The sequence below is a fragment of the Erwinia oleae genome (assembly GCF_000770305.1).
In the GTDB taxonomy this organism is placed as follows: Bacteria; Pseudomonadota; Gammaproteobacteria; order Enterobacterales; family Enterobacteriaceae; genus Erwinia; species Erwinia oleae.
This window is the reverse complement of the sequence record NZ_JNVB01000022.1, coordinates 1-50,759: the sequence shown is the minus strand read 5'-3', so window position 1 is coordinate 50,759 and position 50,759 is coordinate 1. Positions and strand designations below refer to the sequence as shown.

The 50,759-nt window shown below is 48.7% G+C and carries 49 protein-coding genes and 4 pseudogenes; 17 read left to right on the top strand and 36 right to left on the bottom strand.

Annotation, left to right across the window (positions count from 1 at the left end; genetic code table 11):
* A partial coding sequence (locus tag GS12_RS09285; RefSeq protein ID WP_034946194.1) for an aldo/keto reductase family oxidoreductase occupies positions 1–837 on the bottom strand: 837 nt, incomplete at its 3' end.
* Between the two features lie 96 nt (positions 838–933).
* On the opposite strand from GS12_RS09285, the gene GS12_RS09280 reads away from it, so the two are divergent.
* A complete protein-coding gene (locus GS12_RS09280; protein WP_052118410.1) occupies positions 934–1,875 on the top strand; it encodes a LysR family transcriptional regulator in 942 nt (313 codons plus the stop codon).
* On the opposite strand, the gene GS12_RS09275 is transcribed toward GS12_RS09280, so the two are convergent.
* The 3 genes from GS12_RS09275 to GS12_RS09265 all read right to left on the bottom strand — a co-directional run bounded on the left by GS12_RS09275 (position 1,849) and on the right by GS12_RS09265 (position 8,619).
* Positions 1,849–2,265, bottom strand: coding sequence for an RcnB family protein (locus GS12_RS09275; RefSeq protein ID WP_034946222.1), 417 nt, complete (start codon positions 2,263–2,265; stop codon positions 1,849–1,851). The genes GS12_RS09280 and GS12_RS09275 overlap by 27 nt on opposite strands.
* A 166-nt stretch (positions 2,266–2,431) precedes the next feature.
* The gene (locus GS12_RS09270; RefSeq protein ID WP_034913195.1) at positions 2,432–2,842 is read right to left on the bottom strand and encodes a type III secretion system chaperone; all 411 of its coding nucleotides are present in this window, start codon (positions 2,840–2,842) and stop codon (positions 2,432–2,434) included.
* A 17-nt stretch (positions 2,843–2,859) separates the two neighbouring features.
* Positions 2,860–8,619: an AvrE-family type 3 secretion system effector gene (locus tag GS12_RS09265; protein WP_034946191.1), complete on the bottom strand. Its 5,760-nt coding sequence runs from the start codon at positions 8,617–8,619 to the stop codon at positions 2,860–2,862.
* Positions 8,620–8,899: 280 nt separating this feature from the next.
* Here GS12_RS09265 and GS12_RS09260 point away from each other — a divergent pair, with 280 nt between their 5' ends.
* From GS12_RS09260 to GS12_RS09245, 4 genes are read left to right on the top strand one after another with little or no spacing between them, the layout of a single operon-like run.
* The gene (locus GS12_RS09260; protein ID WP_034946188.1) at positions 8,900–10,393 is read left to right on the top strand and encodes a sodium:solute symporter family protein; all 1,494 of its coding nucleotides are present in this window, start codon (positions 8,900–8,902) and stop codon (positions 10,391–10,393) included.
* 12 nt (positions 10,394–10,405) lie between these two features.
* Positions 10,406–11,182 (top strand): 6-phosphogluconolactonase, encoded by a 777-nt coding sequence (locus tag GS12_RS09255; RefSeq protein WP_034946185.1) that lies wholly within the window; start codon positions 10,406–10,408, stop codon positions 11,180–11,182.
* A complete protein-coding gene (locus GS12_RS09250) occupies positions 11,175–12,320 on the top strand; it encodes an N-acetylglucosamine-6-phosphate deacetylase (protein ID WP_034946182.1) in 1,146 nt (381 codons plus the stop codon). The genes GS12_RS09255 and GS12_RS09250 overlap by 8 nt, the downstream gene beginning before the upstream one ends.
* A 54-nt stretch (positions 12,321–12,374) precedes the next feature.
* On the top strand, positions 12,375–13,502 hold the full coding sequence (locus tag GS12_RS09245; RefSeq protein ID WP_034946180.1) for an ROK family protein: 1,128 nt from the start codon (positions 12,375–12,377) through the stop codon (positions 13,500–13,502).
* A gap of 16 nt (positions 13,503–13,518) precedes the next feature.
* On the opposite strand, the gene GS12_RS09240 is transcribed toward GS12_RS09245, so the two are convergent.
* Both GS12_RS09240 and GS12_RS09235 read right to left on the bottom strand, forming a co-directional pair.
* Complete coding sequence (locus GS12_RS09240) at positions 13,519–13,725, bottom strand: DUF2767 family protein (RefSeq protein WP_034946177.1); 207 nt, start codon at positions 13,723–13,725, stop codon at positions 13,519–13,521.
* An 82-nt stretch (positions 13,726–13,807) separates the two neighbouring features.
* A complete protein-coding gene (locus tag GS12_RS09235) occupies positions 13,808–14,290 on the bottom strand; it encodes a DUF1198 family protein (protein WP_034946174.1) in 483 nt (160 codons plus the stop codon).
* A gap of 174 nt (positions 14,291–14,464) precedes the next feature.
* Here GS12_RS09235 and GS12_RS09230 point away from each other — a divergent pair, with 174 nt between their 5' ends.
* Entirely contained in the window at positions 14,465–14,848 is a 384-nt protein-coding gene (locus tag GS12_RS09230) for a DUF1090 domain-containing protein (RefSeq protein ID WP_034913180.1), read from the top strand.
* Positions 14,849–14,877: 29 nt separating this feature from the next.
* Here GS12_RS09230 and GS12_RS09225 read toward each other — a convergent pair whose 3' ends face one another.
* The 3 genes from GS12_RS09225 to iraP are packed head-to-tail and all read right to left on the bottom strand — an operon-like array spanning position 14,878 to position 16,002.
* Positions 14,878–15,174 (bottom strand): hypothetical protein, encoded by a 297-nt coding sequence (locus GS12_RS09225; protein WP_034913177.1) that lies wholly within the window; start codon positions 15,172–15,174, stop codon positions 14,878–14,880.
* Between the two features lie 54 nt (positions 15,175–15,228).
* Positions 15,229–15,651 (bottom strand): DUF4186 domain-containing protein, encoded by a 423-nt coding sequence (locus tag GS12_RS09220; protein WP_034946171.1) that lies wholly within the window; start codon positions 15,649–15,651, stop codon positions 15,229–15,231.
* A 15-nt stretch (positions 15,652–15,666) separates the two neighbouring features.
* Positions 15,667–16,002, bottom strand: a complete 336-nt coding sequence (iraP, locus tag GS12_RS09215; RefSeq protein ID WP_034946168.1) for an anti-adapter protein IraP — start codon at positions 16,000–16,002, stop codon at positions 15,667–15,669.
* A gap of 240 nt (positions 16,003–16,242) precedes the next feature.
* Here iraP and GS12_RS09210 point away from each other — a divergent pair, with 240 nt between their 5' ends.
* Entirely contained in the window at positions 16,243–17,454 is a 1,212-nt protein-coding gene (locus GS12_RS09210; RefSeq protein ID WP_034946165.1) for a diguanylate phosphodiesterase, read from the top strand.
* Between the two features lie 524 nt (positions 17,455–17,978).
* Here GS12_RS09210 and GS12_RS09205 read toward each other — a convergent pair.
* Positions 17,979–18,215, bottom strand: a complete 237-nt coding sequence (locus tag GS12_RS09205) for a hypothetical protein (protein ID WP_034913168.1) — start codon at positions 18,213–18,215, stop codon at positions 17,979–17,981.
* 154 nt (positions 18,216–18,369) lie between these two features.
* Here GS12_RS09205 and GS12_RS09200 point away from each other — a divergent pair, with 154 nt between their 5' ends.
* Complete coding sequence (locus GS12_RS09200; protein ID WP_034913165.1) at positions 18,370–18,597, top strand: YgdI/YgdR family lipoprotein; 228 nt, start codon at positions 18,370–18,372, stop codon at positions 18,595–18,597.
* Positions 18,598–18,934: 337 nt separating this feature from the next.
* Here GS12_RS09200 and gndA read toward each other — a convergent pair whose 3' ends face one another.
* The 11 genes from gndA to GS12_RS09140 all read right to left on the bottom strand — a co-directional run bounded on the left by gndA (position 18,935) and on the right by GS12_RS09140 (position 33,784).
* Positions 18,935–20,344 carry an NADP-dependent phosphogluconate dehydrogenase gene (gndA, locus tag GS12_RS09190; RefSeq protein ID WP_034913162.1) on the bottom strand — a complete coding sequence of 470 codons (1,410 nt, stop codon included), beginning with the start codon at positions 20,342–20,344 and terminating at the stop codon, positions 18,935–18,937.
* Positions 20,345–20,475: 131 nt separating this feature from the next.
* Positions 20,476–21,591, bottom strand: a complete 1,116-nt coding sequence (locus tag GS12_RS09185) for a glycosyltransferase family 4 protein (protein ID WP_034946160.1) — start codon at positions 21,589–21,591, stop codon at positions 20,476–20,478.
* Positions 21,588–22,751 carry a glycosyltransferase family 4 protein gene (locus GS12_RS09180; protein WP_200884510.1) on the bottom strand — a complete coding sequence of 388 codons (1,164 nt, stop codon included), beginning with the start codon at positions 22,749–22,751 and terminating at the stop codon, positions 21,588–21,590. The genes GS12_RS09185 and GS12_RS09180 overlap by 4 nt, the downstream gene beginning before the upstream one ends.
* On the bottom strand, positions 22,727–23,629 hold the full coding sequence (locus GS12_RS09175) for a GDP-mannose 4,6-dehydratase (protein WP_034946157.1): 903 nt from the start codon (positions 23,627–23,629) through the stop codon (positions 22,727–22,729). Before GS12_RS09175 ends, GS12_RS09180 begins: the two co-directional genes overlap by 25 nt.
* 1 nt (position 23,630) lies before the next feature.
* Complete coding sequence (gmd, locus tag GS12_RS09170; protein WP_034946155.1) at positions 23,631–24,671, bottom strand: GDP-mannose 4,6-dehydratase; 1,041 nt, start codon at positions 24,669–24,671, stop codon at positions 23,631–23,633.
* Between the two features lie 38 nt (positions 24,672–24,709).
* Entirely contained in the window at positions 24,710–27,802 is a 3,093-nt protein-coding gene (locus tag GS12_RS09165) for a glycosyltransferase (protein WP_052118409.1), read from the bottom strand.
* Positions 27,803–27,804: 2 nt separating this feature from the next.
* Positions 27,805–28,956: an FkbM family methyltransferase gene (locus tag GS12_RS22985; RefSeq protein ID WP_052118408.1), complete on the bottom strand. Its 1,152-nt coding sequence runs from the start codon at positions 28,954–28,956 to the stop codon at positions 27,805–27,807.
* Positions 28,953–30,176 carry an ABC transporter ATP-binding protein gene (locus GS12_RS09155; protein WP_034946152.1) on the bottom strand — a complete coding sequence of 408 codons (1,224 nt, stop codon included), beginning with the start codon at positions 30,174–30,176 and terminating at the stop codon, positions 28,953–28,955. Before GS12_RS09155 ends, GS12_RS22985 begins: the two co-directional genes overlap by 4 nt.
* The gene (locus GS12_RS09150; protein ID WP_034918973.1) at positions 30,176–30,970 is read right to left on the bottom strand and encodes an ABC transporter permease; all 795 of its coding nucleotides are present in this window, start codon (positions 30,968–30,970) and stop codon (positions 30,176–30,178) included. Before GS12_RS09150 ends, GS12_RS09155 begins: the two co-directional genes overlap by 1 nt.
* A 10-nt stretch (positions 30,971–30,980) precedes the next feature.
* Positions 30,981–32,354, bottom strand: coding sequence for a phosphomannomutase CpsG (cpsG, locus tag GS12_RS09145; RefSeq protein ID WP_034913149.1), 1,374 nt, complete (start codon positions 32,352–32,354; stop codon positions 30,981–30,983).
* Between the two features lie 14 nt (positions 32,355–32,368).
* Positions 32,369–33,784, bottom strand: a complete 1,416-nt coding sequence (locus tag GS12_RS09140; protein WP_034913147.1) for a mannose-1-phosphate guanylyltransferase/mannose-6-phosphate isomerase — start codon at positions 33,782–33,784, stop codon at positions 32,369–32,371.
* Positions 33,785–34,695: 911 nt separating this feature from the next.
* Between GS12_RS09140 and GS12_RS09135 the strand changes: the two genes are divergently transcribed.
* The 5 genes from GS12_RS09135 to GS12_RS25120 all read left to right on the top strand — a co-directional run bounded on the left by GS12_RS09135 (position 34,696) and on the right by GS12_RS25120 (position 37,899).
* Positions 34,696–35,055, top strand: a complete 360-nt coding sequence (locus tag GS12_RS09135) for a GtrA family protein (RefSeq protein ID WP_034918970.1) — start codon at positions 34,696–34,698, stop codon at positions 35,053–35,055.
* Positions 35,052–35,969 carry a glycosyltransferase family 2 protein gene (locus GS12_RS09130; protein WP_034913146.1) on the top strand — a complete coding sequence of 306 codons (918 nt, stop codon included), beginning with the start codon at positions 35,052–35,054 and terminating at the stop codon, positions 35,967–35,969. The genes GS12_RS09135 and GS12_RS09130 overlap by 4 nt, the downstream gene beginning before the upstream one ends.
* Complete coding sequence (locus GS12_RS09125) at positions 35,962–36,405, top strand: hypothetical protein (protein WP_034913142.1); 444 nt, start codon at positions 35,962–35,964, stop codon at positions 36,403–36,405. Before GS12_RS09130 ends, GS12_RS09125 begins: the two co-directional genes overlap by 8 nt.
* Positions 36,368–37,600 (top strand): DUF6056 family protein, encoded by a 1,233-nt coding sequence (locus tag GS12_RS09120; RefSeq protein ID WP_326929877.1) that lies wholly within the window; start codon positions 36,368–36,370, stop codon positions 37,598–37,600. The genes GS12_RS09125 and GS12_RS09120 overlap by 38 nt, the downstream gene beginning before the upstream one ends.
* Positions 37,601–37,662: 62 nt before the next feature.
* On the top strand, positions 37,663–37,899 hold the full coding sequence (locus GS12_RS25120) for a DUF6173 family protein (protein WP_255350087.1): 237 nt from the start codon (positions 37,663–37,665) through the stop codon (positions 37,897–37,899).
* A 3-nt stretch (positions 37,900–37,902) separates the two neighbouring features.
* On the opposite strand, the gene GS12_RS09110 is transcribed toward GS12_RS25120, so the two are convergent.
* Positions 37,903–38,778 carry a hypothetical protein gene (locus tag GS12_RS09110; protein ID WP_034946146.1) on the bottom strand — a complete coding sequence of 292 codons (876 nt, stop codon included), beginning with the start codon at positions 38,776–38,778 and terminating at the stop codon, positions 37,903–37,905.
* A gap of 684 nt (positions 38,779–39,462) precedes the next feature.
* Here GS12_RS09110 and GS12_RS23290 point away from each other — a divergent pair.
* Positions 39,463–40,458 (top strand): bifunctional helix-turn-helix transcriptional regulator/GNAT family N-acetyltransferase, encoded by a 996-nt coding sequence (locus tag GS12_RS23290; protein WP_034946143.1) that lies wholly within the window; start codon positions 39,463–39,465, stop codon positions 40,456–40,458.
* A 62-nt stretch (positions 40,459–40,520) separates the two neighbouring features.
* On the opposite strand, the gene GS12_RS09100 is transcribed toward GS12_RS23290, so the two are convergent.
* Both GS12_RS09100 and GS12_RS09095 read right to left on the bottom strand, forming a co-directional pair.
* Positions 40,521–40,733, bottom strand: coding sequence for a nitroreductase family protein (locus GS12_RS09100; protein WP_052118407.1), 213 nt, complete (start codon positions 40,731–40,733; stop codon positions 40,521–40,523).
* A 302-nt stretch (positions 40,734–41,035) separates the two neighbouring features.
* A complete protein-coding gene (locus tag GS12_RS09095; protein WP_152601390.1) occupies positions 41,036–42,079 on the bottom strand; it encodes a papain-like cysteine protease family protein in 1,044 nt (347 codons plus the stop codon).
* Positions 42,080–42,502: 423 nt separating this feature from the next.
* On the opposite strand from GS12_RS09095, the pseudogene GS12_RS24935 reads away from it, so the two are divergent.
* Positions 42,503–42,818 (top strand): annotated as a pseudogene (locus GS12_RS24935) (transposase); the annotation flags it as partial.
* Between the two features lie 552 nt (positions 42,819–43,370).
* On the opposite strand, the gene GS12_RS25295 reads toward GS12_RS24935, so the two are convergent.
* From GS12_RS25295 to GS12_RS09055, 9 genes and pseudogenes are all read right to left on the bottom strand, one after another.
* On the bottom strand, positions 43,371–43,610 hold the full coding sequence (locus GS12_RS25295; RefSeq protein ID WP_052118406.1) for a pyridoxine 5'-phosphate oxidase C-terminal domain-containing protein: 240 nt from the start codon (positions 43,608–43,610) through the stop codon (positions 43,371–43,373).
* A gap of 47 nt (positions 43,611–43,657) precedes the next feature.
* A pseudogene (locus GS12_RS24930) lies at positions 43,658–43,768 on the bottom strand (DUF2612 domain-containing protein); the annotation flags it as partial.
* Positions 43,765–44,964, bottom strand: a complete 1,200-nt coding sequence (locus GS12_RS09085) for a baseplate J/gp47 family protein (RefSeq protein WP_034946137.1) — start codon at positions 44,962–44,964, stop codon at positions 43,765–43,767. The gene GS12_RS09085 and the pseudogene GS12_RS24930, both read right to left, overlap by 4 nt.
* Entirely contained in the window at positions 44,965–45,318 is a 354-nt protein-coding gene (locus tag GS12_RS09080) for a thioredoxin domain-containing protein (RefSeq protein ID WP_034946134.1), read from the bottom strand. It lies immediately after the preceding gene.
* Positions 45,318–46,070: a Gp138 family membrane-puncturing spike protein gene (locus GS12_RS09075; protein ID WP_034946131.1), complete on the bottom strand. Its 753-nt coding sequence runs from the start codon at positions 46,068–46,070 to the stop codon at positions 45,318–45,320. Before GS12_RS09075 ends, GS12_RS09080 begins: the two co-directional genes overlap by 1 nt.
* Before the next feature lie 53 nt (positions 46,071–46,123).
* Positions 46,124–47,353, bottom strand: a complete 1,230-nt coding sequence (locus GS12_RS09070; protein ID WP_034946128.1) for a GIY-YIG nuclease family protein — start codon at positions 47,351–47,353, stop codon at positions 46,124–46,126.
* Between the two features lie 121 nt (positions 47,354–47,474).
* Positions 47,475–47,777 (bottom strand): hypothetical protein, encoded by a 303-nt coding sequence (locus GS12_RS09065; protein WP_052118411.1) that lies wholly within the window; start codon positions 47,775–47,777, stop codon positions 47,475–47,477.
* Positions 47,778–47,832: 55 nt separating this feature from the next.
* Positions 47,833–48,552: pseudogene (locus GS12_RS09060) on the bottom strand (hypothetical protein); the annotation flags it as partial.
* Positions 48,542–49,084: pseudogene (locus GS12_RS09055) on the bottom strand (TerL protein); the annotation flags it as partial. The pseudogenes GS12_RS09060 and GS12_RS09055, both read right to left, overlap by 11 nt.
* An 87-nt stretch (positions 49,085–49,171) precedes the next feature.
* Between GS12_RS09055 and GS12_RS09050 the strand changes: the two are divergent.
* Complete coding sequence (locus GS12_RS09050) at positions 49,172–49,357, top strand: YegP family protein (RefSeq protein WP_034946125.1); 186 nt, start codon at positions 49,172–49,174, stop codon at positions 49,355–49,357.
* Positions 49,358–49,401: 44 nt separating this feature from the next.
* On the opposite strand, the gene GS12_RS09045 is transcribed toward GS12_RS09050, so the two are convergent.
* Positions 49,402–49,899, bottom strand: a complete 498-nt coding sequence (locus GS12_RS09045) for a terminase small subunit (protein WP_034946122.1) — start codon at positions 49,897–49,899, stop codon at positions 49,402–49,404.
* A gap of 42 nt (positions 49,900–49,941) precedes the next feature.
* Between GS12_RS09045 and GS12_RS09040 the strand changes: the two genes are divergently transcribed.
* On the top strand, positions 49,942–50,202 hold the full coding sequence (locus GS12_RS09040) for a hypothetical protein (RefSeq protein ID WP_034946119.1): 261 nt from the start codon (positions 49,942–49,944) through the stop codon (positions 50,200–50,202).
* A gap of 64 nt (positions 50,203–50,266) precedes the next feature.
* Here the strand turns inward: GS12_RS09040 and lysC are convergent, their stop codons facing one another.
* Together lysC and GS12_RS24275 are read right to left on the bottom strand one after the other, a co-directional pair.
* Positions 50,267–50,512 (bottom strand): Rz1-like lysis system protein LysC, encoded by a 246-nt coding sequence (lysC, locus tag GS12_RS25375; protein WP_152601389.1) that lies wholly within the window; start codon positions 50,510–50,512, stop codon positions 50,267–50,269.
* A partial coding sequence (locus GS12_RS24275) for a DUF2570 domain-containing protein (protein WP_052118405.1) occupies positions 50,400–50,759 on the bottom strand: 360 nt, incomplete at its 5' end. The genes GS12_RS24275 and lysC, both read right to left, overlap by 113 nt.

Genomic DNA, 50,759 nt, shown 5'->3' with positions numbered 1-50,759 from the left:
TTTCACTGCCGCTTCCGGCAGAACCAGATCCGCCGCCGCCAGGTTTTCACGCAGGTGGGTGGTTGATGAGGTGCCAGGGATCAGCAGAATGTTGGGCGAGCGTTGGAGAAGCCACGCCAGCGCGACCTGCATCGGCGTGGCGTTCAGCGAGTGCGCGACCTCATTCAGCGCCGCCGACTGAAGCGGCGAAAAACCGCCGAGCGGGAAAAACGGCACGTAAGCAATCCCCCGGGCGGCCAGGCTGTCAACCAGCGCGTCGTCCTGCCGGTTCGCCAGATTGTAGAGGTTTTGTACGCAGACAATCGGCGCGATCGCCTGCGCATCCGCCACCTGCTTCGCGGTGACGTTGCTCAGGCCGATGTGGCGGATCAGCCCCTGCTCCTGTAACGCCAGCAGCGCGCGCAGTGGCGCGTCGAGCGACCCTTCAACCGGCTTCGCCATATCCAGCATGCTGCGCAGGTTAACCACCTCCAGCGTCTCCAGCCCCAGATTTTCCAGATTCTCCTCCACCGCGCGGGTCAGCTCACTGGCGGAAAATGCGGGCAGCCAGTTGCCCTGCTCGTCACGCTTCGCGCCCACCTTGGTGACGATGCACAGCGTATCGGCATAGGGATGCAGCGCCTTTTTGATCAGGCGGTTGGTCACGTGCGGGCCGTAGAAATCGGACGTATCGATCATTGTCACGCCAGCCGCGACGGCATCGCGCAGCACCTGCACCGCCGCCTGTTCATCTTTTGGCGGGCCAAAAACGCCGGGACCGGCCAACTGCATGGCGCCGTAGCCCATCCGGCTGATTGTACGATCGCCCAACGTCCAGGAAAGTGTATGTTCCGACATCGCAGACCTCCTCAGTGAGTGTTCAATGATTGTACAGGGCGTCAGGCTGTGTCACTATCCGGCAAAATCATGACACGCTGTACGAGGAGACGCACAATGAAGCTGGATATGGCCCTGTTGCATGCGGTGGTGGCGGTAGCAAAGGCAGGCGGTTTTCGCGAAGCGGCGCGCGTTACCGGCAGCAACCCTTCTCGCCTCAGCGACGCGGTACGCCGCGCGGAGCAGCAGCTGGGCGTGCGGCTGTTCAACCGCACCACGCGCACGGTGGCGCTCACCGAGGTGGGCAGAATGCTGATGGAGCGACTGCTTCCTGCCATGAATGAAATGGAATCTGCGCTGGATGATATTAACCGCTACCGCGATACGCCTGCCGGAACGCTGCGGCTGAACGTGCCAATCAGCGCGGCGCGGCTGGTATTACCGGCGCTGGTGCCTGGTTTCCTCGCCCGCTATCCGGATATCCGGCTCGATGTGGTGGCGGAGAGCAACGTGCAGGATGTGTTCCGCGACGGCTGCGACGCGGGCATTCGCTACGAGGAACGGCTGGAGCAGGACGTCATCGCCATTCCCATCGGCCCGCGTGAACAACGCTTTGCCCTCGCCGCCTCGCCTGATTACCTTGCGCGACACGGCAGCCCTGAACATCCCAAAGATTTGATACACCATCGCTGTATTCAGGGGCGCTTCGCCAGCGGCATTGTGCCGGAGTGGGAGTTTGAGAAAGCGGGCGAAAGCGTCAACGTGCAGCCGGGCGGACAGCTGCTGGTCAGCATTGGCGGCGCGGTAGATTTGGGGGTGGAAACGGCGATAGCGGGCGGCGGGATTATCTATCTGTTTGAGCAGTGGCTGCAACCGACGTTCGACAGCGGCAGGCTGGTGCCGGTGTTGCCGGAGTGGTGGCTTACTTTCTCCGGCCCGTGGCTCTATTACCCGGATCGCCGCCTGATCCCCGCGCCGCTTCAGGCATTTATCGATTTTGTGCGCGAGAAACAGGCGGCCGTTTCACCTGTATTACAGGGCGTTATGCAACAGGATTGAGGTGATTACACCGGTCGCGGCAGCGATCAGCACGTAATTCCCGTCGATATACGCCCAGTGCTGACCACGCGGTGGTTCGCCCAGGCCACGGTCGCGCCAGTCATTAACGCGGTAAGGCGCGCTGTCGAAATGCGCAGGCAAACGATGGCCGCGACGGAAATCCTGCCCCTGCCACGCAAAACTGTCGCGTGACGCATAATGGCGGTCGTCATGACGGCGCTCGTCGTGACGACTGTCGCCGCGCGGGCCACCACGATCCGAACTGGCGTCGTGGCCACCCTGCGCCTGATGCCTGAACTGCGGCTGGCCCGGAGGCCCTTCAGCCTGCGTTACGCCGGAAAAACCTGCGGTAACAGCCGCAATCAGAAATGCCACAGTGGTCTTTTTCATGGTGATATCCTCAATTTTCACGCGGCTTCAGGTACGCCGCTGAGGCTCACTATCGTTCACTCCTTACTGAAAAAATACCACTCCTTGTCCTAAAACCCTTTATTTTACGGTACTTTATCATTCCTTAGCGCTTTCATTACATTATGAATGGATTGTGATGCGTGCGTCAGGCTGCCTCGCGGATCTCATTGAGGAATTCGCTTACCTCCTGCGCCTGAGTGATAAACCCCTCCAGCATCTGGCTGAAGGTGCGCGCGTCCAGCCCGCTGACGGAGAGCTGGCTGCACAGCCGCAGGCAGTCGTCTCCGTCCAGTGCCAGCCAGCAACCGCGCATGGCGTTCATCTCAAAATTCAGCGCCAGCAGCATACGCAGACGATTTTCTGACGCGGTAGCCTGCATATTCTCTAACTGACAGTGAAAAAGCACACAGTCGCTGTCGGCAGGCAGTTCAACCACCGCCACCTCCTGCCTGTCGCCGTTGACCAGCGCGCAAACGCCGTCGTTGAGGCTGAGCGTCGTATTGTGGCGACGTCCCCAGGCGGCAAGGTACTGATTAACGCTATCGGTGATGGACATTTTTTCTCCTTGAGGGATTACCTGAGCACGAAGTCAGCCTGCTGTGCCTGACGCAGCGTGTCGGCAAGACGGTCGTTGATTTTGGCGATGCGGCCATCCAGCGTGTAGCCGGTCGGGAGATCCTGATCCTTGCCGTAGCTGAAACTGATTTTCCCCAGGCTGCGTTTCATCGCCACCGAAGCGCTGTTTGAGCCGCCCAGCAGGAAAGCAGGCGTGGCAAAACCATCGCTTTTGGTCTGGGTTTTAGTGAAATCGATCGATTTGACGCGCATTTTTGAATAATCGACCAGCTCCTGGCTCAAATCATCCGGCACCTTACCGCCGTTCAACAGCCGATCTTCAAGATCGTCGCGCGCGTCATCTTTCATCTCAAGCGTCACTACCGCCGTGGCGCTGGTATTGTCTTTCAGCGAGGACAGCGTTTCCTTTAGCCGCTCGTCGTTTTCCGCCAGTTGAATCACCTTTTCTACCGCTTCAGAGGCCAGCAGGCCGCCAAGCAGCTTCGCCAGGTTGTCTTTCAGGCTGTCGCCGGTCACTTTGTTCATGTTGGAGAAGGTGACTTTGTGCTCACCGCTGTCCAGCAGGAGGTTGCCCTCCTCCCATGCTTTCTGCTGGCGAATATGCTTATCAAGATCGCGAAGCGCGCCCCGCTGCGCATTGTTACGGCTGTCATAATTGCGCGGGGTAAAGTGCGCGTCGAGCCTGTCCAGCTTCTGCTTTGGCGTCATCGCCGTTTTGTCTTCGTCTTTCTTCGGATCTTTTAAATCTTCCATCAGCTTTGCCGTTTTGGGATCGGTGAAGCTTTTACCCATCGACTCGGTCAGCTTATCCATATCTGTCCCTGCCAGCGGTCGGGGAACTTTGGTCCCCATAGAAAGATTGTGCCTGGTGGTACTGTCCACGCTGCGCTGGATACTGGCCGCCGGCCCGGAGAAAACGGGCATGCGGCCTTTATCGTTTTGGATAATCACGCCGGTCGGCAAAGCAAAGTTACCGCCGATTGCCCCTCTGTTGAAGGCCTGAAGGTGATTATTGCTGCGGCCTTTCGCATTACCGTCTTCTTTACGGCTGCTTTCGCGTTCGCGTGATGCGTAGGCCAGGTTTGCCGACATATAACCTCCCAGGCCGGCGCGAAAGCTTGCGGGCGTCTCTTTTTCAGCCTTAGAGGTGAACGGTAGACCCACTGAGGCCATACCGGCCAGGTTGGCGTCCAGGCTCACGCTCATCACGTTACCATGCCTGACGCTATGGTTGATGCCGCGGTCAAGCAGCGAAAGCGGATCGAGTTTTCCTTCGGCCAGACCTTGAATAAATGCCGGAAACTCTGCTTCGGTAATTTCAAAACTGACGCCGTTTTGTTTTTTCAGATCCAGCGGGGTGACGGAGATACCACCGCCGAAGCGTACCCCCGGTGAGAGCTCGCGTTTGCTGTCGATGTGTACCGGATGGCTTTTCATATGATCGGTGAGAATGTTGTAACCCGCGCCGCCAATCACCGTCACGCTGCCGCCGCCGTCGCGGCCAAAGCTGACGTTGATGCCGCCTTCGCTACGCGTCAGGCTGAGGTTATAACCTCTGTCCAGGCTCCCGCGTCCGCCAACGCCGACAAAGACTTCGTTGCCGGGAATGCTGGGCACGCCGGTCACGGTGCTGGTCACGCCGTAGGCGCGGCTGAACGAGATGCTTTCATCCTTCTCCATCGACAGAATGGTTTTTCGCAGGTTTTCTGCCAGCTCCGTATTATTCGCGGAGCGCGTGACGGTACGCGCGGTGACGCTGACGGCGTGGTTCTCCTCGCTGAATGCCCTCATCATGGTTTTCATGGCGTCGTAGTTGGCCTCCAGCCGGTCATTGTCGCCAAAGCCCTGCCGCGTGATGCGGGTGATCGGGTTATCCATCCAGCCGTTATCCCGCAGCGCGGTAAACTCTTTCTCCAGCGACGCCAGCTCTTTCGTCTTCGCCTCGCCCTGCTTTTTCATTGCCTCGCCCACCCGAAAGGTTAAGTCGTGCAGCTTTGCAGAGGTCACGCCGTCGAGGATCAGACGCGATTTGATCAGTCCCGTTTCATCGTATTTATCGCGATGCAGCCCCAGCGGCACGTTCCCCGCTTTCTGATGGGAGAGTTTGACGTTTTTGGTGTGCAAGGTATTCAGGGCCGCATGGGCGTGTTTTTTATTGCTGGCCGGATACTCTCCAAAAAGCCGGGTGAGTTTATCGGTTAACTCGCCGTTGCGGGTGCTGGCCGGGTTCAGGTGATTGGTCATCGCAGTGAACCCTTTACTGACCTCATTTTTATCCTGCCCGTAGTGATCTTTCAACTGCGTTGCATGACGCGCCGCACTCTCCGCCAGCACGGTGCTAAAGCTTTGCACCTCGGCCAGCCATGCCGGTGCGCCTGCAATCGACAGGGCGGAAATCTGCTCATCCAGCGGCTGGTCGTCGATGCGTCGCGGAGGATGGGCGAGGTGATGTTCAAGCGCGTTAAGCTGTTTACCCTGCTCCTGATAGATAGCGTTCAATCCCTGGCGTCCGCCGTAGCTGTGCTGCATCAGATCCACCATATTCTTTACCGGACGGCCGTGAACCACCGGGCGAAATACAAAGGTGTTAAGGCGGGTACGGAACGGCGTGTGCACTTTATAGCCATCGTGGCCGGTCTGACCGAAAGTATTAACTTCCTGTTTGTAAGTCAGGCCGGATGTCCCCACCCGCCCCTCGGGCGTGGCAGAACTGATACGATCGTAATATTTTCTTGCGTAATTTTTGCCATCCCCGGCAGGAAAAATGTCTTTCTCATTAATCTCTTTCCATTTGGTGGTTTTTTTATCGTTATCTCTCTCACAGGCGATAAGCTTACCGTCAGTGGTTTTAGCCAGTAAGCGGTTGCGCTGATTGACAATAAATTTGTCGGCGATCGTATCTTCGAGGTTGGCGTTATTGCCGATTTTTGCAGGAAGCGCCTCCATCTTCATTTTGCTGAGGTCGCCTTTCAGCCAGTCCGCCTGCGCAACGCTGAATATTTTGCCTTTATCACTGAGCAAAAAGAGGCTGTTGTCCGTGCCAATCGCCATATCTTTGGCTTTATGCGCCTCGACCGGCCCCTGTTTTTTACTGCCTCGCGTTTCTGCGCCGATCATCGCCTGTTGCAGGCTTTGATGGTTGATATCAACAGGCGCCTGGCGATCGCGACGGTTGTCGGCATTAACGTGGCGGATATGCAGGTTGCCGTTCTCTTCCAGCGCCGCAAAGCGGCCGTTATCGAGCGCGCCGATCGCCACCAGTTCCAGGTTTTTATCCAGTCCGGCCATGGCAAGATCTTCACTGAAGCTTTTTTTCACCTGGCTCAGGGCAAACGCGTTCTGTTCAGCATTGATTTTGTTGCTGGTGAAGTTCATCTTCAGCCGTTTCAATTCGTTACTTTCGGTACGTATCCAGGCCTGACCATCCTGCCCGCAGCGTACCGCTTTCGCTTTAACCTCTGTCGCCTCCCAGTTTTGGGTGGTGTCGTTGAAAAAGTGTATTTTATCGTCATGTAGCGTCACCAGGCCGCCCTGCCCCACGCTTACCGTATCCTGTGGTTCAGGTTTTAACTGCGGCAGCCCTTTCTGAAAATCCATGACCATGCTGTCGCTCAGATTCCATGTCGAAGGCACGTGCCGTATATCGTGCGGATGATTTAAGGCAATCGCATGTTTGCGATCCTGGCGATCCTTAACGATAACGTGAAGCTGGCGATCGTCGCCATGCACCACGTCCTCCACGTGAAACGTGTCGCCAACCACGTTTTTTATCTGATTGTTGAGGCGATTCTGTAAGGTTAGCGCTTCACCCTCACTGAATTTCAGCTCGCCGCTCTCATCGGCATGGCTGGCCACCCGCAGTTTACCCTGATAATCGGCGGCAAAAACGTGGCTTTGATCCTGGACGATGGCGGCCAGTTCGATATCTGCTGGTTTGACGGTCAGCGTCTGATGCATGTTCGCCGGTGCATCAAGCCGGGGAAGCAGTGTGAGGCTCTGCTTATGCGTGGTTTCGTTCTTAAGCAGCAGCAGCGCCTTACCGTCAGGCGCGACGGCAGCCTTGCCGATCTTGTCGTCCATTTTTTCACTGTGGATGTGCGTCTCAAGGTTGCAAAGCCGGGTGCTGTCGTGGACGCAATAGAGCTGGTTGTCGCCCTGTCGGCTCAGCTGGGCGATATCTTTATCCGCTTCCAGGCCGGGCGGCGTGGCAACTTTCCATGCTTCCCCGCCCGGCGCCATCTGATAGGCCTTTTTGTCATGAATACGCCACGACTGTTTCCCGTCCTGTTGAGCATACACGCCGGTGAGCTGGCTCAAAATGGCAGCGTCAGGCAGTTTCATTTTGGCAGGAACGCGTGTATGCACGCCCTTTTGACTGACCTCGACCTGGTTGTTGTCATTGCTGAGCTTCAGCGTGTGATCGGTTGCTCCTCTTTGAGTGGAACGCGAGGACGCCAATCCGGGCGTCGGGGTGCGCTGCCATTTTCCCTCTATTTTACTGGAGGCAACGCCCGTCAACGCATCAGTGGAAGAGTGAACGGCGAGCAGCCTGCCGCTGTCCTCCAGCAGAATATGCTGCTGGTTATCGCTGCTTGACGCGATGTCCTGGTAGTGCTGCTTATCACGTCCGATCGTTTGCTTCAGCAGCTCAACCCGTATGGCAGGCCCACGGAGCAGGGTTGCTTTACCCTCGTCCAGGCGTAGTTTAACCGCCGCCTCGTTGCGCGGCATGGCAGCCTGGGTGACGGGCGGGCGCGGAGAACCAAAGCGACGCAGTTCTATCCCGTCTTCGCTGTTGGGCGCGGCGGTAGATACTTCGCTGGAGGCGCGCTGGCTGGACGCGACTGAGCGCGAGCCGTTCCGTTCAGAATTGACCGGGCTGGCCTCCCGCTGCGACGATGCGAAACGACGCAGCGAGGCGCCGTCTTCGCTGCGAAGGGACGCTGTGGACGTTTCGCCCGATGCGCGCGACCCGTCGCGGGCGCTACTCCGCGCCGAACCGGGCGGGCTGTGTTCACGGCGCGATGAATCAAAGCGACGCAGCGAGGCGCCGTCTTCGCTGCGAAGGGACGCGGTGGACGTTTCGCCCGATGCGCGCGATCCGTCGCGGGCGCTGCTCCGCGCCGAACCGGGCGGGCTGTGTTCACGGCGCGATGAATCAAAGCGACGCAGCGAGCCGCCGTCTTCGCTGCGAAGGGACGCGCTGGACGTTTCGCCCGATGCGCGCGATCCGTCGCGGGTGCTGCTCCGCGCCGAATCGGGCGGGCTGTCTTCACGGCGCGATGAATCAAAGCGACGCAGCGAGGCACCGTCTTCGCTGTTGGGTGACGCGGTGGAAGCCTCACTCCATACCCGGTCGAGCGCCTGGCCTAATCCTTCCGTGTCACGATCGGGCAGATTAAGCTGAAGCTGTGGCGCGGGCGTGCTAAGCGTGCGCATGGCAATGTTGTGTGTTTCATCCGCGGGCGCGGATGGACGTGAAGAGGCATTTTTATTACGAAAAAGCGGCTTGTGGATAAAGGCGCGAAAGCGATCGCCGGCGGTGGCCCGCGTCCCGCGATCCTGGTGCAATCCCTCGCCTGGCGCGAAGGTGTGTTCGCCGGCCGTGGCGATCGGCGTTCCCCCGCCCGATTGTCGTGGTGCTGCGGGCTGCTGGGCAAGAACGCCCTGTCCCCGCTGCGTTGAAGATGCACTGCTGGCGCGTTGAGTATTGTGCAGGCCAAATGCGGAAATAAAATTCCTGGTCACAAACGACACAATGTTCTCTCCTGAATGATTTTACACTCCGTGCGTGTTTATGTGTGGTGAGGCGCCACCGACGGTTCCCGGCTTCGTTTCCTTTTTTGGGAAAAAAAGGAAATTAAAAAAAGAAAACAGTGATGCTGCACACATTTCGAACAATAAGAGAATGCTATTTTTAATTTGTCCTAATTTAGGATTAATTAAAAAGTAATCAACTGAGTTGTGAGAGCACGTGACACTGTCCGTCGGTGAGCGGTAAGACCGGCAATCTGATTTGACCACTGTGGGGTTTGCTATGAACGCGCTTGATTACGGGGTAATGGCTCTCTATGCCATCATGATTGTCTGCATTACGTTTTGGGCGATGCGGCGTATCGGCAGCACAAAAGATTTTTTTGCCGCAGGTGGAAAAATGCCCTGGTGGCTCTCCGGCGTCTCTCACCATATGTCCGGCTACAGCGCGGCGGTGTTTGTGGCCTACGCCGCCGTCGCCTATAAATCGGGGATCACCATCTACTTCTGGTGGGCGTTTCCCATCTCCATCGCCGTGCTGCTTGGCGCGTGGATCTTTGCGCCACGCTGGGCGCGCCTGCGTATTCATATGAATATTGAATCACCGATGGAATACCTCGCCACCCGCTATAACGTGTCGACGCAGCAGGTGCTGGCCTGGAGCGGCGTACTGCTGAAGGTGTTTGACGTCGGCGCAAAGTGGGCAGCCATCGCGGTGATCATCAACGTCTTTACCGGCTTTTCACCGCTGATGGGCATCCTGATTTCCGGCACGCTGAGCCTGTTCTATTCGGTAATGGGCGGTCTGTGGGCCGATGCCTGTAACGACTTCGGCCAGTTTATTGTGCAGTTTGTCGCCGCCATCGTGATGGTGATTGCGGTCGCCATCCACCTCGGCGGCTTCAGCGAACTGCTGACCATCTGGGATCGCCTGCCGCCGCAGCACACCACTATTGTGCAGGAACCCTACACGACAGGCTTTATTCTTGCCTGTTTCATTATTTACACGCTGAGCTACAACGGCGGCACCTGGAATCTGGCGCAGCGTTTTATCGCCTCGCCCGGCGGTCAGTCGGCGCGCAAGGCAGCCCTGCTCTCCGCTGCGCTCTATTTGCTCTGGCCGCTGGTGCTGTTCTATCCGATGTGGGCCGCGCCGTTGCTCTATCCCGATCTGGCCGATCCGTCACGGTCATATTCGGTGATGGCAATGGATCTGCTGCCTGAAGGGCTGACTGGCCTGGTGCTGGTCGCCATGTTCACTCATACGCTGTCGATGACGTCGTCGGACGCCAACGCCATCACCGCCGTGGTCACACGCGATATTTTACCGGTGGTGCTGCCGCGCTATTTCTCGCAGCGCACGCCTTCGCTGCTGGCGGCACGTATCACCACCACGCTGTTTATCCTGCTGACGCTGGTTATTGCGCTGAATGCCGGGCGCTTCGGCGGCGTTCTGTCGCTACTGATTATCTGGTTTGGCGGCCTGGTCGGCCCCATTTCGATTCCGATGCTGCTCGGGCTGCTGCCGTGGTTTCGCCGATGCGGCAGCACCGCCGCCATCGCATCGTGGGCCTGCGGCGTCTCGGTCTTTTTCACGGTGAAATTTTTACTGGCCGACGTCACCACCGCCACCGTCGTCGCCTCGCCGGTGCTTACCTCGCTCGCGGTTTACATGCTGTGCGGCGTGCTGCGCCGCAGTCCGGTGTCGCCGGAGGTGGATACGCTGCTGAACGCGCTGAATCAGGACGCGCCCGCCACGCCGCGCGAGACAAACTGAAAGGAGAGACTGATGAATACGCCACATCCTGTCCGCCATTACGACCGTCTGAAGGTGGCGGTGTATGCCGATCGCCACACGCTCGGCCACGAGGCCGGCAAAGCTGCCGCCGCACATCTGCGGCATCTGCTGAATAACCAGCCACGCGTGCGAATGATTTTTGCCGCCGCGCCGTCACAAACTGAGTTCCTGGCCACGCTTGCCGGCGAACCCGGCATCGACTGGTCGCGCGTAACCGCCTTTCATATGGATGAGTACCTGGGTGCCGCCTGCCCGCCTGCGCAGCGGTTCAGCACCTGGCTGGCGCAGCATCTGTTTGCCGTCGTGCGGCCCGGCGACGTGTGGCCGATCCCCGCCGAGGGTGATGCTAAGACGATATGCTGTGACTATGCGGCGAAAATCGCTGAAGCGCCCGTCGACATCGTTTGCCTGGGCATAGGCGAAAACGGCCATCTGGCATTTAACGATCCGCCGGTGGCCGACTTCAACGACCCGCAGTTGATGAAGGTGGTGGAGCTTGACGCGCTCTGCCGCCAGCAGCAGGTTAACGACGGCTGTTTCGCCACCCTGGACGCGGTGCCGCGCCATGCGCTGACGCTGACCATTCCGGCACTGATGGCCGCTCGCCGACTGTTTTGTATGGTGCCGGGCCGCAGCAAGCGCCAGGCGGTCAGCGACGCGCTGCATCAGCCCGTCAGCACCGCCTGCCCGGCAACGATTCTGCGCCGCCATCCCGACTGTACGCTTTATACCGATAACGATGCGTTTGAGGAACCGCCCCATGGCTGACTGCGTGATTGACGCACGGCACGCTGATTCGCTTCAGGCTATCAGGCTGACCGCCGCCAACGGGGTGATTGAGAAGATTGTGCCGCTCGATACGACGGAACCTTTACCGCTCATTGCTCCGGGGCTGGTTGATCTTCAGGTAAACGGCTACGCGGGTATCGACTTCAACCATTATCCTTTCAGCCCGAAAGCGGTGGCGGCCGTGGTCGAAAAGCTCTGGCAGCAGGGCGTGACCACCTTTTTGCCCACGGTGATCACCGCCAGCGACAGGTCGATTGAGCAGGCGCTGTCCACCCTGGCTGCCGCACGCGAGCAACCCGTGGTGGCGGCCGCCGTACCGGGTTTTCATCTGGAAGGGCCGTTTCTCTCGCCGGAAGATGGCCCGCGCGGCGCGCATCCGCTTGCGCATATCGGCGCGCCCGATGACGCGCGCTTCAGACGCTGGCAGCAGGCGGCGCGCGGCGGCATTCGGCTACTGACGCTTTCACCAGAGTGGGCGAACAGCACGGCGTTTATTCAACGCTGCGTTGGCGAAGGCGTGATGATATCCATCGGACATACCAGCGCCAGCGCGGCGCAAATTGCAGATGCCGTTGCGGCAGGCGCGTCGCTTTCCACCCATCTGGGCAACGGTGCGCATCTGCATCTGCCGCGTCATCCCAACTACATCTGGCAACAGCTTGCGCAGGATGAGCTGGCCTGCGCGATGATCGCCGATGGCGATCATTTGCCGCTGGCGGTGCTGAAAGTATTCATGCGGGCCAAAGGAGAACGGGCATTCCTGGTCAGCGACGTGACCTGCTTTGCCGGAATGCCGCCCGGCGAATACCAGACGCCGATCGGCGGCCGGGTGACGCTCAGTGAATCCGGGCGGCTGGCGGTGACGGAAACGCCTGCCCTGCTCGCCGGTTCAGCGCGTGGGCTGCTGCACGGCGTCAACCACCTGTTACAGAACGATCTGGCCTCTGTCGGCGAGGCGCTGGCGATGGCCTCGCTGCGGCCGGCAAAACAGCTCAATCTTCCGCAGCAGCAGGGATTGCGTGCCGGTGCGCCTGCTGATTTCCTGCTGCTCTCGCCGCAGGCGCATGGCGTCTCGCTGCGCGCGACCTACAAAGCGGGACGCAAGGTTGTGGGATGACAACCCGCGTCAGGCCTGCCAGACTAGCCCGGAGGCAATTCGGGTGGATAAGAGATGAAAGAATCTGGCAAAGGCCCCGCGCTGCTCCGCGTGCACAACGTCAAGCGGGCACTGGGTTTTCTGCGGCAGCAGCGCATTACAACGCGGCAGGATATGTCACAGGCGCTGTCGCTCAGTAAAAATACCGTTTCGTTGATCGTTGAGGAGCTGATCGCTGCCGACCTTGTGCAGGAGCGCGGTTTACAGCAGGTGGCCGGTGCCGGGCGGCCAAAGATCCAGATCGCTCTGCGTCCGGAGAAGATGAAGGCCGCAGGCATTTTGATTGAGCGCGAGCGCGCGCAGCTCACGGTATGCGACTACTTCTCTGAGGTGATTGATACGCAGACGTGGCCGATGGATACGCAGGATCCGCAACGCGTGCTGCGCGAAATCAACGCCCTCTGTCGCCAGCGGGTTGCACAGCATCCTGAACTGTTAGGCATCGGCGTCGGGCTGCCGGGTATTATCGATCCCGAACGTGGCTATCTTCACCTCTCCTCTCACCTTAACTGGCACAGCGTTGACGTTCAGTCGGCGCTGCGCGACGTTGGCGCACCGGTCAGGGTGATGAACCCGGTCAGGGCCGCCGCGCTGCTGTCACTGCCCCGACACAATGAGGGCGCAGCGCGCAGCTGTTTTTATTTACGCGTCGGCGAAGGCACCGGCGGCGCGCTGTTAAACGGCAATGAGATCTTTACCGGCAGTAGCTGGACGGCGGGCGAAGCCGGACATCTTACCGTGGCCGACGGACCGCAGTGTCGCTGCGGCCAGCAGGGTTGTCTGGAGGCCATCATCAGTATTCCGGCCATCCGTCAGCGCTTTGCCCGCGCGCGGGCCGGTTTGAGTTGGGAAAAACGCGACGAAGCACCCGACGTTACCCACGCCATTATGCGCGAGGCCGGCGAGGCGCTGGGCAAAGCGCTGAGCCAGATCATGCTGTTGCTCAATCCGGCAACGCTGGTGATTGACTGCCCGTGGAATATCAGCCCGACATTTTGCGAATACGCGCGGGAAACGGCCAGGGCGAGAACGCTGGCCTTTACGTTTAAGCACACGTCGATTAACTTTCTGACGGATAATTACTCGCCGACGCGCGGCCTGGCGCTGGCGATCATCACCCGCAACGAGGCCACAACGATCTGACGCCGTCGTTAAGCGCTTACGGCTTCACCAGGCGGATAGCGTGTTCGAGGATCTTTTGCTCATCACGCTCGCTGTCGGCGCGCTGCTGACGCGTTTTTTTCAGCAGTTCGGCGATCACGCCGCGCGGCGTCTCATAGCCGCTCTCGGCCAGTACGATCACCGCATCGCCCACCACGTGGCAAACTTCGTCGTAATCGTCTTCGCTTAAAATATCTCTTTTCATTTCATCTCCTCCGCTAAATAACCTGGCACAGCGGCGAGGAAATGCCAGAAACCGCGCTGTTTTAAACCGGCGGCCCGCCCGGTTAATGCAGGCGGGAATGGATTGAAAACACGTTGCCGTTGGCGGGTATCTCCTCTTCCGGCGCAAAGCGGGCATTGTAGCGCTGGCGGAAAGCGTGCATCTCCTCTGCATCGGGCTCGATTTCTCGCAGAAAACTCAGCGCCAGCCGCACGTGACCGATGCTCAATGCCGCCGGCAAATGTGCCTTGCGCATCACCGCCTGCCAGGCGATGAGATTTTCTTCCGATTCATCAACGATAAAGGTCTGATAAATCAGCAATACGCTGGCGGCATTTGCCAGGTGCGCGTCGTTATCGTCGGTAAGATAATCCACAAACTCTTCGCCCGCGTTTTTGCCCATCATGGCGATCAGCGATTCAACCCAAACCACGTCAATATTCAGCTTACGCGTTAAGGCTTTCACCGCGCGCCGCGTGCGCGAGTGCAGCACGCGAAAACCGATAAAAAATACAATGGCGAGAGTTAACAGCATCAGCCAGATCATGCATTGTCCTTCCTGAGTGGTGCGAAAAAGCGCGGCGACAGAGTAGCAGCAGGCTGTAAAACCAGCAACCGAACCACTTTACATCCGGTTAAAACACCTTGTTTTGTCCTGTGTTAAGAAACTCTTAAGATACTTCACTATAATCGCCACCACGTCCCCAATGGAGCTGAGAACATGAAAACCAACGCTTTTTATACCGCGGGCCTGCTGGCTTTCACCTTTATTGCGCTGCCCGCCAGCGCCGCACCCACCGGCTGCGCCGCGAAAAAACAGGATATCGAACAGCAGATTGATTACGCAAAGCAGCATGGCAACACGCAGCGTCTCGCCGGATTGCAAAAGGCGCTGGCGGAAGTGAACGACCATTGCACCGACAGCGGCCTGCTGACGCAGCGCCAGGCGCGTGTCGCAGAGAAGCAGAGCAAAGTGGCGGAGCGCGAACGCGAACTGATGGCAGCGCAAAACAGCGGCAGCCAGAAGAAAATCGCCAAAAAGCAGGAGAAGCTGGATGAAGCGCGCGATGAACTGAAAGAGGCGCAGGACGCACTGAACAAGTAACAGTGAGGCAGGCGGCAACCCGCCTGCCATCAGGATTTACTCACCGTATAGCTTTTTACCCTGCCTTTATCCAGTTCAACCGTCAGCGTTTTTCCTTCCGTGGTGTCGAGCGTTCTCGCCTGCGCCCAGGTCCAGAGCAGGATCAGGCGATCTTCCGGGTATGGCGTCTCAGAGGTGGGGTGGCCGAACAACGCGACCAAATCGCGTTTGGTCGAGGCGCCTTTATGGATTTTTTCCAGCTGCGCTTCATCAAAATTTTTCCCGACGGAAGAGGTGCAGCCTGTGATTAACAGCAGCAGCGACAAAACGGGCACAATGGTTCTCATAGCAATGACCTCAGCATTTTGTTGCTATCGTAGCATGCGCCGTAAATGGCGCATTCAAAAAAGGTCAGGCTGCGGATTATCAGGGTTGGCGCGCGACCGGGGCGCTTTTGCTTTCGGCGCAGGTCGCTGCATCTCCTGGCGCAGCCAGCGGATTATCACCGCCACCACCCACGCCTGCTGCTCGTGGGTCAGCGGTTGATGCTGCGGGATGCCGTGCCATTTGCTCAGACAGCGACGACAGCAGGTTGCGGTGGCATGCTGGGCGATGAATACCGGATGCCCACGCATCGGCGTTTGTTTGCCGTCGTTAGCGGGTTCGCCGGGTGCCAGACGCTGCCGGATAAACGCTGCGGCATGTTCGCCTGTCAGCGCCTCGCCCTTTTCCAGACAATAATCGTACTCCGCCCGGCCAAGATGGAAGCGTTGCCGAAAGGAGGACTGCGACAGCCGGTGAAAGAGATCGTCAGACGCGCGCATCAGCAATGGCCGGAATTACGCGTCGGGCGCGTTTTTCGCCAGATCGTTTAATGCTGCATTATCCACTTCTGAATCCGCTTTTCCGATGAGCTGCGTCATCGAGAGCAGTTGATGAAATTCGGCTAACAGCAACTGCGCGTCGCTTTTCATCATTTCGTCAGAAGAGTCCAGGACTGAGTTGATGGCTTTGTTAACTGATTCGACCATTTCAGTTACGCCGCCGTTTTTTCCTACGGTCAATACCAATGCACTTAACAACAGAGACTGCGCCTCAACCTGCGCAGAAAGTTTTTTATTTTCGGCATCAATTTTGGAAATTTTTGCCAGCATACTAAGGATAACGTTCTTCATGTGCTTTAACCCTGGTAGGTGTAAGGGGCAATTTTACGCGTAGTATAAAATCTGGCAACCGCAAATTTTCTCAATGCTTTTCTGTTTATTATTCATTTGAACATTAATTTCTCTGATTTTACGCGCACTTTTCCTATTATTATCAACGTGCTTTGTATTATTTACTGATATTGATCTGGACAACCCTAGCAGCACTTCTGGTAATGTATGTGACATAAAGGTAATCATTTGGAATGCTGCATGTTGTCAACAATCGTCTATCGCAGTCATCTCTGCGATGAGGTTCCGGTTAAAAAACTGGAAGAAATGGTAGTTATTGCCAATAAAGTCAATGAATTATATGACATCACCGGTATTCTACTTTTTAACGGCACCCATTTTTTTCAGGTGCTTGAAGGGCCGGAAGAAGCCGTTCGCACCATATATGGCCGCATTTGTGAAGACAAACGGCATCACAACGTCGTTGAATTAATGCGCGATTATGCGCCTTCACGTCGCTTTGGCAATGTCGGCATGGAGCTCTTCGATCTCAGAGATTTTGATAAGGATTCGGTGCTTCAATCAGTGCTGGATAAAGGAACATCGAAATTTCAGCTCACCTATGATGATCGCGCTCTTCAGTTTCTCCGCACCTTTGTTGAGGCCAGGGAGAAGGAAAACTATTACGAAGTGCCGCCGGCCGATTCATGGGCGTTTATAGCGGATGACAATCAGATGCGCGAAGGCGATTCAACGTTGTCTGCTTCTGAGGACTTTTGCTTTACTTTTCAGCCCATCATCGATCCCTTTTCTCAACAGATTGTCTCTTTCGAAGCGCTCATGCAAGGCCAGGACGGGCGTTCAGCCGAAGACTATCTTTCAAACCTGCCGCGCGAAAACGTCTACGAGACGGATTTGAAATCCAAAAAGCTGGCCTTTGCACAGGCCCGAAAACTGGATATTCAGCATCTGACCTTATCGATTAATTTGCTGCCGATGTCGCTGGTGATGGTGCCAGACGCCGTTGAGTTTCTGCTGACGGAGATCGACGCACAGGGCTTCGTGCCCGAGCAGATTGTGGTCGAATTTACCGAAAGCGATACCATTTCACGCGTTGATGCATTCGAAACGGCAATTAAAAAGCTTAAAGCCGCCGGTATCAGCCTTTCAATTGATGGTTTTGGTGCCGGTTCGGCTGGCCTGTTACTGCTTACCCGTTTCCAGCCTGAAAAAATAAAGATCGATCGTCACATTATTAATGACGTACATAAAAGCGGCCCTAAACAGGCAATTATTCTGGCGATTATTAAGTGCTGCTCTTCGCTGGAGATTTCCGTTATCGCCGAAGGCGTGGAGAAACCCGAAGAGTGGATGTGGCTGGAAGCGGCAGGTATTTATAATTTTCAGGGCGCATTATTCGCCAGCCCTAAACTGAATGGCCTTCCCGCCGTGGCCTGGCCGGAAAAAAATTGATTTATGCGTAATGGGCCACACACTGTTGTGGCCCACTCTCTTTTATTCGCCTGCACATTTCCGTTGCATCTATCGACTACGCGCCCTGCTATCAGGCAAAAAAAACCGGCAAAACGCCGGTCAATGATAACGGCGGGTTCAGTCGTGCTGCTATCAGTTAAATGCATAAGGATTATCTGTCAGTGGCAGGCGCGCTAAGCCCTGGTCGGTTTGGCGCAATTTCTACGTGCCATGCTCGGGTACACTGACGCTTTCCAGACAATAGTTTTAATAAAAAAACTTAACAAACAGTTATAACCGATCGATTGCACTGAATTGATCGTTTAAAACGATCGATTTACATAACCTGTTGATTAACAATGAAATAAAATTAGTTAACTCTGTAATCTGAATCAGTCAATAGTGAGGTGATTTAATAGTGATTCGTTCGTGTTTAAGCCGGATTTATCGCTTTCATGCATCATCGGCGCACCTGAAAATGCGCCTCGTGATAACAGACAGGTGATATTACCGATTAGCTGATTTTATTCCCGATCGGGCTCGCGAAATAGCGCAGGGTCTACGTCGACACGGTCGCCTATCGACCACCCTTTTTTGCCCAATATGCGCTGAGGCGTGGTTTCCGGTACGGTGAAATAGTATGAGTACGATGTCTCACCTGATTTATCTGCATCCTCCTGTAAGTCCGTGGATTGCAGCCCCAGCACTTCAATTTCTTCCTCAGTCAGGCCCAACGTTTCTGCAAGTTTAGCTCGGTTCATAACTCGTCTCCCCGGTAGATGAATAATAAGTTAAGCACCGTTTCCGCAGAACTGCCGTCCTTATTCTTCACAGTCTTATCGGGGGTAAAAATCATGTTCAACCATCTTCTGCTATACTTAACTCGTTCTTAAACAAGTAATCACGAGGGTATCTATGAAAAAGACGTTAAGCATGTCCGTTGCTGCATTACTTGCCGTGGCTGCGCTGGCCGGTTGCTCACACAGCAATTACGCTATCCACACAAAAGATGGGCGCACGATTATTAGCGATGGTAAACCACAAGGAACTGAAGCCGGTTTACTGGGTTACATTGATGCCAATGGCACCAAACAGCAGATAAATCAGAATGAAGTCGAAAAAGTCTCTGAAGTTCCGCGCTGAATAAACTTGCCCCTGCAAAGGGGCATTTTCCCTGTGAACGTTGGCGTATTGTCTTCAATAACGCCCCCGCCCAAAATGGCTTATATGATATTTCCAACTTTAATAATGAATATGTATTTATGAGTATGGGTGACTATACGAATTTCGTTGAAGCGGCCGGAGTGCTCGCTAATAATGATGTTGTGAAGATTACGCCCTAATTGACAGAGCAAGACGGATATTCTGTATACGACATTCAGAGAGAAGTTTGCGATGGCGGACATAATGGCGGGGCGGAATTTGAGCGTGGATTTCTGATGTGAAAAAAAATGCTTCCCTTGGGAAGCATTTTTAGTGGTTAGTCGAGCCATTCCGTATGGAACACACCTTCTTTATCAATACGCTTGTAGGTGTGAGCACCGAAGTAGTCACGTTGCGCCTGAATCAGGTTTGCTGGCAGCACATCTGAACGGTAACTGTCGTAGTAAGCGATCGCCGCCGAGAATGTTGGCGTTGGGATGCCGTTCTGAATCGCATAGGAGACGACATCACGTAACGCCTGCTGATACTTGTCAGCGATACCTTTAAAGTAAGGTGCTAATAGCAGGTTAGCAATGCTCGCATTTTCAGCATAGGCATCCGTAATCTTCTGCAAGAACTGCGCGCGGATGATGCAACCAGCCCGGAAAATCTTAGCAATTTCACCGTAATGCAGATCCCAGTTGTTCTCTTCTGAAGCCGCACGCAGCTGTGAGAAACCTTGGGCATAAGAGACGATTTTACCCAGGTAGAGCGCACGACGCACTTTTTCAATAAACTCCGCTTTGTCACCGATGAAGGCTTGAGCCTGCGGGCCACTCAGTATTTTAGAGGCCGCAACACGCTGAGTTTTTAGCGAAGAAAGATAACGGGCGAAAACGGATTCAGTAATCAGTGACAGTGGCTCACCCAGATCAAGTGAGCTCTGGCTGGTCCATTTACCCGTGCCCTTATTCGCCGCTTCATCCAGGATCACATCAACCAGGTATTTACCCTCTTCGTCTTTCCGGGTAAATATATCTTTGGTGATGTCGATCAGGTAGCTGCTTAGCTCACCGTTATTCCAGTTGGTGAACGTTTCAGCCAGCTCAATGTTGTTCAGCCCCAGCGCATTCTTCAGTAATGCATAGGCTTCAGCAATCAGCTGCATATCGCCGTATTCGATGCCGTTATGAACCATCTTAACATAGTGACCTGCACCGTCCGGGCCGATATAAGCCACGCAGGCTTCGCCATCATCAGCGCGTGCAGCAATCTTATTCAGGATCGGTGCGACCAGCTCATAAGCTTCTTTCTGACCGCCAGGCATAATCGACGGGCCTTTCAGTGCGCCCTCTTCCCCACCGGAAACGCCCGTACCGATGAAGTTAAAACCCTGTTCAGACAGCTCTTTGTTACGACGAATGGTATCTTTATAGAAAGTATTACCGCCATCAATCAGAATGTCACCTTTATCCAGATGTGGCGTCAGCGATGCAATGGTTTTATCGGTCGCTTCACCAGCCTGAACCATCAGCAGGATACGGCGTGGTTTTTCCAGCGATTCAATAAACTCTTCAACGGTGTAAAAAGGGGCCAGTTTCTTGCCCTGGTTCTCAGCGATGACTTCATCGGTCTTTTCACGCGAACGGTTAAAGATAGAGACAGTGTAACCCCGGCTCTCAATGTTAAGAGCCAAATTCCGCCCCATGACTGCCATACCTACAACGCCGATCTGCTGCTTGGACATTACATACTCCTGTTTATGGTCTCGCAGGGTGTTACAAGTAACACCATTTTAAAAAGATGAGTAGGTTAACTCAGAATAGCTTATTAAAGATAATAATTGGTCTGATAGCCAGATGAAATTAATAATAAAAATCACCTATTTAACAATGACTTATAAATCCTGTTATAGCTTTTTACCATTTTATTTGCGGTAAAATGCGACTCGAAGCGGGCCAGGGCGGCCGCGCCGTAACTGCTGGCTAACTGAGGATTGTTCCATATTTCATCCATTGCTTTACGCAAAGCAGCAGGATCCGATGGTGGGACCACCAAACCCGTTACAGAATCAATATTGATGAAAGTTGTACCCGTGCCAATTTCACTGGATATGAGCGGCTTAGAATACAGAGCCCCTTCAAGTAGCGAAATTCCAAAGGCTTCTGAACGCAGGTGCGAGGGGAAAACCAGACAAGTACATAATTGCAGTAAGGCGGACTTTTCGCTGTCTTCTAATGCGCCGAGAAAATGGATATTGTTCACACCTAACCGCTGCGCCTGAGACTTAAGTTCAGCTTCAATCGGACCGGCCCCTACTACAACAATCGGATAACGGCTGTTCCTGGCCGCATCGATTAAAATATGCAGGCCTTTATAGTAGCGAAACGTCCCGATAAACAGGAAGAAGCCATTCGGGAATATGGCATGCCATTTTTGTAAAACGGCGGGATCGTTGTTTTGATAGAACTCTTTATCAAGACCATAAGGAATGACCTCGACTTTATCCTTAAATCGCTGCAAAACAGGACTACTTTCAACGTAATTCGGCGAGGCCGCAACAATATGATTTACGCTGGAAAGAAAGCGATTCATTAAGGGGGTATATAGCCTCAGCAGCGTCTTTTGTTTTACAATATCAGAATGATAGCTTACCACCGAAGGCTTTTTTATCCCTGCTGCAAAATGCATAAAGTCCATAAAGGGATAAGGGAAGTGGTAATGGATAATGTCTGAATCCTGTGCGAGTTTCTTGAATTGTCTTATCGCTGAATAAGAAAATGGCGTTGAAGCGAACTCGTAGAGTGTTTTTACGCGATAAATAACATGATTATCCAGGGCCTCTTTTTTATTTTCAAAACTGGGACTGTGGGTGAAAATCACGGACCTGATATCTTCTTTGATTCCACCTTCCGCAAGCTGATATATAACCTGTTCAATACCACCAAAAGTATCAGGATAGTATGTTTTATAACAATGGAGAACCCGAGTCATATGTATTTCGCGACCTGCTGGTAAGCTTCAATGGTTTTGTCCGCACACAATGACCAGGAAAATTGGCGGGCGCGGGCGAGGCCTTTATCAATCATATGTTGTTTTTCATAAGCGTTACCCATCATCATTTGAATATAGTTAGTTAAGGCATCTATATCTTCTGGATCATGCATTAATGCAGCATCCCCCGCCACCTCAGGCAGTGAAGTACTGTTAGAGCAAATTACAGCTGTTCCTGATGCCATTGCTTCAAGCACGGGTAATCCGAAACCTTCATATATCGAAGGAAAGACAAAACTTGTAGCAGCGCTGAAAAGAGCAGGCAAATCTTTTTCAGGGACAAAACCTGGATATTTCAGCCACCCTTCCCTTTCGCCCTTGTCGAACAGTTTGAAAAGCTTCTCATTTTCCCATCCTCTATAACCGCTAATGACTAAAGGAAATGCGGCTTTATCACGGGAGGCCAGACTGTCATAAGCCTGCAACAGCGTAAGTATATTTTTTCGCGGTTCAATTGTACCCGTATAGAGAAAAAAACTTCGCCACTGAAGGTTGTATTTATTGAGTACATTTTGCACATCAATTTTAGTGCGGCAGTGAAACTGTTCATTGCAGGCAAGAGGAGCAACGACAATTTTTTTATCTTCAATACCAAAAAAATCAGTCAGTTCCTGCCGGGTGTAGTACGAGTCAGTAATCAACATGGCTGCACGGGAAACTGTTTTTCTTAACTCTTTTTGCATTAAATGAACACGACCGGCTGGGTGAAATTGTGGCCAATGAAAAACTGAAAGATCATGAAAGGTCGCAACACAGTGCTTAACTTTAGGAGGTAAATAATAATTAGGGCTGTGATATATATGGCTTTTAAAATTTCTTAGTGCCAGTGTTTTCATAGCTGGAAAAGTAAGGCGGTAGATCTCACTAACGGCTTTGCTTTTTTGTAACGTGCGTTTGAGAGATTGAACCGATTGAGCTGATTCACTGGCGACAACCAGTGAATCACGTACTTTTGTGCCATGAAGATACGTCAGCATCAGCTCTTCTTTTCTCTGAAGCTGTTTTGCAAGTTCAAACGCGTAACGGCCAATACCGGTTAAAGGGTATTTAATGCAATCCGTAGAAAAAACGACGTTTATTTTTTTGCTTCCAGCATCCATTTGAGTGTGTCTCTGAGTGGGATTTTTGGAGAATCATTACCCGTTATATTATTCAGTAACGTGATATCGCCACAGAGTTCTTTAATTTCATTCGGTCGGACGAATTGTGGATTGACTTCAATACGAATGTCGTGACCAGTCAACTCTTTGCAGAGCACTATTACTTCATGTAAAGAGTACATCTTGCCTGAAGCAACATTGACAACGGTGCCAAAAGAAGAGGATTTGAGTAATGTTAAATAGCTTTTCACCACGTCTCGCACATCCGAAAAATCACGCCAGACATCAATGTTTCCCAGCTTAATTATCTCTTTTCGCTCACGAAAATGCTTAACTATTTTTGGAATGAGAAAGTTTTCTGCCTGACCCACGCCCGTGTAGTTAAACGGTCGTGTAATAATAATTGGCAGCGTTCCATAGAACAGGCCCGCCATAAACTCCATCGCTAATTTGCTTACCGCATAGTCATTTGCCGGTCTGGTCGGCGTTGTCTCCGCTAATTTACCCGGTGTGTTATTGCCATAAACATTTGCGCTGCTTGCGATCAAAACTGCCTCAGGCGTTTTTGTTGATTCGGCTAAAGCCTGTAATAAATTACGCGTTCCCCAAAGATTTACGTCATAAAATATTTTAGGATCACTGTGTGCAACAAAAGCAATGGCAGCAAGATGAACAACAACGTCAGGTTGAACTGCATCAATAGCTTGCTTGACCTGTTCTGCGTTAGTGAGATTGACCTGAATATAATTTGAGGATTCGCGGGCGGGGGATGAACCGAAACCATAAACTACATATCCGGCAGCGGATAACTCCGCTGCCATATATTGGCCGGTAAAGCCCTCGATCCCAGTGATCAGTGCTTTTTTGCCATTAGTCATATCAGAATGAGAACCCTTGTTTGTTGCGGCGTAGATCTTCTTCAACCATCATAGCACACAGTTCTTCCAGCGTTGTTTTAGGCTCCCAGCCCAGAATATCTTTCGCGCGCTGCGGATTACCGATGAGCAGTTCGACTTCAGCCGGCCGATAGAACTTAGGATTAACTTTCACGACAACTTTGTTAGTTGCAACATCAATGGCGACTTCCTGATCTTCCATGCCTTCAAAACGAAGCTCAATACCGGCTGCTTTAAATGCCATTGAGACAAAGTCACGAACCGTTTCAGTACGATTGGTCGCCAGCACAAAAGTATCAGGCTCCTCGGCCTGCAACATTAACCACATGCCTTCCACATATTCTTTTGCGAAGCCCCAGTCTCGCTTAGCATCCATATTACCTAACTCTAATACATCAAGCTTACCAAGTTTGATTTTGGCTACAGAGTCAGTAATTTTACGGGTCACGAATTCCTGCCCACGAAGTGGCGATTCGTGATTAAAAAGAATGCCGCTTGAAGCAAAAATATTATAGCTCTCGCGGTAATTTATCGTCATCCAGTGCGCATAGAGCTTAGCGACCCCATAAGGACTCCGTGGGTAGAAGGGAGTATCCTCTTTCTGTGGAATAGCTTGTACCTTGCCAAACATTTCAGAAGTCGAGGCCTGATAAAATCGAATTCCTGGATTGACAATGCGGATGGCTTCCAGCAAATTTACCGGCCCAAGACCAGTAATTTCAGCAGTGGTTAATGGCTGATCAAATGAGACGCCGACAAAGCTCTGAGCAGCAAGATTATAAACTTCCGTCGCCTGACTTTCATGCAGTAAGCGTATGCTTGATGAGAGATCGGTGAGGTCATATTCTATCAAGTGAAGATTAGGATCAGATTTAATGCCCAATTCTTCAATACGCCAGAAGTTTACAGAACTTGTACGACGATAAGTACCGTATACTTTATAGCCTTTACCAAGTAGTAGTTCAGCTAAATATGCGCCATCCTGACCTGTGATACCTGTTATTATTGCAATTTTATTAGTCATTTCTTACCTTCTTCAATGAGTAATCAGGCTTATTAACTTCACAGCATTAAGAGCTGTTTTATATACATTTCAGGTGATAAATATTTCACCACCCATTTTTGAGCACCCGGGAAACGATTTTTTAAGGAGTCCAGAGTGACCTCAGGCATGTTGTCAGAGAAAACGACATCTCCGCAGCTCATAATATCAATTATCTTTTCTCTTTCATCCTCACCTAACTCAGAAAATACACCTTCGAGAGAAGTTACATCATCCTCCCAAAGCATAAACGTAATGCGATTATTTATCGAAATAAAATGACACGCATCAGCAATTTTCAAAATATGTTCTGCTGTAGGATTGTATATTATAAAGTGGCTATTTTTAACTACATCAATAATTTCGTCATGAATATTAAAATCAGAAAGAGCAAACAAGTCCTGCGCATAATCTTTTGCCTTCTTGTAATTATGACCATCGAAGTGAATAGGTTCAAGTCTAAAATTACGGTGGAGAGAGTCTGAAAGATTCATAACAACATCATTTAATTCAAGAGAATCGTCACATTCATATACAACGCTAACATCTATATATATAGTCGAAGATGCATCAACGGGAAGACTGTTACTTATTGATTGTGAAAGACTTTTTAGCTTAGAATCATCAGCAATCAGCAATTCGTTTTTATAGCTTTCAAAGTTTAGAAGCTTACTTTTATCCTCGATTTTATAAGCACCTTCAATTATATTGAAATATTCTTTGGCGCATTCCGATGGACTATGCAAGGTTTGGATAACATTCCTGGCCCTGGATCCAAGAGTAGTTCTTTTGGTACTGTCTGCCACAAGTTGTTGAAGTTGTACTGTCAATTCTTGATTATCAAAATTATCGTCCAGCAAAATTATTGCCTCTGGATCGAGATCGCTCATACTTCCATTAGAATTAGCAATTGTCGCCAGGCCATAATTCATGCAATCCAATACAGCAGCTGATGTTTCTCCTCTCGACAAGGTTCTTAATTGTATACCGATGTCGGCTGCACTCAACCATAGTTTGTATTCATCATCGCTTACCCAATCTGTAATCTTAATACAGTCCTTACAGACAGATTTTGAGATTTTTTCATCTATTAATTGGCCATAATCGCCCTTAGAGTTATGTCCAACAAAAACCAACTTTACCGATCCGTCAGGGTTATGTAAGTTATTAAAAGCGTCAATAATTTTATGATTGAGTTTTGTTACCGCAACAAAACCCAGGCTTATTATTAGCAGTTCATTGTCTGCAATATTAAGTTTTTTTCGGGCATTTTTTTTATTGACATCCAAAACGGGTTCCCTCAAAAGCGGAACATGGTTGTATTTGCTTTTAAATAAGTTACCGTACCAACTCTCAGCCAGTTTAATAGTGCTCTTTGAATGAAATATAATAGATTTAGCGCCTTCTAATACATCTTTATTACATGGATATTCAAGTATCGCATCATCATTTGTCATTCTGTCATTATTAAATCTCACAGCATTATAGCCATGAGAATCATATAAAATGTCATTTATTTTTGCACTACCATTTGTTGTGTGCAACATCCAATTAATTACCCCCGAGAGATAAAAATCATGCATTACTACAACACCCGGAAATAAATTTAACAGTTCAAACATGTGGCTATGAAAATGTGAATTACCGAATTGATATAATATTCTATCGAACTCTCGATGCTGTGTTTTAAACTCTTCAACACTAATAACTTCTACAGAGTGTTTTTTCCATAGAATTTTTACATCAATATTATCGTTGACAATTTTTATTTTATAATACTTGGACAAATAAGGAAGCAAATCAGCGCAATAATAACTTATACCGCTTTTTTCAGGCGTAAGTGGAGAAATTAAAGCCAACTGCTTTTTATCATCAACTCCATTTTTGTCAGTTTCATTTTTATGATTTTCAGTAAAATAAGAAATTCCATCTAAAAGTTTTTTTGCAGAAATATCCCATCCAAATTTCTTAACTTGCTTCTGAGAATGTATTAAAAGTTTATTTCTGAAATCATCATCGTTCAGGACTTGCGTAATTTTTTTAGTTATATCGTTTACATCTCTTGGGTCAAAGAGGGCATCTTCGAATTCTATAACCTCCGGGAGACTTGATACGTTACTGGTTATAACGGGTTTACCGCAAAGCATGGCTTCTAATACAGGAAGTCCAAAACCTTCATGCCACGAAGGAAAGACAAAAGCATAACAGAGATTATATAGACAAACTAACTCCTCATCACTTACATAACCCGTTAGAACCAGCTGATTTTCCACTAATCCAAAAGATTCGCCCAGTTTATAGAGATCCAATTTAACGTGATCTGGCATTGAACAAACAATAGCTAATTGATGTTTTTCCTTTAAATCATTGGGTAATAAGCTATAGCTTTCAATTAACTTCTCCATATTTTTACGATGATCCACTCCCCCCGTGTACATGAGGAAGTCATCCTGAAGCTGATATTTTTTATTTATATCTAACTTCTTTTCTTCATTGATGTTTGTCGGGAAAAATATTTCATCTGCTGCTGTAGATACATTGATTACCTTACTTACATCCCAATTCAAATAGTCAACTGCCTCTTTTCCCGCTGAAGATGAAATGCTAAAGAGGTAGTCAGCTTTTTTCAGGAACTCCAATTGAGTATCATACCATGCTTTTAAAATATCGTTAGTCAGATATATATCTCTATAAATATAGGGTATAAGGTCATACAGTATAACGCCAACAGGATAATTTTTTTTCTCTGAAATACTAATAACAGAATGGTCAATTAAACCTTCGAAAATACTCGTCATTAATAAGAAATCTGGTTTTAAACTAGTATGGAATTCTTCATATAATGTTTGTGAAACTTTTCTATTCCATTTATTAGCTTCGTAAATAAAAGATGTGAGTTCGACTGGGTACCAAACTTCGATTTGGAAACCCTCAATCTTTACAAGATCCTTAAACTCTCTAATAGAATCAGTATAGCTTCCGTTGAAAGTTAAAATAACAGTGTTGTCTCTATTTATTTTAATTAATTCTTTAACAATAGAAATTGTATACCTGCCAATTCCCCTTGTACGACTTGACCCCTGCCAACCTTGCATGTCAATTACTAAGCGCATATTCAATCCTTGTTTATATCGTTGAATGCTTTAAAGCGTTTGTATATTTTTTTCGCCCCATTAGAAAGACTATCTAACTGATAATGAGTCGGCGGGGAAATACTTTTATGAAGTGCTTTAGAAGCAAAGTTATGTAACCCAACTTTTTTTAGTATTTTTTTCAACTTATTACTTATAGAAGGATGACGCTCTAATCTTATGAATATGAAGTTTACCAATGCTCTGGGAGATTTTTCTTTATCAAAATATTTAATGAAATTAAAAAGCTTCCTGCCATATAAGAAAAAGTATCTTACAGGTGTAGTAAGCTTCCAGTACCTACTTAAATAGATGCTTTCTAATTGATGTCTGGCAAGCCATGCTTCATGCTCTTTATCTGCTACCTGTTTCCTGAGCTGCCGTTCAGTGGCAAGGTGTCTTTTGATTTTTTTCTTTACTTCACTTAATTCATCTTTTTTCTTTTGTTCAGAATACAAAATAAACCCATCAAAAACATTTGGTGGATTTTTAAATTTATTAATAAGCTCTTTGTGTTCATCTGCAACATAATATCTGTTTAAGCCATCTCGATATGCGAAATGATAATTTGAATCAGTTAGTAAATACTCCCATAACTCGTAGTTCTCCTTTTGGGTCATGGGTATAGTTGATTCAACAACGACTATCCAGGGCCGGCATTTTTTCCAATCACAGCCATTCAATACATTGAACTCTAAACCTTCTACGTCAATCTTTAAAAAATGTATCTGCTGTTCTGGTTTAACATAATTCTCATATATTTGATTTAACGTCTTGATTTCAACTTCTTTCTCAAAACTTTCATAGCCCTGTACAGCGTGCATTGCAACAACATCATTACTTAGTGTTGACAGGCCAGTATTTGGGATGAAACTCATTGACTCTGTACCTGAGTAATCAGATATTGCATAGGGCAAATTTAAATCTCTTTCTCGCTTTAACTTATATTCTTCATACAATGAAGGATTCGGCTCAATATTAATTCCGTTCCAACCGGAATCGTAGAAAACTTTGGTTACTGAGTCTTTATCAGGCCAGGCCGCCCCAACATCTATGAAAAAACCTTTTTTTATATGGTTCAATGCTCTCCATAGCATTACATCTTCAAAGTTCTGTGAATAACTTATAAATTTCATAGTTTGATAATCTCAATGCTGGGATCTATCCACGCAAGACCTGCGAAGTGATCTTTGTCAGTATTAATAACATTAAATACTAAGGCTAAATCGCGCCATTCATAATTATTCACAAGATGATTTTCACTGCTAACTAAAGCAGTTTGTATTGAGTAGCTACCCACACCCAAACTAAGTTTAAATGAAAATTTAAAGGTATACTTGTTACCTCTTTGGACAGAGGTTATAGCCTGTTTCTTTAACTCTGTATTTGTGCCATAGATTACCTGCCCCAGGCGGTCTTTTATCGAATACCCTAAAACCAGCCGAGGTATATCTTTATATATCTCAACATCCATTTCGAGTGATACTTCTTCCCCAACGTTCAAGAATTCAGACCTTTCGCCATGCTTATCGAGCAGACGTGTTTCAAGTACTTTGGCCTCGCCTGTACCTGAGATAGTTTGAATTCTCCCATCCTGAGAAGTTTTCTGGACGATGTTCTTTTTTTCTTTATCTGCCAAAAGTGCGTTGTAGTAATCCATGACCGCCTCTGGATTACCTTCAAACTCTTTTCTGCCAGCATTTAGCAAAATAGCTCTATCGCATATACTTTGGATGGCTTGCTTATCATGAGAAACGATAAGTAAGGTTGTTCCCTTTTTCGCATATTCTCTTATTCTTTCGAAACTCTTATGTTGGAAATATGTGTCTCCAACGGATAAAGCCTCATCAACGATCAAGATATCTGGTCTTACGGCAGTCGCTACACTAAAAGCAAGACGCATTTGCATACCGCTTGAATAAACCCGGACAGGTTGATCAATATAGTCACCTATCTCGGCGAACTCTTCAATCTCATGCATCAGGCGTTGTATTTCTGCTACCGAAAACCCTATGAGCTGACCTGCCATAAAAACGTTTTGTCTACCTGTAAAATCAGGATGAAACCCCATGCCTAATTCAAGTAAAGCTGCAACACGTCCATTAAGCTTTATCGTTCCCAGGCTCGGTTGGGTTGTACCAGTAATCATTTTTAATAAAGTACTTTTACCAGCACCATTAATGCCAATAATACCTACTGCTTCTCCAGCCTCAACGGTAAAACTAACATCCTGTAAAATCCATTTTAGGTGGTGCTGTTTATTAACTCCCGGCACAAACCATTCAACTAAACGCTTCCACTTGCTGGAGTATTGTTTATAGGCTTTGCCTATATTATCAACTATAATTGCGGCCATTATAATTCATCCACCATTTCGCCAACATTATTTTTGAAAAGCCGCATACCCAGAAACATTAATATTATTCCTACTGTTAATGCAGGTAACAGGTTGATCCAGTTGGGCATAACAGCTTGAACAAGAATAGATTGTGCAGCTTCAATAACGCCAACCATTGGGTTGAATCGCATTATCTCATGAAATTTCTCTGGTATTATGTTAATGGGATAAACAATTGGTGTAAACCAAAACCAAAACTGTAGTATTATATTGAACGTTTGACCTACATCTCTAAAAAAAACGTTCATTACTCCCAGTGTAATCCCAAGCCCTATTGCAAAGATGACCACCGTTATTATTACAGGTATCATAGCAAAGTAAACCAAACCGGGAAAATTACCACTAACTATTAGGAATAGCGTAAACAGTCCAAATACAATTATAAAGTTAAGTAACGCATTAGCTACAATGGTTACAGGTAAGCAGAGTCTGGGGAAATTTATTTTTTTAATGATGTTCGCATTTTCTATAAAAACCATCTGACCTCGCCCGACAATTTCACTAAACAGCCCCCAGGTCAGTGTTCCTGCGCAAAGATATATACTATATGCGAAAGCATTATCAATACCCGGGAGCTTAGCCCGCATTATTTGTGAAAAGATCAATGTGTAAACCACTATCATAGAAAGCGGATTAATTATATTCCACGCGGCCCCAAGTAATGAGTTTTGGTATTTAGTCTGGAATTCTCTTTTAATGCTTCCAAATATAAAACTTCGATACTGGACCAGAGCCCTTGTTACGTTAACTATGAACAATTTCTCATTCCTTAATTGTTGCAATCAATTGCCTGACCATTTCTAACATCAATGGTTCATTGGCACGCGTCTCAATATTTAATCTTAATAATGGCTCAGTATTGGAGCTTCTAATATTCATACGCCAATCTTCATATTCAATACTAAGTCCGTCAGTTTTATTTTCATAAAGCGCAGTCTTCAAATATTTGACTTCGATGCGATTTAAAATCTTTGAGATACTTTTAACTTTAAAATTAATCTCGCCACTACATGGAAATGCTCTCATTCTTTCTGATACCAGCTCTGAAAGCGTTACGTCTTTCACTGCCAACAGCTCCGCAACCAGTAGCCACGGAATCATGCCACTGTCGCAATAGGCGAAGTCACGGAAATAGTGATGTGCACTCATCTCCCCCCCATATACCGCATCTTCTTCACGCATTCGTTCTTTGATAAAGGCGTGGCCAGTTTTAGACATCACTGGAATGCCCCCCGCTTTGGTCACTACGTCAATAGTGTTCCAGGTCAAACGAGGGTCATGGATGATTTTTGCGCCAGGTTCTTTCTTAAGAAAAGCGGCAGCCAATAAACCAACAATGTAATACCCCTCAATAAACTCAGCTTTTTCATCGAACATGAAACAGCGATCAAAATCGCCGTCAAAGGCAATGCCCATGTCTGCCTGGTGATCATGCACTGCCTCAGATGTGTCTTGACGACATTCTGGCAGTAATGGATTAGGTATGCCATGCGGGAAGTTACCGTCGGCCTCGTGATGCACTTTGATAAACATAATCGGTACGTTTGCCTGTCGGAAGCGCTTTTCAATCTCATCGATCACGTGGCCGGCAGCACCGTTACCTGAATTAATTACCAGCTTCATCGGTTTGGTGAAATTCTTCAGGTCGATATAACTCATTAAATGATCAATATAAGCATCTAAGACAGAGATTTGCTTATAGCTACCGCGTTTGCTCTCATCTACCGGGGCAAAATCATTGGCTTCCGCAAGTCGCTGAACGTCACGCAATCCTGTATCACCACTAACAGGACGAGCACCTTCGCGTACTAACTTCATGCCGTTATAGTTCATCGGATTATGGCTGGCTGTTACTTCGATGCCGCCATCAATACCTAAATGAAAAGTGGCGAAATAGATCTCTTCCGTTCCGCTCATGCCAATATCCAGAACGTCAGTACCCGCATCCCTGAGTCCGTTTGCCAGTGCCACTTTTAATGATTCACTGGTTAGACGTACATCTCCACCCAGCACTATCGTCCTGGGTCGGATAAATTCACCATAAGCGCGACCGATGCGGTAAGCAATATCGTCATTCAGTTCTGTACCTAATTCGCCTCGGATGTCATAAGCTTTAAAACAGGTCAGCGTTGCCATGATCTTGACGGTCCTTACTTACTTTCGAGTAGTTGTTTAATTAAAATGAGATCGTCATCACCGAGATAGGAACCCGATTGGATCTCCAACAACTCTAATGGAATTTTTCCCGGGTTTTCTAAAGTATGTAGATGGCCGATTGGAATAAAAGTTGACTGGTTCTCTGTCAGCAACAGTGTCTTATCCTGAATAGTGACCTTTGCCGTGCCGGACAAAATTACCCAGTGCTCGGCGCGGTGATAATGCATCTGCAACTCAAATTTTTCACCCGGTTTAACCGTAATGCGGTTGACGTTGAACCGTCCGGTATTAACCACCAGATCACAGCGTCCCCACGGCCAGTAAGTTTCGCGGTGACGGCGATATTCGCTTCGGCACTCACCTTTGAGAAACTCCACTATGCGCTTTACATCCTGAACCTGATCTTTACGAGCAACCAGAACAGCATCTTTGGTATTAACGATAACCAGGTTCTCTACACCGATTGCTGCAACCAATTGATCTTCGCTATTGATGTAACAATTTTTGGTGTTATGAAGGAAGGTATCGCCTTTTAAAGAGTTACCGTAAGTATCTTTATCATTCACTTCCCACAGCGCCGACCAGGAGCCGACATCACTCCAGCCCGCAGCCAATGGAACCACAACGGCAGCATCGGTTTGCTCCATTACGGCATAATCAACCGACTCGTCCGGACAGGCGGTGAAGTCATCTTTATCTATATTGATAAAGTCATTGCCTTCTTTAACGTCAGCCATAGCGCGACGACATGCTTCAAGGATATCAGGACGGAATTTTTCGAGCTCCTGAAGATAGCGTTTTGCCCGGAACATGAACATACCGCTATTCCAGTAGTACTCACCGGACGCAAGATATTCCTCCGCAGTGCTCTGATCAGGTTTTTCGACAAAACGCTGAACCTGATAAGGGCCGCTCTCGCCGCCTGGCAATGCTTCTCCACGCTGAATGTAACCATATCCGGTTTCCGGGCCGGTTGGCACGATGCCAAAGGTAACCAGCTTGCCCTGTTTAGCATGAGCAATTGCAATGTTAATAGCCTGATGAAACGCGGCACGATCTTCAATAACGTGGTCTGCGGCCAGCACCAGCAGTACCGGATCGTCGCCTTGCTCTATTGCGTTCAGCGCGGCAAGCGCAATGGCCGGAGCAGTATTGCGCCCTACCGGTTCAAGAATAATGTTATGGGATAGCTTGTTAATTTGTCGCAACTGCTCAGCAACTAAAAAGCGATGCTCTACATTGCAAATTACCATTGGTGCGCGCGCTTCAATACCAACAAGACGGTTAACCGTCTCCTGAAGCATTGAGTGCTCGCCATGCAGGCAGATGAACTGTTTGGGGTAAAGTTCGCGGGAAAGAGGCCATAAGCGGCTGCCAGTTCCTCCGGCCATAATTACGGGAAGTAACATTCCATATCCTCTAACAAATTTGAACAATCTGTTACACATTTTGCGGGTCAATTTTTATTCACTATGAATAAACAGCCACGCTACCGCCCTGGTTCGCACAAACCAATATGCCTATGGCAAAACCTTGTCAATTCAATGCAAGATATTGATATTAAAGCAATTTTATTTTTAACCACTGAGTGGTTTTGGACCCGGGTAAATAATACAATTTTGCGGCAAAAAGCATACGCCTTTTCTTTCCCCCCATACCAACGCTTAATTTTTATTAAACTATGGCTTCTCCAAATTGTAGACAATCTAATCAGTGAAAAAACAGTATAGTAGAGTTAATTGAGTCCTGCTGACCTCCTCCCCGCTGTGAGTCATGCCTTCATAAGCCCTGTGAGGCCATCTCATGAGAAGCGTTTTTCCAACCAACGGAACATCAGTATTCTCCACGAAGCGAAAGCGGGCGGTTCTACCCGATGCGCTTTGCGCCTTGCCCGGTGATTGACCTCATTAGTTCACGCAAAAGATCCACAGTACTAACCCGAGCGGCGACCGTTGATTCGTGATAGAGGCTGTTCGCAAATGCGCCTGTAATCTCGTTTCGTTTTGCCATGAGTTTTGCCCGCTCTCGTTACTGTTTTTACATACAGCACTTTCAGGCTTCATGCTTAACACTGGCTTTTTGCACAGTTCTGATATGGCGTCGAAGTATGAAGTAAATTATTTTGATGGGGGTTACAGGAGCTTTGCTTCACCTACGGCATCCCGTGAACCTGACGGAAAATGGCGCGGCTTGTTCATGGCTCCCTCGCCGGGTATTTTTTGCTCATCGCACCTAAAAAGCCTGTTCTTTCATGATGATTCCTTGCCATTTACATTGCCTGATGTCACGATCGCTTCACTTTCAACTATTGATAAATAGCATGTTAAAACTGTTTACTAAATACGCGTCCGTCGGCGTTATAAACACGCTGATACATTGGTTCGTATTTGCCGTCATGTTCTATTATGGCGCGAATCAAACGATGTCGAATTTCGGTGCCTTCTGCATCGCAGTGACATTCTCATTTTTTGTGAATGCCAAATGGACATTCAAATCTGAGACTACTGCTCTACGTTATATGCTTTACGTCGCATTCATGGGCGTAGTTGCATCTGTTGTGGGCTGGGTAGCTGATAAATGCGTACTCCCTCCCCTTGTAACACTTGTGGTCTTTTCCTTGATAAGCCTGGTCTGTGGCTTCATATATTCTAAATTTATCGTGTTCAGGGAAGCGAAATGAAAATATCTCTGGTTGTGCCCGTCTTCAACGAAGAGGAAGCCATTCCCATTTTTTACCAGACAGTGCGAAGTAAACTGAACGATTATGAGGTGGAAATTGTATTCATTAACGATGGTAGCAAAGACGGTACTGAGGGAATTATCAATGCCTTGTCTGTCGCCGATCGGCTGGTTAATTCGCTATCCTTTACGCGTAATTTCGGCAAAGAGCCTGCACTTTTTGCCGGCTTAGAACATGCTACCGGCGATGCGGTCATTCCGATTGATGTTGATTTGCAGGATCCCATCGAAATCATTCCTCAACTCATTGAACGCTGGCAGTCAGGCGCTGACGTAGTGTTGGCAAAGCGCACTGACCGAAACACTGACGGTCATATGAAGCGCAAAACCGCAGAGTGGTTTTATCGCCTGCACAACAAAATTAGCTCACCGACCATAGAAGAGAATGTCGGCGATTTTCGCCTGATGTCCCGGGAAATTGTCGAGCACATCAAATTACTGCCTGAGCGTAACCTGTTCATGAAAGGAATTCTTTCATGGGTAGGCGGCCGAGTGCAGATTGTAGAATATACGCGTGCAGAACGCGTTGCAGGCACATCAAAATTTAATGGTTGGAAGCTCTGGAATTTAGCACTTGAGGGTATTACCAGTTTCTCCACCTTTCCCTTACGCATATGGACCTACATAGGATTGGCTGTTGCTGGTTTATCCTTTTTGTATGGGGCATGGATGATAATTAACACTCTCGCGTTCGGTAACCCTGTACGAGGCTATCCATCACTTCTGGTTTCTGTACTTTTTTTAGGTGGTGTGCAGCTTATAGGGATAGGTGTATTGGGCGAATATACAGGGAGAATTTATACAGAAGTAAAACAACGCCCGAAATATCTTCTTAAGGCCAGAGATAATGAATAGTCGTATACTAAACATCCTCTTCTCGTCCGCTTTACTTGCTATCGCATTATTTACTATTGCGTTGTATTTCCATAACACGCACCCTAAAATAGCGCATCACATGCCTGATCATTTGAACGATATACGTTATTCAATTGATGAATGCAGTTTAAAGAATGGTGTATTTGTGATTAGAGGATGGGCTATCTTGACGAAGGGAAGCCCGGAGAAACTTACCCGGCTATACCTTGAAACAAATGGCGAGCTATTTCCTGTTTATAAAAAAACATTGAAATCAGACGATCTCAAACGTTTGTTCGGGGAAGGAAAAAAACATGGAATGTCAGCTTTTTATGGTGCAACGCGAATTGACAGTTCAACAGACAACCTGTCTGTTATAATTTCAGTTGAAGATATGGATGGCAGAATTCATGAAACAAAATATAAGTGCCAATAAGATCTACACTACGTTAATTTTTGTCGTGATGGCAATTATTTTGTATCGCATTGGGGCCTCGCTGGATCTTCGTACTTATATGGACGATGATGTTTACTTTGTAAAGGCGTTGGATAACACATCCCTCTTTGATTTTTTGCACATGCGGTATATGACATGGAGTGGAAGATTTTTCATTGAATACATACTTGTTACTACAATAAATCATCATATGGTGTGGAGAATTTCAATCCCATTATGTCTGCTTTTACTCTGCTATTCGATATGTAAAACCATTGATAATGGCGAAAAAACTCATCCACAATACTTTTTAATCTGCCTGATTTTATTTCATAGCATGCCATCCAAAACATTGACGGAAGGCGCCTGGTGGGTGACTGGCTTTTACAACTACCTTTTACCTGTATCATTTGGAATATATGCGATCTCTGTTGTTATTCATTACAGATCACAAAGCAATTTTAAATTATTCACATCTATTTTAGCTTTACCTGTCGCTTGCTCCAACGAGCAAATGGCAGTAACAATGATAGCCTTACTAGGTACTAATTTAATTATTGATAAAAAAATAAACGCTTATAAAACAACCTTCCTTACAGTAACATTATTATCATTTCTAATCTTAATGCTTGCCCCCGGAAACAAATTAAGATTCCTGGGAGAGTCAAGAAGAATCCCAGAATTTGCAGACTATGGAATAATAGATAAAATAGGCTTAGGCATGGACAGGCTTGGCGTGGTTATAAACGCCAGCAATAGCTTACTCTTAATAAGCTCAGCATTACTAATCCTGCTATACTTCAAAAAAGTGAGGTTCCATCCGGATGTTTTTGGAACAATCGTCTGCACGATAATTCTTGTATTTCAAATCGCAAAAATGAATAATTTATTACCCGTCCAATTCATGAAACCCGGAGATTGGATAAACTTTTCATTTTATTTAAGATACACAGTAGCACTGATATTTTATGTATGTATAATATATATTATTTGCAGAGTATTTAATACTGTTAATGATTACGTTACCGTTTTTACGGTTATTTTTGCTCCCGCCACTGTGATTATGATCGGTTTCTCACCGACAGTCTATGCTTCGGCTGACAGAGTGTTATTCTTGTTTGAGTGCATGATTCTTTTGGTCGCAATGGCGTGTGTGAAAAAAGTACTCCCAAAAAAGCCAATGACTAAAGCATGATTTGTTTGATTTATGACTGGCCAGAATAATTAAAGTGTCTGGATTGCCCGTAGCTATTCAGTATCAGAGATGATGGTAACCCCGTTGAGCTTGGGCAGCATGTATCCCAAATTAGCGTTCTTTTGGTCAGGATAAAAACACAGCGTCCAGATGAGCCTAAGCGTCTCATAGGTTTTGCTGGTTGGGATGAGTATGACCAGCAAGTTGAAGAGTGGCAAACCTCCTGGCCACATAAATTATCGCATAATTTTTCTGATTCCAGGATCATCATCGGGCGCACTCGCAAATGCGCCTTGTGATGATTACCTGGTGACGCTGTTATCGATTGTTTTGATAGCAGTTCCATCCTGCTGCTTAATGATGTTTAGCTGAACGTTATCTGCTTTTCGAGTGGCAAGGACGTTGATGTCCTTTTGGTCGTCACAATTGAAATCACCCTGAAGAGAAATCGCTAAGGCATCCATCGAACCATCTGAAGTGAAAGGTATATAAGAAACCTGATCGTTTTTATCAATTATTTTTACGCCTATAGCACCGGTAGCCGTGTTTTGATACAGGTCATAAACTTTTCCATTACGCGAATCTGTATCGATAAACTTATAGCTTGCCTGAGAGGGCGATGCAGCCGTGGCAACTACTGCATCAATATCCGCTCCATATGTTCCTGCTACTGTACTTCCCTGTTTGCCAGTATCGACAATACGTACATAGGGATATAAAACCCCTTGAGTAACCTGACCATCCAGATTGAATCCAACCCATGAACCAGCACCGTTTTGGATTGCTGAGCTTGTGATAGCCAGCTTAGTCCAGGTGGTTTGATCAACGGAAACATAAACATCAAATGTTTCGTATGAGCGCGATTCGAAAACATATAATTCATTTGCGCTCGTACTATCCGCCCTCAATGGACTATCCATCTCAACGATTACATTCCCACCCATACCCATAGATAGAAAATTGAACGGTGCATTCGCGCCCGTATTTGGGTCATCAGGTGCGCCTAAGATTTTATTTGTTACTGCGCCCACCCCAGAGGCGCCCTCACCAGGATTATATTGGACAACCGATTTAGCAAAGCCAATTGTCGGCTCAACAACTGGCTTGTATGTAGTATATGTATCAGCAATTGCAGATGCGGAAGATAAGCAAGCTAACAATAAAATTAATTTCTTCATGAACATTCCTTAATCAAAAGTGCATTGGGGTATTAACTCGTATTGGTGTCGAATCAGGCATTATATTAATTTTTGGCACTGCTCAGTGATCTACTGTTGCAGTCCTGCTATTTGCTTTCAGTCTGGCAATTTGCCTTCCAGGTTTTATTGCGGATCAGTGTGGCGCGTTTGTTCGCTCATCTATAGACAGGATGTCAGCTTCGGTGACGCGGATCGGCTTTACCCAGGTGCAGGCAGTGTCGACCACTACCTCCGTTCAAGGGAGTGGGTCAATCATGCCGGAATTCTGTTTCTGAATGGAGCAGGATTTCGGGTCAGAGTCAAACGGTTGAGCGGAGCAACTACCTTCTCAAACCTATTGACGTGATTTTCCGGCCCACTCAAGAAAATACAATTAAAATCAGTATAAACAATCTATTACACTCTTAATTTACATTGTCGCTCCATTGGACTTTAAACCTGCGATTAAAAAAATAGCACCACTTCGGGAAAGCTCACCGCTAGCGCGCATGCGTGTCGTGCTGAAAGCAGATAAATCAGAGATCAGATAGATACAATTCAGCGCCTGGCCGCATTTTTCCTGAATAACTTACCGCTCACCCTGAAAAATCGTATTGACAGAACGGCGGCAAGAAAATATAACCGGTTATTCAATTTTGATGATTCTTATTATCTGGAGACGACGTGGATATTATTGCAGAAATGCCCTTTGTTTTTCTCGGAAGCCGGCTGAAGCGGCTCGCAGAGCATATGCAAGCAGACTCGAGTCTGCTGGCCAGTGCGAACAATACCCATGTACCTCCGGGTCTCTATCCCACACTTGCTGTCCTTAAAAAAGAAACCAGCATGACAATTGGCGAACTTGCCCGCGCTATCCGGGTCAGTCAGACTGCAATGACAAAAAGTATCAGCAAACTGGTTGAAGCAGGGCTGGTCAGCAATCGTGCTGATAATAGTGATAAGCGTAAATCTGTTGTGGCACTGACAGCTGCTGGTGCATCTGTTGTTTCACGTGGAGAAAAGATTGTCTGGCCACTGCTTGATACGGTTGTGCGGGAGCTGACCGAAGGTCTTAGCGGTTCGTTTCCTGACCAACTTGCTGAGCTGGAAAAACGTCTTGAGGCGGAGCCGCTTCCTGAACGTGCTTTCCGCCTTTCCTCTCCGGAGTTGCAGCCAGCGACCGAAGAGGATGTGACAGACGTCGTATCATTGCTAAACCGATCATACCGGTGTGTTGGTGGGGAAGCCGGATGGACGACAGAAGTCGGTATCATCGACGGGGATCGTATAAGTGAAGAGACATTAAGGCAGGAAATTATAACAAAATCAGAGGCAACATTGCTGGTATGGAAGAGGCAGGAAAAAGTCACAGGTTGCGTCTGGCTTGAGCCTGTGAGCGATGGCATCTGGTATCTGGGTTCTCTTGCGATTGATCCACAATTACAAAACGCACAGTACGGCAGGAGACTAATGACAGCGGCAGAACAATGGTGTCGTTCCCGTGGCGGAAGCAGGATACAAATGACGGTGCTGGAAGTTCGCGATTCGCTCATTAAATGGTATGAAAGACGCGGTTATCATCAGACAGGTGAAACTGAACCCTTTCCATCAACTGACACACGCTTCGGTACACCCGTTACGGCCAATTTGCGTTTTGTTTTTATGGAGAAATCTTTATGACATATCACATATGTTCATTCAATAAGGTGCATTTTCGCCCTAATGGGCTTTGAACCCCGTATTCATATAATCTGATTCACTTCTTCAAAGCCAAAGCGTGGAGCCCGAGCATAAAGTGTGGACGGCTCGCCATATTCTGGCGTTGACACCCTATTGACGCGGATATTGCTGTCCGGGAAAAAGGCGGTATTCAGCGACTGCTCATCAAAACCCAGCATTGGGTTGATATCCATGGCAAGCAGCCTGGCTGCAATAATAAAATATACCGCCTGCAACGATGAATTCCTCAGCGCAGAATCCCAACGGACTTTTGGGGCGCCCCCATAACATGAACGTAGCACGCCGGCGGCGTGAGCGGCGCTGCGCGGCAGCTACGATCGGATCACGCCCGGCATGCTGATCCAGAATACAAGGTGGCATTCAAAGTCGGCGCGTCTGCGATTGCCGAAATCGCGCCTTCACCCATGAAGCACAAGGACGGCCTGTAAAGATGGTGATTCCAGGGAGTGACGTCACTGGCCTCCCTGGATGGATCCGAGATAGTCTCTACGGCGGCTCGTTTAGATTTGTAATTATTTTATTTAAGGACGATTACGGATTCCTCTGTAGGATTATCAGAGCCTTTATATTTATGGACAAGGTTAAAATAGTCATATTTTCGCCACTTTGCCTTACCCCCATAAGTTGGATCTATATACGCGACCAGCCCCTGGTCCGGTTTAACGCCGCAAACTACCAGGTCATGTCCAAATCCGAGGTCGTTGAATTGACCACATACTATAAATGGCCCGTGAGTATTCAGTATTCTCGCAATCGAGCCGATGTCCTTCAGATCCAGCTTTGAGCCCATTGGCCTTAGCCCATTCTCTTCAAGAATACGACGTCCTGTATCACTGTCGAACGACAGCCTGTTGCCAACAACAGGTAGCTTACGGTGGCTCTTAACCGCATCGCCTTGAGGCTTCGTTTTTTCACCTGACTGCCACGAAAGCACCATCTGCATGGCCGCATACCAGCAATCAGAGATTCGGCCCTGCCGTTTGGAGGGAACCTCAAAAAAAACTTCGCGCTGCTGCCCGCTGCTGCCCTGTACGTAAGATGATGAGGACGGTCCCGCCACAGAAAACCCCGACTGGCCTGATGTACCGGCTGCGATGGTTCCCGACTGAGGTGCCACATACTGCTGAGTCGCGTACTGACCAGAAGTTGCCGGTAGCTGCATCACCTCTGGTCTCTGACTGGCATCACGTGATTCTCTGGTATTGGGATTGTAATAGTAGAGCTGTCCTTTCTGGCTGCCATGTTTATGTATGGCATGATGCCATCCTGCCTGTAGCGATGACGGCTTTTGCCACTGAGTATGGCCGCTTCTGGAGTGCACATAGTACTCATTTCCGGACTGCGGATCGGTTGACGATTCCCATCCGGGCGGCAGGCTCGAATGACCTGTCATTTGAGCGGTGGAGGTTGACTGAGCCGTCACAGAAGATGACTGAGAATATGCTGACTGCTGGATCGGAGCTCCTGAGTAAGTTTCCGGCTGTGCAGATGTCTGATTGCTTCCTGTGCCATAACTGTAACCGGAATAATTAGACTGGTTATATTTATTGGGATTAAACAAAGCTTTTTACCTCTTGTCACTGATGCAGGTATCCGGTAGCGCCCCTGTCGCCGACATACTCATTTTGACGATATACGGGGTGTCAGGGAGAGGCGCGCCGGCATTTTTTGCTGCGCGATGTGTGTCATTTGTTCCATGAGAGCGGACACAACGAAGCTTTCAGGCGACTGAGTGATACGAAAACCGGTTTAGTTCCATAAACGGAGTCCGGGGGCTGGCGCTCAGCGGAACGAAAACGCATGCCAGGCAATTTTCTCTTTCTCTGATAGCCCCTCAGCGGCATGAAGACGCCGAACGTAGTCAAAGAGAACGTAGCACGCCTGTGGCGTGAGCGGCGCCGCGCAGCTTCGGGAGTTTGCATGGCCGGAGCTCCGTTTTATACTCTGTCCCATGCATACACCCTGCCCCGCCAAACTTCTTTTCACCGTAGAGGCAGTACAGGACTTTCTGATGGCACGCCTGAAGCAGCATATCCCGGAGAAGCACTTCCGGATGGTGCGATATTTTGGTTTTCTGCCCAACCGCGTATGCGGCGAAAAACGGCTACAGGTTTACAGTACGCTGGGGATGGAGAAACCCACGGCGGTGATGAAGGTGTGAGCTGAGTAAGCAGCTCCTGCGTCGCGATCCGTTTGAATGCGGGCCCCTGTCTTACCGTCGTGCTATCGCGGGTCTTAATGTGCAGGCCCTTAAAGCGCATGCGCGGAATATCAGCCTGATGCGGTACGTGCCGCCCTGACGCAGGGCAGATCTGTCTGTTGCTCAATCATCGTTTTTAAACAGTCAGTACCGGTATAAAAAAACACCGCTCATCCTGAGCGCAGAGCGCTTGTCAGCCCCGGCATTCCAGTCTGATGAAAATTTCACTACCTGGCTCAGGGGTACGGATGGTTTGAATTTCTTTTACGTCACGTCCCCGCAGCATGACAAGATGGAGTCTGATGCGCGGTCGAGCGGAGAATCACGTCAGGCGAGAAAAGGTGCCTGAAAACAATTTATCGCCACGCCTGTGTTCTCTGTTTCGATTTAAAAGGCGCCATGTTGGTCATGATTTTACTGTTTTTAATGGTTATTTATCGCACAAATATCTCTAACGTGTAAAACCTCGCTTCCGACCACCGCCTGAATCCATTCGGCGTTACCTTAAATACGCATGATTTCGCCCGTTTGCGGCACCTCAGTAGTGGCTGAAGCGAGGAGCGTTCAGCGCGCAACATGCGTTCCCTGCCCCACCGCGGCCGGCACTTTTTCGCGGCGGCGTTGAGGCGAATCGCACACAGCGCCGACAGACTCAGGGTTGAAGCAGCTGCTTTTCCCAGTCTGACTGCTGCCCGGAACGGGTATAGTACTCGCGTAAATGCAGGCGATTCTCCCGGAAGGTTAAAAACTCAATTGAACGGGGTATGACGCGCAGGCCTCCCCAGCGAGGGGGTTTTTCTATGGGTTTACCGGCATTATCCCTTTGCGCCTGATGCAGTTTCTCTTCAAGCGCCGCCTCAGAAGCCAGCGGCTGACTCTGCTGAAAGCACAAGGTGGCCAGTTGGGCATCCCGGGAGCGAGAGGCCCATGCCTCCTCAGACTCCTGCTCGCTGACAGATTCGACAGCGGCCGGGTTGACAGATCGACATGATCGACAAACAGAGGCATGCCCCTGTGATAGTTAGTAATCAGATCGATATATTTGCTCATGACGTCACCGTAATGGCGATATTTTCCACATTGCAGGACGCTGATTCATTAAAGGCGATGCTGATGTTTGAGGCCGATGTGGTTGCAACTGATTTGCCGATCGCCAGCGAGTTGATGTCGTAATATCTGCTGTTACCACCGCTCACTACGCCCAGGTTTGCTGGTGAATAAATCCGGCTGAGCAGGACGTCATCACCTATCGTCAGGCTGTTGATATAATCGGCAACGGCCTTTTTGATTTGCTCTCCGATCTGTGTCGTATAACCGCTAAATACTTTTAGTGCTATAAATACGTAAACCGGTACGTTAACCGAACGCGAAAAGCTGATGTCATGAGGGTTGCCGTAAGTATCCGGTACATTAACCGTTGTCGAACCGTAAGTACCAACGCCCTGGCCTTTTTTGCCACGGATGGTCTGCGCAATTTCCGTCACATCACCACCGTCCACAATTGCCGCAATGGAGTGACCAGAAATACCATCGCTGTCGGCAGAGCCAGAATCGTTCTCATACAGCTTGTGCCGTGTCACGCCTGTTACGTTTGCAATCGCACCATCAACGGACTCGAAAGGCGTCAGCGCAGGAATCGCGACGCTCTGAGATTGCCGCACGCGTAGCTGAGCGTTTGTTTCTGCTGCGGTGCCTACCGTGGCCGCACTGGCATTAGAAACTGCCGTCCAGCCGCGCGTGGGAGTATTAATCAGACTGATGCTGCCCGCTACCGCTGCCACGGCACCAGAATTAGCACAGGTGGCCGTGACAGTTACCGATCCTCCCGCATCAATAGTTACGCTGGGGGGGAGGTTCCAGATAACGCCGTTTTGGTCTTTTACTGATCCGTTAGTGATGGTTGTGCCGGCCGTGCCGGTTAGCGTCAAATCCACAGTAGATTTGGTGGCTGATTTCCGCGTAATGCCGTTGATTTTCACATTGCGCGTCAAAGCGTCACCCAAGGCCGAGGAAGGAGAGAAAGAGGTATAAACCTGAATGGCCGTGTTATTGCTGTCGTGGATAGCCAGAGCAACCAGCGCGACCATCTGACCATCTTTACTGTCTGGTGCAAGGTAAGCGTCCGTTCCATAAATCTGCTGAAAATAACCCGTGATGGTGGTGAGTATTGTCTGGTAATCGGGCGCGCTGATCCCCTGGGCGGTTACCGTTGCCGATAACCCCAGCGTGTCGAGGTTCAAAGCCATTTATGCCTCGCTTGTGACTGTCGTCGTTCCGTAGTTGGTGTCAACGGTCGCCGTGAATATCACGCGGCGGGATGAGGTATTAAGATTGGTGTCGAAGGCAGTAATTGAATTTACGCCAGGCGTTTCAAGAATTCGCTTTCGAATGGCAAGGTTATAGGTTTCAGGCTTTTGCTTGCCGAGCACTGACTGAACCCACGGCGTACCCTCTTTGGTGTCGAGGAACCACTGACCGTACCAGAGAAGGAACCGGGTTTTGACAGCCTGCGCCACAGCTTCGGGAGAGTTAATTAGCCAGGTATCATCACCCTGGCCGAAGGTGTAATCACCATCCGCATCTTCGCGTCTGTATCGCATCAGTTCACCTTACCTGAGTTGCCGCTGCCGCTCTGAACGCCGTTATGCGTGTGAGCGTCGCTGATGTCTTTACCGTTCGATTTAAGCGTACCGATAAACTCGATTGCGCCGGTTATTTTGGCGGCGGTGCCGGTAGCCAGACTGCCGATCATGCCGCCCATCCACGTCAGCATGCCCTTGATGGTCACAGCCTGGCTGAAGTTTGCCAGTGGAGTTATGACACTCAGGCCGCCCGGCGCGACGATGTTCACCGAGCGACTGTTAGGATCAATTTCGATATAAGCCGCACCGTCATCAGTGCGCATCTGCATTGTGGTTGTACTGATGTTGCCTATTACGGCTGCTTGCGACTGCGGGCCGACTATGGCAAACGCATCTGACAAGTCATGCTGCCGTGGGTCTACCGGCTCCTGAACTCCTCCGTTCTGCCACCAGAAATCGATACAGCGATCGGAAAAAATGACCAGGCATTCATCGCCAACCTTCACCGGAAAGGTTATCGTGCATCCCCCACTACGCGGAAAAATTACCGGCACATCGAGCAGAAGAGGAAGCGGAGCCGATTTGAAATTACCTGCCTCATCTGCGGCCTGCCCGCTAATAGCTGGCTGAACAGTGCAGGTGCAGGCGATAGGATCGAATGATTCGATAATTCCCGGCATTGAGACACGGAGCATGGAGAAGATGGAATCTGACAGCGCTTTATAGGCCTGCGATTCACCGCCAGCCTGTGATTGTGAGGAAACTGGCATATTTGCTCCAATAAAAAACCCGCCGAAGCGGGTTTACTTTATTAATTTATGACCTATAAAACCAATGAACTTTTTTCATCAGAATATTGTTCGTCGTCTATTTCCATGGAGCGATAGTATTGAAGAGCAGCGGGATCAGAAACGTAATCAACTTGACCATGATTATCCTCTACACATTTGATAATCTTATTCAGATCGGTTTTGAAGAATTCCTTGCGCAAATTTACTTTGTTTATGCGGTCAGATTTAAGCAGATTATGCAGTTTAGCTTCCAAAGCTGGCGCATCATCACAACTAATCATTGCATGCACATCAAACTCAAACGGCACGCTTGCACCGCTTAGTTCACTGACACGATCTAAAGGTTCTAATCGTCGAGTCATGCCAATTTTAAATACGTTTTCTCCAAACGAGCCAATATTTGAAATTATGTAAACATGGCCCTGCTTGGTCATTTGTGCCAATGACTTAGCGCGTTCATATTGCTTATGAACTTCTTCAATTTCTTGCTCAAGCATGCGGCGTGTCTCCTCAAGCTCAAATTGATGCTCTTCATCAGCAGCCAGCAATGCTTCTTCTACAGCTTTACGACGAGCCTCAAGCTCTTGCTCTCTATCTTCAGCTTCCAACTGTTGTCTCTCAAGCTCTTCAGCCCTTTGGCGTTCTTCACGCATTTGACGCTTAATCTCATTCTGGGTTTCACGCTCATCTTGGGCTGCCTGAAGAGCTAAAACCTTATCGCGAAACTCCCGTTCAATGGAATTCCAATCAGAATTATCGACAAGTTCGAAATAATCATACCGGGTTATTAATGACTTATATATAATGATTTCTTTCTTAATATCCTCAAGCTTTTTCTCAAAATTCCTCAGAGAAACAGAGCTGAGTAATGTTTTCTTTTTGAAACGATAAGCGTCGTCCAACACACGTTGAATTTCATTTTGAGCATTTTGATGCTGATCCTTAAAGACCTTTTCAAAATCAAAGGCAAAGTCAACAGCCTTACTGAAAATGGATTTACTTCTATCTCTGTGAAACTCTATAGTTTTATTTAGCTCAGATAAAAGCTTTCCGTGTTCAGCCTCTCGAAGGACATCACGGTTTTTATACCGTTCAATAGCTTCATCTTTTTCTTCAATCGTTTCGTTTATCAACCTCCTAGCTTCGGATTCAATTCTTTTTATTTTTTCAGAACTTTTGCTGTTTAATATTTTGTATGTAGCAAACGCAGCGCATAAAGCTCCAGCACCAAATATGATTAGGATTAGGTAAATTCCGTCCATTTAAAACCCCAGAGGTTGTTATTTTTTCAATCGCAAATATAACATGCTCTTCTCTGTGGTCGCCATGAAATGTTAAAGAAATCTGATGATACGCAGATGTTCGTGGCGTACTAATAAAATGTCAGTTGATCTTCATGCAATCAAAAGAACCAAAATGCCGCGGCTGATCCGTGTTGCTGCGTAAAGCCTCAACATTAAGTACGGCCCTCCCGCTGCGCTTTACGTAGTCCATGCCGTAGAAGCCAGGGTAATCGTTGCGGGGAACCATCCATTGCATTTTAATGTTATCGTAATCGCCCTGCTGCTTAAGGAACGTAACTTTTTGGCTAACTGGCTTGATGCCATTTATGCGTGCCCAGCCGTCATTTTGCTGGCTCGTACCCAACTCAAAAGGCCCGCATTGAGAATTAGCTAAAGCCATCATCGGCAATGATGTAATAATGAAAGCGGATAGAGCCAGCGCAAATTTTAATTTCACGTCAAAAAGTCCTATTAAGTGCCGTGTTAGTTTGAAGGTCTGCGGAACCTCTGGCGCTGCACATCAAATCCATATACCAGGCTTGCCCGCGTGTATCACCAGTATAACTGATGGATTGGACGATATACACGCCATCGGTCGCAATACTTGCGGGCTGTTGCAGTGTTCCGTTGACGCTCAGATTCCCGTTATTTTCGGTCTCAAAAATCCGACCACCCGATCGCTGCACTTCGTCACTGGATAGCTCCGAGCGGTACACAGATGCCTGGTCCAGCTCTATCAGACCGCCAACTCTAATGTTGGGGTTAATCAGGCACCGCACGTTAACGCCAGCGCCCATGGTCTGCTGAGGCATGCCAATAAGTCCGGTACGGCTGTTAAGCACGATCGCCTCATGGATGTACCTATCAGTGCTGACCATCTGCGCCTGACCATCCACAATCTGCCAGTTGGCATTGCACTGGTCAGCCACGTTGCTCATCACGTCGCGCGCCATGCCATACATCACACGCCCGCGAGGGAATACAGTGTCCGGCATCTGAGCAGTAATTCCCTGCGTCACACCAAATGGCTGGAAGCTCTGCATCGTGGCCGCATGTAAATCTGCCACCGTGTACCCCGCCGCCAGTGTTGTGTTGACCTTCGCGGCCACAAATGCCTGATGACCGTCAATGGCCTGAATCAGGATGTAAGTGTCGGTCGGGTTATCGCGCCCGGTTATCAGGGAACTCCACACGCATATAAGGAGCGTGCTTCTTCTCATTCCAGCTACCACGAAACTCAACAGGCAGCGTTTCAACGAATTTACGGGCTTTCCAGAAAAGCGCCTTTGGATCACCGGTACTGTCTACGTACTCCTCTTTGCGGGAGCCGAAACCAATTACCATTTCTTTGTTGAACAGGCAGAGCGAGCAAGCTAATCCGATAGACGTCCAACTAAGCCCCATTTCGCGGCTTTTCTCGGTGATGCCATTCTCCATGCTGCGGCGTCGATCCATTATCCAATCAATCCACTCTTCCTGCTTAGGGAACAGCAGAAAGGGGATTGTTACGTGCAATCCGTAGTCGAGGTTACGTGGATCGGTGGTCATGCCCCAATCAATGATGAATTGCGCTGGGTTGTTGCGATAAAACGCCTTCAGCGCAGGCAGTATCTCAGGATTGGCACGAATACGTTGTAGCCTCTCCATCCGCCACTCAAAAACCTGAGCGTAGTCCGGTTTCTTGAAGTTGAAGGGGAAAGGAAGCGGCATATTTTGATCCAGTTTGGATTTTTACTTTCGTTTTATCGCCATACTAAAAAAGCCGTTAACCGACGGCATACTCTGGGAATTTGAAAGATGGGATTTTACGTTTTGAATAAAAGCGGTACTGCTCAAAATCAGAAGTACTATTTCGTACTCAAAGCTTCTAACGGTGAAGTTATCGCAACGAGTGAAATGTACGCAAGCAAGCAGGGGGCGTTAAACGGGATCAGTTCTGTTAAGAATAATGCCTCAACGGAAGATATTCGCGATAACACTTAACACCAAATGAAACTTGCACCTTTAGGGGGCGGAGCGGCCCCCTTTTACCCCATCATTTTCTTATAAACTGATTCTGCTTCCTGAGCTGTCATGCTGGTAACGTCTATCCTAACCGGCGCGCCATCAGCACCAGTTATCTCAGTTGACGTTTGCTGCTTGAATGCCTGTACAGTGACGTGCTCGCCGATGAGCTTGAGAGCCGCTACCGCACCTTTTGCATTAAAGCCATATACCGTCCTGCCCTGCTCGTCCGTTATTTCTTCACCACGACGATCCGTAATTGGCTCAACTTCCTGCATGCATCGCTCATGAAGCTTTACTGCCTGCCTAAGTACATAATCAGCATCAACCCGGACGCGCTCTAACCGTTCCTGATTTAGTTCAGCAATACGTTTCAAAATGTCATCATTTGCCATCATCCTGGCGCCTTGGTTGCGGGATGACTTCTCGCTGTATCCCGCCCTAATGGCCGCCTGAGTGGCGTTGAGATCTTTTATGAACTCACGGGCAAACAGCTCTTGTTTGTCGGTGAGCTTTGCCATATAAACCTTGTGATGTTTTACTTCAACCAATGAGGAATACTTATGTCTGACCTAAAAAGTCAAATTGCCAACCTTGAGTCCAATCAAGATGATATATATCTTGAACTACATGCTTTGAGAGTGGCTGTAACAGTGCTGTCGACCACAATCAATAGTATGAATGGCGAACCAGGTTTATTAGGCGATGTTTATGTAACTGAATCAGAAAAGCAGGGAAAAATAGATTTTGAAGGCCATGTTCCTGACGATTACCAAGAGCGCCTTATAAAAAAGGTTGCTGCACTTCTAAGTAAAAAAGATTAGTAAAATTGATGGCGTCACTTTAGGCGGCTTTTTTCTTACGTCCAATATATGATCCATTTAATCTTTATTTGTGCCTCACTATATCCCTTATCGCCGCCTTATCCTGATTGCAGTTCTCTACAGACGTAAGCAGCTTCTCGTTCAGTTCAAGGCTGTAACCGTATGTCATCGGGTCAGGTATTGGCGGCACTTCACAGTCAGCCAGCAGATCGGCTGGTATCGGCACTGCCGGAGCCGGAACGTATTTTGTTTCTGTGCTCCCGCAGGCGGTCAACAGCGGCAGAAGGAACAGGCTGAACAGCGCAGGCATCACCTTTAAGCGCTTCCCTAATATATACAACACGCGTTTCGCTCTCTTCATTGTTCTGTTGCTTCTTATCATGGGTAGTCTTCGCGATGTCATTGAAGAGGGTGACAGCAGTAATCACGTTACTGGTGATGGCTTCTGCCTGCTTCTGGTTCTGCTTTGCCTGCTCAGTTTCCGCTTTCGCCTGAGTCAACTGGTTGCGGTAGTGGTTAGCCATCGCGGCCGTTGATGCGATACCCAGCACCAGCAG

Coding starts and splice junctions, on each gene's coding strand:
- gmd (WP_034946155.1), bottom strand. CDS start 24,671: ATGACTAATAAAATTGCAATAATAACAGGTATCACAGGTCAGGATGGC.
- GS12_RS22985 (WP_052118408.1), bottom strand. CDS start 28,956: ATGAAATTTATAAGTTATTCACAGAACTTTGAAGATGTAATGCTATGG.
- GS12_RS09075 (WP_034946131.1), bottom strand. CDS start 46,070: ATGCCAGTTTCCTCACAATCACAGGCTGGCGGTGAATCGCAGGCCTAT.
- GS12_RS09220 (WP_034946171.1), bottom strand. CDS start 15,651: ATGCGCGCGTCTGACGATCTCTTTCACCGGCTGTCGCAGTCCTCCTTT.
- GS12_RS09080 (WP_034946134.1), bottom strand. CDS start 45,318: ATGCGATACAGACGCGAAGATGCGGATGGTGATTACACCTTCGGCCAG.
- GS12_RS09135 (WP_034918970.1), top strand. CDS start 34,696: ATGTTAAAACTGTTTACTAAATACGCGTCCGTCGGCGTTATAAACACG.
- GS12_RS09255 (WP_034946185.1), top strand. CDS start 10,406: ATGAATACGCCACATCCTGTCCGCCATTACGACCGTCTGAAGGTGGCG.
- GS12_RS09085 (WP_034946137.1), bottom strand. CDS start 44,964: ATGGCTTTGAACCTCGACACGCTGGGGTTATCGGCAACGGTAACCGCC.
- GS12_RS09225 (WP_034913177.1), bottom strand. CDS start 15,174: ATGAGAACCATTGTGCCCGTTTTGTCGCTGCTGCTGTTAATCACAGGC.
- GS12_RS09240 (WP_034946177.1), bottom strand. CDS start 13,725: ATGAAAAGAGATATTTTAAGCGAAGACGATTACGACGAAGTTTGCCAC.
- cpsG (WP_034913149.1), bottom strand. CDS start 32,354: ATGGCAACGCTGACCTGTTTTAAAGCTTATGACATCCGAGGCGAATTA.
- lysC (WP_152601389.1), bottom strand. CDS start 50,512: ATGCCTGCGCTGTTCAGCCTGTTCCTTCTGCCGCTGTTGACCGCCTGC.
- GS12_RS09205 (WP_034913168.1), bottom strand. CDS start 18,215: ATGAACCGAGCTAAACTTGCAGAAACGTTGGGCCTGACTGAGGAAGAA.
- GS12_RS09155 (WP_034946152.1), bottom strand. CDS start 30,176: ATGGCCGCAATTATAGTTGATAATATAGGCAAAGCCTATAAACAATAC.
- GS12_RS09270 (WP_034913195.1), bottom strand. CDS start 2,842: ATGTCCATCACCGATAGCGTTAATCAGTACCTTGCCGCCTGGGGACGT.
- GS12_RS09275 (WP_034946222.1), bottom strand. CDS start 2,265: ATGAAAAAGACCACTGTGGCATTTCTGATTGCGGCTGTTACCGCAGGT.
- GS12_RS09280 (WP_052118410.1), top strand. CDS start 934: ATGAAGCTGGATATGGCCCTGTTGCATGCGGTGGTGGCGGTAGCAAAG.
- GS12_RS09230 (WP_034913180.1), top strand. CDS start 14,465: ATGAAAACCAACGCTTTTTATACCGCGGGCCTGCTGGCTTTCACCTTT.
- GS12_RS09045 (WP_034946122.1), bottom strand. CDS start 49,899: ATGGCAAAGCTCACCGACAAACAAGAGCTGTTTGCCCGTGAGTTCATA.
- GS12_RS09175 (WP_034946157.1), bottom strand. CDS start 23,629: ATGACTAATGGCAAAAAAGCACTGATCACTGGGATCGAGGGCTTTACC.
- GS12_RS09130 (WP_034913146.1), top strand. CDS start 35,052: ATGAAAATATCTCTGGTTGTGCCCGTCTTCAACGAAGAGGAAGCCATT.
- GS12_RS09185 (WP_034946160.1), bottom strand. CDS start 21,591: ATGACTCGGGTTCTCCATTGTTATAAAACATACTATCCTGATACTTTT.
- GS12_RS09040 (WP_034946119.1), top strand. CDS start 49,942: ATGTCTGACCTAAAAAGTCAAATTGCCAACCTTGAGTCCAATCAAGAT.
- GS12_RS09235 (WP_034946174.1), bottom strand. CDS start 14,290: ATGATCTGGCTGATGCTGTTAACTCTCGCCATTGTATTTTTTATCGGT.
- GS12_RS09070 (WP_034946128.1), bottom strand. CDS start 47,353: ATGGACGGAATTTACCTAATCCTAATCATATTTGGTGCTGGAGCTTTA.
- gndA (WP_034913162.1), bottom strand. CDS start 20,344: ATGTCCAAGCAGCAGATCGGCGTTGTAGGTATGGCAGTCATGGGGCGG.
- GS12_RS09165 (WP_052118409.1), bottom strand. CDS start 27,802: ATGCGCTTAGTAATTGACATGCAAGGTTGGCAGGGGTCAAGTCGTACA.
- iraP (WP_034946168.1), bottom strand. CDS start 16,002: ATGAAGAACGTTATCCTTAGTATGCTGGCAAAAATTTCCAAAATTGAT.
- GS12_RS09065 (WP_052118411.1), bottom strand. CDS start 47,777: ATGATGGCTTTAGCTAATTCTCAATGCGGGCCTTTTGAGTTGGGTACG.
- GS12_RS09110 (WP_034946146.1), bottom strand. CDS start 38,778: ATGAAGAAATTAATTTTATTGTTAGCTTGCTTATCTTCCGCATCTGCA.
- GS12_RS09200 (WP_034913165.1), top strand. CDS start 18,370: ATGAAAAAGACGTTAAGCATGTCCGTTGCTGCATTACTTGCCGTGGCT.
- GS12_RS09125 (WP_034913142.1), top strand. CDS start 35,962: ATGAATAGTCGTATACTAAACATCCTCTTCTCGTCCGCTTTACTTGCT.
- GS12_RS09180 (WP_200884510.1), bottom strand. CDS start 22,751: ATGGATGCTGGAAGCAAAAAAATAAACGTCGTTTTTTCTACGGATTGC.
- GS12_RS09250 (WP_034946182.1), top strand. CDS start 11,175: ATGGCTGACTGCGTGATTGACGCACGGCACGCTGATTCGCTTCAGGCT.
- GS12_RS09245 (WP_034946180.1), top strand. CDS start 12,375: ATGAAAGAATCTGGCAAAGGCCCCGCGCTGCTCCGCGTGCACAACGTC.
- GS12_RS09050 (WP_034946125.1), top strand. CDS start 49,172: ATGGGATTTTACGTTTTGAATAAAAGCGGTACTGCTCAAAATCAGAAG.
- GS12_RS09260 (WP_034946188.1), top strand. CDS start 8,900: ATGAACGCGCTTGATTACGGGGTAATGGCTCTCTATGCCATCATGATT.
- GS12_RS09140 (WP_034913147.1), bottom strand. CDS start 33,784: ATGTTACTTCCCGTAATTATGGCCGGAGGAACTGGCAGCCGCTTATGG.
- GS12_RS09210 (WP_034946165.1), top strand. CDS start 16,243: ATGTTGTCAACAATCGTCTATCGCAGTCATCTCTGCGATGAGGTTCCG.
- GS12_RS09120 (WP_326929877.1), top strand. CDS start 36,368: ATGGCAGAATTCATGAAACAAAATATAAGTGCCAATAAGATCTACACT.